Source organism: Ruegeria sp. ANG-S4, from assembly GCF_000814005.1.
In the GTDB taxonomy this organism is placed as follows: Bacteria; Pseudomonadota; Alphaproteobacteria; order Rhodobacterales; family Rhodobacteraceae; genus Ruegeria.
The window spans coordinates 1,236,339-1,293,830 of the sequence record NZ_JWLK01000001.1; the positions used below are offsets into that span (position 1 = coordinate 1,236,339).

Here is a 57,492-nt window from a genome sequence, read left to right on the forward strand (position 1 = left end):
ATGACCTGATAACGCGCGGTCAAACGGAGGAGACCGCACCAATAGAGGAGGAATACTATGAAACGCAGAACACTTTTGATCTCATCTGTCATCGCGGGTGCGTTCCTTAGCACCACTGCGATGGCGCAGGGTCTGCCGCCGTTGGAGCAAAAAGACCGCTACAAGGTCGGTTTTGCCCAGATGGAATCGAATAACCCCTGGCGCATCGCAGAGACCAAGTCGTTTCATGATACGGCTGAAGAATGCGGTTGGGACTTAATCGCGACAGATGCGGCGGGGTCAGCGGCAAAACAGGTCGCGGATGTGGACAGCATGATTGCCCAAGGCATCGACGTGTTGTTCTTGCCGCCGCGCGAAGAAAAACCATTGATCCCGGCGGTCATGAAAGCCCGCGCTGCGGGAATTCCGACCTTCCTTGTCGACCGGTCGGTTGATCCTGCGGTAGCCCAGCCAGGCGAGCATTTCGTGGCCTTTCTGGGGTCGGACTTCATCGACCAGGGAGGTCGAGCCGCGCAGTGGCTTATGGAGAATTTCGAGGGCGACAAAGGCATAATCGTACAGCTCGAAGGCACAACCGGGTCCTCGCCTGCCAATGATCGAAAAAAGGGTTTTGACGACGCAATTGCAGCTGATGACCGTTTTGAAATAGTTGCCTCGCAGACCGGGGATTTTGCGCGGGATCTGGGTCGTCAGGTTATGGAGACCCTGTTGCAGGCGCATCCTGACGTGAACGTTGTCTATGCCCACAACGACGAGATGGCAATTGGAGCGATTCAGGCATTGGAACTGGCTGGCCGCAAGCCCGGCGAGGACGTGACAATCGTGTCGATTGACGGAACTCGCGACGCGCTGCAGGCCATTATCGACGGCAAAATGGGCGTGACGGTCGAAAGTTCGCCCTTCTTTGGTCCGCTGGCGTGCGACGTCATGAAGAAATATGCGGCAGGCGAGCAGATCCCGGAATGGGTGAAGGTCGAAGACCGTATCTTCACGCAGGACAATGCGGCGGATCACATCGACGAAGCCTATTGATTCTCCCTGGTGGGTGGTGCTGGCTAGCGTCAGCGCCGCCCGCAAACAACTGGAGTACAAGGTATCATGAACGCGCTTGTTTCGATGTCGGGGATTGAAAAGTCCTTTGCCGGCGTTCCCGCGCTGAGTCAGGCCAGTCTGGAAATCACCCCCGGCGAAGTTCACGCGCTGATCGGTCAGAATGGTGCAGGCAAGTCCACGATGATCAAGGTGCTTACCGGGGTCTATCGCCGTGACGGCGGGGACGTCGTGGTGTCAGGAACGCAAAGCAACATTGCCACCCCACGCGAAGCACAGGAATCCGGAATAGCGACAATTTACCAAGAGCTTAATCTGGTTCCGCTCAGGTCTGTCACCGAGAATGTCATAATGGGGTATGAGCCCAAACGGCTTGGCCTTTTCCTCGACTGGCGCGAGGGGAACCGGCGCACCCGCGAGGTTCTTGCACGTTTTGGAATTGATATTGATGTGACTGAGCCGCTTGGAAACTTCTCAACCGCGATTCAGCAGTTGGTTGCGATTGCACGGGCAGTTTCACTGGATGCAAAACTTGTGATCATGGATGAGCCGACCTCGTCGCTGGATGCCAGCGAGGTCGAGGTCCTTTTTGGTGTCGTGCGCGAGTTGAAGAAGCAAGGCGTTTCCGTTTTGTATGTCTCGCATTTTTTGGATGAGTTGTTTCAGATTTGCGATCGGGTAACCACGATGCGCGACGGGCGCACCGTCAGCACACGAAAGGTTCAGGAAACGACCAAGCTTGAGATGATCGCCGATATGCTGGGTCGCAACAAGGACGAGATCGCGGCCGACGGCATGACAGATTTTGCGGGGGCAAAGGCCAAGAAGGGCGACGTCCTTCTGCGGGCTGAAAATGTAACGACCGGCCCGCGGCTGACCCATTTTGACCTGACGCTCCATCGTGGAGAAATCGTGGGGTTAGGCGGGTTGCTGGGGTCCGGGCGAACCGAAGCGGCGCGTGCGTTGTTCGGAGTGGATGAGGCGAATGGCGGAGAGATTGAGTTGCATAATGTTTTGGGCCAACCATCCGGTCCCGGAGACGCGATCAGTAAACAAATCGGGTTTCTAACTGAAGACCGCAAAGCTGAAGGCATCGTTCCCGAGATGTCGGTGCGTGAAAACCTGACGCTGGCGTTGCTGCCAAAGCTTGCCAGACGCGGGCAAATCGACTTCGCACGTGAGCGCGAGATCGTCGAAGCCTTCATTTCCGATCTGGGCATCAAGATTGCGCATATGGACCAGCCAATCCGCGAGCTTTCCGGCGGCAACCAGCAAAAGGTCTTGCTGGGGCGGTGGCTGGCAACCCAGCCGGACATCCTGATACTGGATGAACCCACACGCGGCGTCGACGTCGGAGCCAAACGCGAGATTCAATCGTTCATTCGTTCCTATGTCGAAAACGGGTTCGGCGTCATTCTCATCAGTTCAGAATTCGAAGAACTGGTTGAGGGCGCAGATCGCATCGTGGTGATGCACGAAGGCCGCTCGGTCAAGGAACTGACCAATCCGGGAATAACAGAGAATATTTTGGTGAATGCGCTTGCGCATCATGAAGAAGGAACTGGTTCATGGACCGCGCAATGAAGCTTCCGCGGCGGTTTGCATCAATGCCGATCCGCTTTCACGGCGGTATCGCGGCATTGATAGTCCTGTTGGTGTTCAACGCTTTTTTCACGCCCAATTTCCTGCAACTTCAGACCCTGTTCGTGAACATCAGCCAGGTTGCGACAATTGCGATTGTGGCGATGGGCATGACGTTGGTTATTGCGACCGGGGGAATTGACCTGTCCGTCGGCGCGGTCATGGCGCTGGCCGGGGCACTTGCCCCGCTGATCTTTTTGTCTGACCTGGGTGTGGCAAACCCCGCATTTGGGGTGGCTTTGGCAATCATCCTGCCCTTGATCATTGCCGGATTGTGCGGCGTTTTTAACGGCGTAATGGTCGCCGTTTTGAACGTGCAGCCCATCATCGCAACACTCATTTTGTTCATCTCCGGGCGCGGCATCGCACAGGTTCTGACAAACGGGAACCTGCAGACCTTTTCCAACCCGTCGTTCAGTTATCTGGGAACCGGTAAAATCCTTGGTCTCCCATTTCAGGGCTGGCTAGCGCTGGTTATCGCCTGCATCCTCTTTTGGGTGATTTCCAGAACGACCTGGGGCCGGTACCTGCTGGCAATCGGAGGGAACGAGCGTGCCGCATACCTGTCGGGCGGTCCAGTCAAACGGGTCAAGATCGGGGCTTATGTCATCTGCGCCGTACTGGCCGGATTGGCCGGGCTGATCGTGGTTGCCATCAACTCGGCATCTGATGCCGCGCGGAACGGAAACTTGATGGAGCTGGACGCGATTGCCGCCGCAGTTGTCGGCGGTGCGTTGTTGCAGGGCGGCAGAGCCCCGATTTTTGGTGCAATCCTGGGCGCAGTGATCATCCAGCTTGTGAAATATACGTTGCTTGCCAACGGTGTAGAAGACGAAGTTGCACTCATCGCAAAGGCCGTGATCATCATTCTGGCCGTTTGGATGCAACAATATCGGAGGGCCTGAGCCATGCTGGACGAAACGGCTTTCGATCTTCGCAAATACCTTAGGCGCAATTCCGCTTCGGTAACGGTTTGGGTCGCCCTGATCGCCTTGATCGTTTTCGGGCTGCTGCGTTACGATAATTTTGGCAGCGCTTACAACTTCTCGTCCTTTCTGAACTACAACGCAATGTTCATCGCAATTGCGTTGGGCATGTGCTTTGTCATCATGACGGGTGGGATCGATCTGTCCGTTGGTTCCGTCGCTGCATTTACATCGGTCGTCGCCGCCTATCTCAGCCCATACGGAATCCAGGTCGCCTTGCCGGGTGCAATTCTTGCCGGAATCGGGTTCGGTGCGATCAACGCGTTCTGCATAATCATCCTTAGGATTCCGCCATTCATCGCGACTTTGGCCACGATGCTTGCCGCCAAGGGTGGGGCGCTTGTTATCTCGGGCGCGCAAACAATTTCGGTCGACTGGGGGTCGAACTTTACAAAACTTGGCATGGGTCAAGTGATGGGCCTGTTCCCGTGGGCGATTGTCATCGTTGCGGGACTGACTCTGGTGCTTTGGTTGGTGCTGGAACGTACGACAATCGGTCGGACGGTTCTGGCGATCGGGGGCAGTGAAGACGCATCAAATCTGATGGGTTTGAAAGTCAATCGCGCCAAGGCGTTCGTCTATCTTCTGTCCGGTGGTTGCGCGGGATTGGCGGGCCTGTTTTTGGCGTCTGGCTTTGGCGCAGGACAGCCTCTTGAGGGCATCGGATGGGAGCTTTCGGCCATCGCCTCGGTTGTCGTTGGGGGAACGCTTTTGACCGGCGGAATGGGATCCATCCCGGCGACCGTCGCAGGCGCGCTGCTATTGGGGTTGGTTTTCAATGTTCTGAACTTTGAGAACGGTCAGGGCACGATTAGTTTCAGCGCCTATTGGCAGATGGTGATACGAGGAGGCTTTCTTTTTGCGGTCATCCTTCTACAGTCTCGGATCATCGCCCGACAGCAGAAGGTCCTGGGTTCGTGAATCGAATAAAAAGTGTTTCAGCGCGATTGTTTAACGTCCCGCTGGCCGAGGTCTTGGTGGACGCCAAGCACGGGGATCACACGTTTTTCCAGCTCATCACTGTCACCATCGAAACGGATGATGGCGTTGAAGGTGTCGGATATACCTACACGGGTGGCAAGGGCGGGCACGCAGTGCTTGCCATGATAAAGCACGATCTGGCGCCTTTCTTGATGGGACAGGACGCGGACCGGATTGAGGAATTGTACGACGCCATGCAATGGCACGTGCATTACGTGGCGCGAGGTGGAATTGCCTCTTTTGCCATATCAGCCGTCGATATCGCCTTGTGGGATATTCGCGGCAAACGGACCAACGCACCGCTATGGCAAATGGCGGGTGGAGCTTCAAAGCGCTGCAAGGCATATGCCGGTGGCATCGACCTGAATTTTTCGCTTGAGAAGCTGCTGCGGCAAACCGAGGGCTACCTTTCCCGCGGTTTCAATGCGGTCAAGATCAAGGTTGGACAACCGGATCTGGCAGAGGATCTCGCCCGTGCGAGGGCGGTTCGTCACATGCTGGGCCCAGATCGGTTCTTCATGGTCGACGCGAATTACTCGATGACTGTCGATGAAGCTATCGTTGCCGCCAAAGGATTTGCCGACTGCGATATCCTTTGGTTCGAAGAACCGACAATTCCCGATGACTACAAAGGATATGGCAGAATTGCCGAGGCGACCGGCGTTCCGCTGGCGATGGGTGAAAACCTGCACACCCTTCACGAGTTTGAATACGCATTTGACGATGCCAAGCTGAGTTTCATTCAGCCGGACGCGTCGAATTGCGGCGGGATCACAGGATGGTTGCGCGTTGCTGCGCTAAGTGCCCGGCACGGTATCCCGGTTTGCAGCCATGGAATGCAGGAGCTTCATGTCAGCCTTGTATCGGCGCAATCCAATGCCGGCTGGCTTGAAGTACACTCGTTTCCGATTGACCAATACACGACCCGTCCGCTGGTTGTGCAAGATTGTTTGGCAGTGGCCCCAGATACACCCGGAACCGGCGTGGTCTTCGACTGGGACAAACTGAATGCGGAACACAAGGAGATGCCTATATGACGACCCATACAATTTCCGCGGCTTACTACCGAGGCGACAAGACCTTTGCCGTGGAAGACGCAACAGCGGAACCGCCCGGTCCCGGAGAGGCGGCAATCCGCGTTGCCTATTGCGGTATCTGCGGCACCGATATGCACGTCTATCACGGCAACATGGATGCGCGTGTGGGGTTGAACCGCGTCATCGGGCACGAAATGTCCGGCGTCGTCGAAGCAGTGGGCGAAGGCGTCGATACAGTCAAGCTGGGTCAAAAGGTGGTCGTAAGGCCGCTTGTTCACTGCGGCAAATGCCCGGCCTGTCTTCGAGGGCACACCCATATCTGTCAGAACCTGAAATTTCTTGGCCTTGATACGGACGGGGCCATGCAGGAAATCTGGACGGTTCCGGCGCATACTTTGCACGTTTTGCCAGACGATTTGCGCATGGATCATGCCGCGCTTATCGAACCCGTCGCCGTGGCTTGCCACGATGTGCGCCTTTCCGGTTTACAGGCTGGTGAAGACGTCGTTGTCATCGGCGGCGGGCCAATCGGCATTCTGGTGGCTATGGTCGCAAGAGACGCCGGCGGAAACGTTGTGATTTCCGAGGTAAACCCGAACCGGTTGGCCATCGCCGAAAAACTCGGCTTTGAGACGATCAACCCGGTTGAAACAGACCTTGCAGCAGAAATCAACGCCCGCACCGGTGACAAGGGTGCAGACGTGGTTTTCGAAGTGTCCGGCACGCAACCCGGGGTGGATGCAATGACGGCCGTCGCCGCGACCCGCGCCAGAATCGTTATGGTCGCGATCCATGCGACAAAGCCTCAGATCGACTTGTTCCAGTTCTTTTGGCGGGAACTCCAGTTGATTGGCGCAAGGGTGTACGAGCCCGAAGACTACGAGAAGGCAATCGCTGTCGTTGCGTCCGGCGGCGTTGATGCGGATGTTGTCATCACCGATGTCAGCCCGCTGTCGGACATACAATCCGCGTTCGAGGCACTGGATCGCAGCCCAACCGCAATGAAAAGCCTGATCAAAGTGGAAACGCCTTTATGAATGTACTGCAAAGCTTCGATCTTACAGGAAAGACGGCCCTGGTCACCGGTTGCAAAAGGGGCATCGGTCGGGGCATGGCCGAAGCGCTTGCGTCGGCTGGCGCGGATATCATCGGGGTATCTGCCTCGTTGGAGCTATCTGGTTCGGATGTCGAAAAGTCCGTTACCGCGATGGGGCGCGGCTTTCGCGCTTACCAATGTGACTTTTCGGATCGCACCGCGCTGCGGGCTTTCATCGACCAGCTAAGAGCCGACGGTGTGACACCGGATATTCTGGTCAACAATGCCGGAACCATCAAACGAAAACCTGCTGCCGAGCACCCAGACGACTGGTGGGACGAGGTGATCGAAGTCAACCTGTCTTCTCAGTTCGTTCTGTCCCGGGAAATCGGCAAGGATATGGTCGCCCGCGGTTCGGGCAAAATCATATTCACTGCCTCGCTTCTGACCTTTCAGGGTGGGATTACGGTGCCAGGGTATTCGGCCTCGAAAGGTGGTATCGGACAGCTTACTAAGGCATTGGCGAACGAGTGGGCCGGGCAGGGTGTGAACGTGAACGCAATTGCGCCGGGCTATATTGCGACAGACAACACGCAGGCCCTTCAGGACGATCCCGTGAGATCCAAATCCATTTTGGAACGCACGCCTCAGGGACGTTGGGGAACACCTGCGGATTTTGCCGGTCCCGTGGTTTTTCTGGCGTCCTCGGCGTCGGACTTCGTCAACGGCGAAATCCTCGTGGTCGATGGGGGATGGATGGGGCGGTAACGCCCCATTCAGGGCCCTGTTTTGTTGGTGATCAAGCTGTAGCGTGCGTTTGAACCCGAACAGACATCACGCCCCGATGTAGTGCACCTTTAAGGTCCGTGTTTTTGGTGCCTCACGGTGTTCAAAAAGAAACAGGCTTTGAACCTTTCCTAGGGGGAGTCGCCCCTGTTCAACTGGGATCGAAATTTGCGTCTGAGTTAACAGCGACCGAAGATGAGACGGCGCGTTGTCATCTTCGGTTGGTTTGTGACGGTACTTGCCCGGTACCTTTGGAACAAGCTCTTCAAAAAAAGCTTCGATATCCGCCGTAACTTGCTCGTCCGCGTTGGCCTGAACCAACAACGCAGCGCCGGTGTGAACACACCAGATTGTCAGCAAACCGGAATCGAAGCCGCGGTCGGACACTTCACGTTGAATGACCCCGCTTATGTCCCTGAGGGACTTGCCGGGCGTGTCGACCATAACGTCAAAAAACTCTTGTTTCATGTTCATATGCGTTCCTGGCTTTCCAAGGCATGAGCCCGCTTTGTCGAAAAGCGGGTTTTGGTTGAGCTTTGCCCTGTAGACTTCTGATTAATAATGTTATTTAACCCGAGACAGTATTCGAGTATCCTGGGTCTTTTGTCACCAGCTGCAGGAAACATAGTCAACAAACTGGTCATGCAAAAAGCTGTTTGAACCTGTCGACGCACAATCGAAAGCCCTCTTCAAAGTTACCGTTGCCGGGATGATAGACGCTTTCGAATGACACAACGCCGTCATAACCGTCGTCTCTCAGCGCATCTGCAATCGGCTGAAAGAGATCTGCAAGCTGACCTTCCCCCATGCGACGAACTTCCAGCGTCGCTCTGGGTGTGTCGACCTTAACATCCTTGATGTGGATGTGGCCCAGGTAACCATCGCGCAGTTCTTGGTAACCATCGGGGTAAGCCAGTTCGTGACACCAGCAATTGTTGCCGGGGTCCCATAGCACTTTCAGCGTATCCTTGGCATCCAGATCGTCGATCAGCTTGCGGGCGGTGTAATTGGAATTCACCAATGTCCCGTTCCCGGTTTCGACAACCAATTGGATGCCTTCGGAGCGCGCCAGGTCAACAGCGGGGGCGATCAGCGGCGGCATCGTGTCCCAAACACCGTGTGCCACGTTCCACTTCTCGGCGCCGTTTTTGCCCCAAAGTATCTGTTCCTTTCTTTGCGTCATGATCCGGACGAGCGGTGAGCCGACGACATGCGCCATGTCGATGACGCGTTTCAGGGCATCCATGTGTTTGGTGTGCAGCGCGTCACCGGGCCTGTTGGCGGCGGTCATACCGGCGAATATGTGGCGGGACAGGCAGGAAACGGGCTTGCCCCGATCCCGCAGCAACGCATCGATTTCCGCGATTTCCTGAGCGGAATGATCACCGACTTCGGTGTCGCCGACGAATTGAAGTTCTGCGTATTTGAGGTCGAATTCGTCCATGACATCCACGGCGTGTCGCAGATCGCGTGAGATGCCGTCGCAAATTACACCCAGTTTCATTTCAATGCCCCCTGCCGATGCAATTCTGCGCCAACGATTTCTTCGATGACGCGGGTGCAAATCCAATTGTCGCCGTCCGGGTACTTTGTTTTGCCGGCATGAAAGACTTGCATCGCGGACGAGGCGGTTTGCATTGGAACGCCCAGCTCGCCAGCGAGGGCAAGGGATATCGTCAGGTCCTTGTGCATGGTTGCAATATGGCTGCCTGTGGCAACAAACTTGCGATCAATGATATTCTCAAGCGCGGTGTTCACGACACCGCAACCGGCGCTTGAAGATGCAAATACATCCAAAAGCGCCTGACCGCTTACACCGGCTTTGGCAGCAAGTGCTGCGGCCTCGAACGTCGCCGAAAAGATCGACCCAATCAGGGATTGAAGACAGGCCTTCACCGTCTGACCGTCCCCGGCGTTGGACCCGACCCGGTGTATCGTACCGGAAACCGCCTGCATAACGTCGGCATTTTGATCCAGCACCTCGGACGCGCCCGCCGCCATCATCGTAAGCGTGCCGTTTTGTGCGCCGGGAAACCCGCCCGAGACAGGGGTGTCGATCAGGTTTATGCCAGAACCCTGCATGTCCTGACCGATTGCGCGTGCCTCGGCCGGGGTGATGGTCGCTGACAGAATGACGGTCCCACCCTTATCCATGTTCGCAACCAGGCCGTCGTTACCCAGAATGACGTTGCGGGCCTGATCGCCGTTCATGACCATCACAAACACACTGGCGGCGTGACGTCCCACTTGGCCGACGTCACCCATCGCCAAACCACCAAGATCGGAAAACGCCTTCATCCGTGTGTCTGAAAGATCAAACCCTGACGTTTCAAAGCCGTTCATAATCAGGTTCTTGGCCAGACCACTGCCCATATCACCAAGACCAATAACTCCTGCGGTTTTCATTCGGAAACCTCCCGTTTTTCAGCCACCTACAGATTGGCTGACGCTTCGAAAATGATGCGCGCTTGCATCGGTTTTCGCGGGGGTTTCACGCGCCTTGGTAAGACGCCGGGCGAGTCCGGAAGACACCCCGCTGCCCGTTTAGGTAAAGCAAGTAAACGTAGAATGCGGCGCTCAGGCAAGCAAAGAAACACCTGAGGCAGAAAGAAACAGACCGGCCCGTTCCGTCAGGAAAAGGCGGCCATTATTCCGCGCAGTTCCGCCAACCCACGCATTCTGCCGATCAGCGGATACCCCGGCGTGCTGTGTCCGCCCAGATCACTCAACAACTCCTGCCCATGATCAGGGCGCATCGGAATTTGCCAGTCGCCGCGCCCTTCGGCTTTGCGACGTTTCTGCTCGGTCATCAATTCCCGGATCGTGCCAACCATATCCGTATCCCCTTCGAGGTGGGCCGCTTCGAAAAAATCCGGTTTCGCAATGTCGGAACCATCAATGCGCTTCGTGTTTCGCAGATGGACAAAGTGAATGCGGTCGCCAAGGCTGCGCACGAACTCGGGCCCGTCGAAATCCGGGCGAACGCCAAGCGATCCTGTGCACAACGTCGCCCCGTTTGACGGCAAGTCGACCGCGTCCAAAACGGCGCTGTAGTCTTTGATAGTCGACATGACCCGAGGCAATCCCAAAAGCGAGAAAGGCGGATCGTCCGGGTGGCAGCACAGGCGCAAACCAAGATCTTGCGCCAGGGGGGCGACTTCCGACAGAAAATCGACGAGGTTCGCCCGCAACTGGCTGTGATCGATATTTGCATAAGTGTCCAGCAATGCGCGTACGTCCTGAACGCTCCATTGGCCATTAGCGCCCGGTAGCCCCGCGGTGACATTTTGCTGCAACTGAGCCTTGTCCTGATCCGACATGCGCAAAAAGCGATCTTTGGCGGCTTGGTGAACCGTGCTGGAATAGTCCTCTGCCGCGCCGGCGCGTTCCAGAATATGTATGTCGAAAACGGCAAAGTCGGTCAGGTCAAACAGCATAGCGGTACCGCCATGAGGCTGCCGCGCGCGCAACGCTGTACGGGTCCAATCCAAAATTGGCATGAAGTTGTAGCAAACAACTTTGATACCAAGTGACGCAAGCGCGCGAAGACTGGCTTTGTAGGCCGCCAGATGGCTGGCCATGTCAGCGGATTGCGTTTTGATCGCTTCGGAAACAGGCAGGCTTTCAACTACGTCCCAATCATAGCCGCCTGCTGCAAGCAGTGACTGCCGTTCGGAAATGCTCTGTTCGTCCCAAGGCTGTCCGGGGGGGATGTGATGAAGGGCCGTGACAATCCCCTCAACCCCGACCTGGCGCAGATCGGCCAGAGCAATTGGATCGTTGGGGCCAAACCAGCGCCAGCATTGTTTCATGGCTGCCATCCTTCATACATCGGGTGGTCCCGTTCAATTGGCAGTCCGACACGCTCTCCGGTACGTGCGGCATGATAAATTGCAGTGACAAGTCCGACAGAGGCGGCACCGTCCTGTAGCGTCACAGCAGAGTTTGGCTCGGACCGTATGGCTTTGCCGACTTCAGCAAAAAAACCTTCAAACCCGGTCGGTTCCAGCGGCGCGCGTGCAACCGCCGTGTCAATTGCGCTCTGCATGGCTGTGTCCCTGGCCACAAAGGTCCAAGGGTGCTTGCCCGGCGCATAAGGTTCGCTACCGGACGTGGCTGTCAGGTTCTCGAAGACGATCCGCAGGCGGGTTTCGTCCGAGGCTGCACCCAAGGTGATATTGCTGGTGCACAAGGCGCCGGACGTCATACCAAAGCAGATCGCGGCGCAATCCTCGGTTTCGATCGGGTTGACCCGTGTTGCGGTCATTGCAGAGACCCAAGCGATTTCGCCCGCGATATGCGTCACCAAATCGTGGTTATGGATCGCATGGCCCAAAACGGCCCCGCCACGTTCACCGGCCCAGGTTCCCCTCCAGGGTACAGCGTAATAGTCCGCGCCCCGCGACCAATGGGTTTCAAGAGCCGCAGTTTGAACGGCGCCTGTCAGGCCCTCGCGTTGCAAATGGCGCAGTTGGGCAAGCGATGGCCCCCACCGATACTGAAAGACCGGAAAAACATGCTTGCCGGATGTCTGGACGGCCTCGGCGATCCGTTGGACATCATGCATCGACGTTGCCAGCGGCTTTTCGCAGACGACGTGTTTTCCAGCCGCAAGAGCGGCCAACGTTGTCGGAACATGCAGATGTGGCGGCAGGCAAACATCGACAAGGTCTATCGTTGGATCGTCAAGAACGGTCTGAACGTCGGTCAACGCCGAAAACTCGGACCCGCCCCGGATACTCTCAATCCGCGCTGCGTCTTGGTCGACAACCGCTGCGACCCGGAATGGGTCGCCCAATTGTTCCAAGGCAGCCAGATGCTGCCCGCCTATGCCTGCGCCGAGGATGGCAACATTGATCATTTTGTTTCCGCCATTTCCTGTGCGCGAAGCGCCAATTCCATGACCGTAAAGCAATGAGCTTGGGTCATAGCCGTTTCGGTTCTATGCCGGATGTCATGGGCCAGACGTGCAAAATAGGGAAGTCCAGCGTCAGCCACTTGGATCTTTTCGCAGGTGTCACCGTTCACCAAAACCAAGTGATCTGTTCCGGGGCCGCCGCCCACATCCACGTATTTTCGCAACTCGATATATCCTTCGGTGCCCAATATTGTCAGGCGACCGTCGCCCCAATTCGGCAGGGCATCCGGAGTGTACCAGTCAACCCGGATATACCCGGTGCCTTTGTCACTGTGCAAATTCAGTTCGCCAAAATCCTGCAGCTCGGGATCAGTCGAATTCGCGTAGTTCGCAACGTAAGCATTTGTAATTTCTGCAGTTTCAGAACCTGTATAGTGCAGAAACTGGTCGATCTGATGCGATGCGATGTCCGCCAGAATACCGCCATATCGATCGCGTTTGAAAAACCATTCGGGCCGCGTTGCCCGGTTCAATCTGTGGGGGCCCAGTCCAACAGTTTGAACAACTTTTCCAATCGCGCCTGCGTCGACCAGTTCGGTCGCACGTGTACTGGCTGGTGTCTCAAATCGTTCGGAAAAATTCACCGACCAAATGCGCCCCGTGTCCGAGACAACGGTCTTGATCAGGTCGAGTTGCTCAAGTGTCGTGCATCCCGGCTTGTCGCTCATGACATCCATACCGTTTTGCATGGCCTGTACCGACAAAAAGGCTCGGTCGGACGGGATCGCGGAAACCAGCGCCAAATCTGCGCTGCAACTCAACGCATCGTCCAGCCGATCTATACGCGGGATATCCGGAAAACGTTTTGTGTATCCCGCCAGAGTCCCCGGTTCGCCTTCCGTCCAATAGCCGAAGCAGTCTACTCCGACTTCGCGCATGTTTTCCGTCATGCCATAGATGTGGCGATGGTCCAGCCCCAAGGCAACGCAAGTCAAGCTCATGGCGTGACGCGGGTTTTTTGGCCGGTCCGGTCCGCGACCTGCATCGCATCAATGACGGCGTGGGTTAGTAGGGCGCTGCGGCCTGTTGCCATTGGTTCAGTCCTGTTTCTAATAGATTGCGCAAAGTCCTCGATGACAGACTGATGCCATTCATGCGTGAATGCCATCGGATCAGCGCCGCCGCCAGTAGCAGCGGTTTCCCCGGTTGTTGCTTCTGCACCGTCGAGCGTTGTGAGTGTAAGAACACCTGACTCCAAATGGGCCTTGGTGCGTGTACCTTGAATTGTGATCGTTTCAGCCGCGCCCGGAAATTCTGCCGTGGTTGCCATCAACGTGCCGACCGCGCCGTTCTCCATTTCAAACAAGGCGCCTGCCCAGTCTTCCGCCTCGAGGTCGTGCAAGGGTGTCTTCTTCATCATTGCCTGAATGTTCGAGATCGGCCCCAGCAGCCACATCGCAAGATCCAGGGTATGTATCGCCTGTGAGATCATGACGCCGCCGCCGTCGCGGGCATAGGTCCCGCGACCGGGCTCGTCATAATAACTTTGATCGCGCCACCACGGGACGCGAATATCCACTGTGGCGATTGAACCCAAGTCACCATTGGCCAAGGCAGACTTCAACGCTTTGGACGCCGCGCGCGCCCGGTGCTGAAAGACAATGCCCAGCGGAACATCCCGCGTCTCGCAACGTTCAACGATGCCCGTTGCCGCCTCAAGTGTTCTCTCAATCGGTTTTTCCATCAGGATTGGCTTGCCAGCCGCTGACAGAATATGAACCAATTCGGTGCGCTGATCGGGCGGGGTTGCAATGATCGCAAAGTCAATGCTTGGGTCGTTTGCAATGTCTTCGATTGATCCGAATGCGCGCGTGCCGTGCCGCTGTGCAAACGCTGCCGTTTTTTGCGGATTGCGCCCCAGAACACCGGCCAGATTGAGACCAGAATCCGACGCGTTTATCGCAGCAACATGCGTGCCGGCGACCATTCCCAAACCTATCAATGCGATATTCATTTCTATCCCCGATTGACACTGCCAATCTGAGGTTTTGTAGATGAAAGATGCAACCCAAAAAAAGTATGCTAACACTTGCAAGACGCTGTATCGGAGGCAAAATTGACATTTAATTTAAAGGGGATGGCGGAAGACCTTTATATTGGCATCAAAGACCTGCCAATTGTTTCTCCTCACGGTCATTGTGACCCAAAATGGTTCGCAACGGATGCGCCATTTCCCAATCCGGCAGAGCTGTTGGTTGTCCCGGATCATTACGTGTTTCGGATGCTGTTCTCGCAAGGCGTTTCCTTGACTGAGCTTGGTGTTGGCAAGGAAGGCGCAAAAACCGATCCACGCAGTGTGTTTCGGACTTTTGCGGCGCACTGGGATCTGTTTCTGGGAACGCCAACCCGTGTCTGGATGAGCTATGTTTTGCGCGAAACACTTGGGATTTCTCAGGAATTGTCTCCGCAATCAGCTGACGCGATCTATGACCAGATTTCAGAAAAACTGGCCCGTCCCGAATTCCGTCCCCGAGCCTTGTTCGACAAGTTTGATATTGAAGTGTTGGCAACCACGGACTCTGCGCTGGATGACCTGGCGTATCATACGGATATCCGTCAAAGCGGTTGGGGCGGGCGCGTGGTTCCAACGTTTCGTCCGGATGGTGTCCTGGACGGTGCAGACCCCGAATTTTTGCGGAATCTAAAGACGTTGGAGGCGCTGACAAACTGCGATCTGGGACATTTCGACGGCTACCTGAACGCATTGCGGCAGCGGCGCGCTTTCTTTGTGGAACTGGGTTGCACCGCAACGGATCACGGTATCGAACAGGTTCATACTGAATGGCTGGATGATCCGGACGCGATGTATCAACGGTTGAGGCGGAAGGAAGGCACACCGCAAGACGCGCGGCGGTTTTACGGCCACATGCTGATTGAAATGGCGCAGATGTCGGTGGGTGACGGTTTGACCATGCAGATTCACGCCGGAAGCAAGCGCAACACCAACCATGTTGTGATGCGGGAATTTGGACGCGACAAGGGTGCGGACATCCCGATTGCAATGGATTGGGTCAACGGTTTTGATGCACTCTTGAACCGTGTCGGCAACAATCCTGACCTGCGCGTCATCCTGTTTACTTTGGATGAAGGAACCTATGCGCGTGAACTGGCCCCGATGGCCGGGCATTGGCCATGCCTTCGGATCGGCCCCCCGTGGTGGTTCCACGACAGCCCCGCCGGGATCGCTCGGTACTTTGATCAGGTTGTTGAAACGGCCGGGTATTGCAATCTTGCCGGATTTAATGACGACACACGTGCCTTTCTTTCGATACCCGCGCGGCATGATCTTTGGCGGCGCGGCGTGGCGCTTCATCTGGCCGATCAGGTTTCGCGCGGCTATTTCGGGAAGGGCGATGCCGAGAAAACGGCGCGGTTGCTCACAACCGATCTGGCGCGGCAAGTTTATGGATTGCAAAGCTAAATGGGCAGTATTCTTCACTTCGGGCTTGGTAACTTCGCCCGCGCGCACTTGTTGGACTACACCGATCAGGCCGGTGGCTGGGACGTAATCGGCGTAAGCCTGCGGTCGTCGTCAGTCAGGGACGGTTTGGCAAAGCAAGGGTTTGCATATGATCTGTGTGTGCAAGGACAAGGCGTTAAGCGAATCGAGGTTTTGAAAGATGTTCTTGTCGCGCCAAAGGATCGTGAGGCTGTTTTCGATGCCATTGCAAATGCAGATATCATTTCTGCCACCGTGACTGAAAAGGGCTATCATCTGGATGCAGACGGAAAGCTCAATTTTCAAGACCCGGCAATAATAGCCGATTTGGCGGGTCAGGGTCCCTCAACCCTGATCGGTTTTCTGGCTTATGGTCTGGCAAATCGGCAAAAGCCGCTAACGGTAATGAGCTGCGACAACCGGGTCGAGAACGGAAAAGTTCTGGAGTCGGCGGTTTCCGATTTTGCCAGCGCGGCGGGGTTGGGCATGAACTGGGATGCCATTCGGTTTCCAAACTCGATGGTGGATCGGATCACTCCGGCAACGACGGATGCGGTTCGCGCGATCAGCGGTGATGCGATGGCAGTGCCGACCGAAGCTTTTTCGGAATGGGTGATCGAAGACAATTTCGCGGGGCCGCGACCTGATTGGCCGGGTGTTCAATTGGTCGACGATGTCGCGCCACACGAAAAGCGAAAACTCCGTATGTTGAACGGCGCGCATTCGCTGCTGGCGTATGGTGGGTTGAACCGGGGACTAACCTATGTTCACGAGGCCGCGCAGGACCCGGTTTTGCGACCTCTTGTTTCGCAACTCATGAAAGATGCCGGGACAACCCTGCCGACAGAGCTGCAAGATCAGGTTCCGGCCTATGCGGACGCATTGATACTCAGGTTTGAAAACCCTGAATTGGCGCACTGTCTGGACCAAATCGCAATGGATGGCAGTCAAAAGCTGCCCTATCGGTTTGTCCCGACACTCAGGGAAACGGGGTCTGCCGCCGTTGTTCAGGGTATGCGGGCTTGGATATCGTTTTGCATTTCCGAGACCGCCGCAGGCAGGGTTTTGAACGATCCGCTGGCAGGAGAAATCGCATCTTCGGCACGACATTCAGATGCGGTATCGGCGCTTTTGAAACTCGTTGGCGCTGAAGACCTTGCGCCGCTTATTCGGGAATAATGGCGCCCCGAACCTGAACGACGGTCGAGGCCAGACTGTGTCCGGCCATCAACGCGTCGGCTTGCGATTTACCGGACAACAAGGCGGCCAGGTAACCACCATTGAAGCTGTCGCCCGCTGCGGTCGTATCCAAAACGTTGGCCGCAGGCTCGTAAGTCTGCTGGACGATTTGGCCAATTGATATCGGGCCACTTTCGCCACGTTTCAATGCGCCTGCGCCGCGGTGGTCGGCAAATCGGGACGCAACTTGTTCGGCACTTTCGCCAAACAAAGCCATCTCATCATCAATCGAAGGCAGGGCGACGTTCGCGCGTCGCCAAAGCCGTTCGTTGATACGCCGCGCGTGATCGATACTATCCCAAAGGCGCGGGCGAAAATTGCTGTCGTAGATCAACTTTGTCGGGGTTTTTTCAAGCCATTCCAGCAGCGCCAGCCGGACCTCGTGCGGGAGGATGGCAACCGATATCCCCGACAGGTACAGCGCATCAAATCCTTCCAGATAGCTGAAGTCCAAATCCGAAAAAAGCTGGCGTGCTGCAGATTCACTGCGCCAGTAAGTAAAGCTGCGTTCGCCTTCGGGCGTCGTCGAGATTGCGTACAAACCAGGTGACGCGCCTGGAATGATCCGGATTCCAGACGTTTCGACACCGTGGCTCGCGATAAAGTCCGAAATCTGGTTTGAAAACGGATCATCCCCCAAGCATGTCACGTACTCCACCTGCAGGTCGGGGGCGGAACGGCGTAGGTAAATGGCCGTGTTCAGCGTATCGCCTGCCACGCCCAGCTTTGCGCCCGTGTCCAGCATGGAAAGTTCGATCATCGCTTCACCGATGCAGGCAATACGTGTCATTTCTTTTCTCTTTTCCAGATGATTAGTCCCGCGGCCATGATCAGGGCGGCGCCCGCCAAAGTGCTGCTGTCGGGCACAGTTCCAAAGAACAGGTAACCCCATATGGCCACATAGATCAGGAACGAATACGTAAACGGCATTAGTTGATTGGCCGTACCAAAACGATGTGCATTGGTAAGCAACTGATGCCCGCCCCAACCAAAAACGCCCAATCCGATAAGAACAATCAGGCTAAGGGTGTTTTCGGGCTGAACCCAGAACCACACAGCAAAAGGCAACAGAACAAAAGTTCCGGTGAGCCCAAGGTAGAACTGCATTGTGTCGACCGCGACGATGCCGGACAGTTTACGCGTCATGATGGAATACAGTGCCAAAGCGGTGGCATTGTAGACGATCAGCAGCATGGTTGGATGAAACGCGGTGCCAAACGGTCGAACAACGACAAGCACGCCAAGAAAACCAAGCAGGATTGCCGCCCACCGCCAAGGACCCACGTTTTCTTTAAGTACAAAGACAGAAAGAAAGCACACGATGACCGGGCTGGAGAACATGATGGCCGATACAACGGTCAACGGCAGAAACCGAAGGGCGTAAAAATTGAAAACGGTTGCCGAGATCAAAAGCAACGCTCTGCTGATCACCTGCCAGGGATGGTCGGTTTTGAAACGTCCAGCTTCAATCCCGCCTTTGGCAATGACGCCCAACGAGATGACGAAGTGACCGGCATAGCGCATGAAAGCCAGTTGAAAGGCCGGAACGCCCGCCACCGCCAACCATTTGGCCCCAAGGTCTACAAATGAAAAGAACAGCCACGCCGTCAGCATCAAAACGATGCCGAGGCGCGGCAGATCCGCAGTTGCGTTGGCGGCGACGGCCATCAATCAGTGTTTGAAGCGGTTGACATAATAGTCGACCATTTGGCTGACCATGTCATCTGCCTGACCATTGTCGCGCGCGTCATTGAGCGCGGACAGCGTGCCTTGTGACATGACGCTGGCGACACCGGCATCTTTGGCCATCCGGTCATAGTAACCAAGGTCCTTTGCGGCGTTCTTGATTGCAAACGCCAACTGGTTCGGGTCGTTCCCGACACCATACGCCTTTACAAAATCCATCATTCCGGAATGTAGCGGACCTGCCGCCATGACGTCATAAAGTTGCTCGCGATCCACCCCTGCGACGTCGGCCATCGCAAATGCTTCGGCCATCGCGTTTGCCACAGTCATACCGAAGAAGTTGTTAATCAGCTTGATGGTATGACCCGATCCAACGGACCCAAGATAAAAGACATTCTCACCCAGATCCTTCAGCACAGCCTCGGCCCGGTCGAAAGCGGCCTTGTCCCCGGACGTCATGATGTTGAGCTGTCCTTCCAGCGCATGCGACGGTGTCCGACCAAGCGGGGCGTCCAGCAAGCTTGCACCAGCTTCTGTGACCTCGGCGGCCAGAGCCCGCGTGCTGCCTGGAAGAGATGTGCCAAAATCAATCACGATATTCCCGTCTTGCAATCCCGCGATAACCCCATCCGGCCCGCGCATGCGGCTTTCAACCTGATCCGACGTTCCCATGCACAGCATCACGATATCGTTTGCCTTCGCCAGTTCCCGCGCATTTTCGGCCTCAACAGCACCTCGGGCAATTGCCGCATCAATGTAAGTGCGGTCGCGGTTTCCAAGCACCGTCACCGGGTACCCCTTGTCCAATAGGCGGCTCACCATGGCTCCGCCCATTAATCCCAGGCCGATAAACCCAATTGATGGTTTGCTCATTGGTTTCCCTTTCAATCAATATTTGGATTACGTTTTGTTGTCGGTTTCGCACAAACCGGGTTTCAAACCCGGCGTTTTTCTCTTGCGATCTTTGGCTGCTTTCGTGCTGCTAGAGAACGCGTATTCAAGTTGGGTTCATCAGTTTCATGTTCGTTACGCCCGCATCCTGTTGCAGGGCTGGCTGTCCTTCAGGGCATCTTCGATCATCGTTGCGACCTCGAGAGTGCGAGCAGCGTCTGCGACGTCGATAAGCGGTGGTGCGCCATCTATGACGTCCAAGAAGTGATCCAGTTGCGCCTCCAGCGGCGTGCGATCTTGAACTGGTTTACGCAAATGATCTTTCTGTGCTGGCGTGCCCCAGTCTTGCCCTTTCCACAGCGTCAGCGACGGAAAGCTGATCGCGCCCTGGGTTCCCGTGATCCACATCATGTCTTGATGGGTTGTACCGATATTCGGGTTCTCACCTATCCCGGCTTCAAACCCCCAGGGGCTGGGTGCCGTGTCGGCGAAACTGATCGTTCCTGTCGCGCCGTTTTCGAAAGCGATTGCCACCGCGCCGCTTTCTATGCGGTTCGAGCCACGCATCGAAGCCCCGCGCAAAGCCGCGATTTCGGATATTTCACCGATCACAAACCGAAGCACGTCGATGTCGTGAACCAGGTTAATCATAACCGGGCTGCCGTCAGACGTTCGCCAATTCTGCTCGAAATAGCTGTCGGGCTTGCGCATGGCCCAAAGCAGAGAAACGTTGACGACACGTCCAATTGCACCTTCCGCAATCGTGGTTCTGAGTTGCTGCAATAGGCGATGATAGCGCCGGTGATGTCCAACCAAGCTGCGAACACCCGCATCGTTGAGCACCCGGTTCAGTTGGTGGGCGTCTTCCACTGAACCTGCCACAGGTTTTTCGATCAACATGTGCCACCCGCGCGCGGCTGCATCGGTACCGTGTTCAGCATGAAGATGCGTGGGCGTTGCGATCACAACGCCATCCACCTCGTCCCGGACGTCGTCCATGCAACCAAAGCGCGGGGCATCTACACGGATCGACTTGTCTGGATCGGCCAGCCCGACCAACGTGCACCCCGGGTGTTGCAACACGGCGTGGACGTGGCGGATCCCGATTAGCCCGCCGCCGACGACAAGAATACGTTTCACATCACCGCTCCGATTTGCCAAGGAACGAATTCATAGTCGCCCAGGCCCTGAGCCTCGGATTTGGTTTTTTCACCCGAGGCGACCCTGAGCAGCATCTGATAGATTTCCCGCCCTTTTTCTTCGACGCTGGTGCCTTTGGTCAAAATGTCTCCGGCATCGATGTCCATGTCGTCAGACATGCGATGCGCCATCTCGGAGTTTGTTGCGATTTTCAGTGTTGGGGCGGGTTTGGACCCAAAGGCGGACCCGCGCCCCGTGGTAAAGCAGACAAGGTTGCAGCCCGCAGCGATCTGTCCGGTCACCGAGGCCGGATCATAACCGGGGCTGTCCATAAAAGTGAAACCTTTGGCTGTCACAGGCTCGGCATATTTATAGACGCCGGTCAATGGACTGGTCCCGCCCTTCGCCGCCGCGCCAAGTGATTTTTCCAGGATGGTCGTAAGCCCCCCTTTTTTGTTGCCCGGGCTCGGGTTGTTGTCCATCGAGCCGTTGTTGCGCGCGGTGTAATCCCGCCACCAATCCACAAGACCGATGAGCTTTTCGCCCGTTGCGGCGTCCACTGCACGCCGAGTCAGCAAGTGCTCCGCGCCGTAAATTTCCGGTGTTTCGGCGAGCACCCCGGTCGCGCCCTGCGAAACCAACAAATCACATGCATGGCCAAGTGCCGGATTGGCGGTCACCCCCGACCATGCGTCCGAACCGCCGCATTGAAGCGCCACCATCAGCTCGGATACGGGTGCTTTGGTTCGCACCGCCTCGCTGGCAAGGGGCAACATCTCTTCAACTTTCCGGATGCCCATATCCACCGTTCGGCGCAGCCCGGCCACGTTCTGGATGTTCATCGTTTGAAAAGTTGGGCTTTGCTTCAATCCGTAGGCGTCGAGAATCCACTCGATCTGATTCATCTCGCACCCTAGGCCCACCATGAGAACTGCGGCGTGATTAGGGTGCTTTGCATAACCCCACATCACGCGTTGCAGCGCCTCGAACCCGTCACCGGAATCGGCCATTCCGCAGCCTGTCCCGTGAACAAAGGCCGCGACACCGTCCACGTTGGGGAAATCGCTCAGCTTCTCAGGCGTAAAGTGATCTGCGATCATTCGCGCTGCTGTCGCCGAACAATTCACCGTGGTCACGACGGCGATGTAGTTTCGAGTGCCGACTTTTCCGTTCTCGCGCCTGTAGCCCATGAATGTGTCAATGGCCGTTGCCGGGGCAATCGGATGCAGATCAGTTGAGAATTCGTACCTTACCCCGGTATCCCGGAACGTCATGTTGTGGGTATGCACGTGGTCGCCGGGTTGGATTTGTTGCGAGGCGTAGCCGATAATCTGGGCGTATTTTCTGACCGGGTCACCAGCGTTCAATGCAGTCGTCGCCACTTTGTGGCCAGAGGGAATTCGCCCGTTCGTTACGACGCTCTCGATCTCGGTGCCTTGTTCCAAGGACCGAGTGGCGATCACGACGCTATCCGTTCGATCTAAACGTACAAAACTCATAGGCGGCTTTCTTGGCGGGCAGATCTAGGCGCAAAAGGGCGAGTCGGACTTCCAGCGGTGAATGTCGATATGGGGCTGTTCGGCCAATCGCGCGCGCGCGGTTTCCCAGTTTGATTTGCAGACACGCCAATCGCGCAACTCCGTCTCAGGATTTGATCGGGACCTTGCGATGAAATCAGGAAAATGCTCGCGACCGGTGGGCTGACCCGTTGCGCTGTAGCGGATGTCGAAAGACCATCGGAATCGGTCTGTCTCATTGGTCAGCGAGGCGTGTGGCGTCAATGGATGAAACAGGATTATTCCACCCGCTCTTACGGGCAGCGGAAGGGCTTGGTCTTCGTCAATGAACCCTTCGGCAATTCCCGTTTGCGTTCGGGCGCAATGGGGCAAGATGGACTGATCCTTGGCCTTGGGCAAGACCTGCAAACACCCATTTTCGATAGTGGCATCGTTAACGGCAATCCAAACCGTTACCATATCTGTCTGATCCGCGTTCTCCAGCGCGACAGCCCGATCCTGGTGCCAATCCGTTGCGGTGATATGCGCCCGAACCTCGTCCTTCGACAGCTTCTGCGCCGGTGGCTTCAGGCGAACATGCTGGATGGGGTTGCTGACCAATTCCGGGCCTATAAGGTTCTCAACAACATCCAAAAGGGGTTCAGTGGTCAACATGTCGAACACGGCCGGGCCAATATGAAAAGGGGTGTCGGCAAAAATGCGATCACCGGGCAGCGATATGTCCAGCGGTTGAAAGTAGTCGCACCCAGCTTGATACGCGGACAACAATTTGTCCCAAAAGGCCATTCCAGTCGGGTCGTCCTGAACCAGACCGGCAGAATACCAACCGTCATAAAGCCGGTCCAGAATTTGGGCATATTCATCCTTAACGCTTTCGAGGACGTCCTGTGGAATCACGTCCTCAACCACCAGGTAACCATCGGTCTGAAACTTGGTAATCTGATCCTGTGTCAGCATGGTTTTTCCCTTACAGCAGCAGTGCGATTATTCCCGGCCAGATCAGAAGGACCGACAGCGCCATCAACTGGATTCCGATAAAGGGCAGGAAACCGCGGAAGATGTCCGTCAGACTGATATGGGGTGGGGCCACCGATTTCAGGTAGAACGCGGCAGGACCGAATGGCGGCGACAGGAAACTGACCTGCATGTTCATACAGAACACAACACCGAACCAGATCGCCACGTGGCTCGGCTCAAGCTGGCCGAACACGCCGATCTCTTCGATCGGCAGGCGCAGGACAATCGGAAGAAATACCGGAATGATCAGCAGAACGATGCCGACCCAATCCATGAACGCACCCATGAACAACAGGATCAGCATCATCACCAGAATAACAAGCATGGTTGGCAGGTCCTGACCAACGATCAGGTCCGCGACGTATTGCGGGCCGCCTGCAATGGTGTAAGCGCCTGCCAGCGCGGCTGCACCAATGGTCACCCAAATGATGGTGCCGGTTGATTTGAGCGTGCGCATCAGACTGTCCCAAACCAGTTCGAACGACCCCTCACCCCTGAGAATTGCGATTATCAGTACGGCAAAAGCACCCATGCCGGCAGCTTCGGTTATTCCGGTAATCCCGCCATAGATCGAACCCAGCACCACGCCGATGACCACAAGCGGGGCCACAAGACCTTTGCCCATTTCCCATCCGATTTTTGCGCGTTCCCGCCCGAACACGAAAAAGATCAACAGCAGGGCGATGATGGTAATGCCTGCAAACCAAGGCAGGTACTCGGCTGTTCCAAGTCGCGCCGGTTCGCCCTGGCTGGCCGCGTTGGAACCGGACAGCTCAAAAAATGCCGCCCGAATAAACAGCACGGTGGAAAATCCAGCCACAACGATGCTCATGAACGCTGCGAACAGCTTCCGCTTTTCCGTGGGTTCGGGGTCGCTGGGGTCCGGTTCAGGCAGCGGGGCATGATCCGGGTTCAACCGGGTGCGAATGATGATGTAGAGGATGATCATCGACGCCAGCATGAACCCGGGAATGAAGGACGCCGTGAACAGCGACTTGATCGAGGTTTCCGTGATCAGCCCGTAGATGATCAGAACGATCGACGGTGGGATCATCGTGCCCAATGATCCCGATGCGCAGATGACACCAATTGCAAGGTTCTGGTTGTAACCAAGGCGCAGCATCTGGGGCAGGGCGATCAAACCGAGCAAGACAACCTCGCCGCCAATGATGCCTGACATTGCCGCCATGATCACGGCCATGATCGAGGTGACGATTGCGATGCCGCCCCGTGTTCTCGACAGCCACACATTGAGCGACGAGTACATGTCGCGTGCGATCCCCGATCTTTCCAGAAGTGAGGCCATGAAGATGAACAACGGCACGGATATGAGTACATAGTCCGTTAAGAGCCCGTATATTTTCTGAGCCAGAATATACAGCGGCCCGGTTCCGGGTCGCCCGGTCAAGATACCATCGCCAAAGGAAAACGGGTTCAAAAGCAGCGTTGGCTCGAACTTCAGGACGAGAACGAGCACCGCAAGCGACGCAGACGCCAAGCCCAATGGCATCCCGATTGCCAGCAAAATGATCAGCGCGACCATCAGGATGAGTGATATTGTTCCAATGTCCATCAGTCTTGCCCCACCGCCCGTTTGATCATCTCAATTTCTTCGTCGTCCGGTTCATCGGTGTGGATTTCCGGCTCTTTGTTCCAATCCGCGATCAGGTTCAAAATCGCCTGCATCGCGACAAGTGTGATCACGATCAGCACCATAGGCTGCAACGTTGCGGGGATGGGCGGATTGAACGCCGAGCCATACAGCTCCCATTTATAGAGCTTGTTGACGAACACCTGCTGGTAGCTGCCGTAAACCAGAAAGAAGGCAAACATCACGATCAGGATGGTCGAGATCGTGTCGAACACCCGCTGAAGCCAGCGGGGCACCGCGTCGTAAAGCAGGAAAATGCGAATGTGACTGCGTTGTTGCATCGCATAGTAGCCCGACATCAGGAAAACAAAGCTTGCGAACCACAGCGTCATTTCATTGGCCCACTCGGTCGGCTTTTCCAGGATGTACCGCATGAAGACTTCGTAGAGCATTACAACGGTCATGATCGCGATCATCATCATCGTCACGCGACCTATGAAAAGGGCGAAGTGATCCATGACGGTTGTGCCTTCGAATTCCATCGTGGCCGGTCGCACGGTCTTTGTTCCGACCACGGCCAGAATGGGCAGAAGTATGAGTGCGCCGATATCGACGATGTCGACAAAGCCTCCAAATACCCCTGTCATCTCCGGGGTGACGTCACTGCGCAGGTAAATCTCTGTGACCTGGCTTTTGAGTGACTCGGAATTGTAGGGCAGCCAGTCCAAAAGAAACGCGGGCAAATGCCAGACCAGCCAACTGGCCGTTGCAACGAAGGCCAAGGGAATGAGCCACTCTATCAACCCGCCTGAATTTTTGTGCATCGTGTAACCCCCGCCCTTATCCGTCGATCCTGTAGTGATCGATAAAGTCCCGATCCGGCTCGACCCCCAGTCCGGGACCCGTTGGAATCGCGACACGGCCATTGTTGGCCTTGACCTGGTTCTGGATTTCCAACGGGACTGTCAGTAGGTCGTCCCGAAATTTGTTGTCCGTGGTGTCAAACTCCAACATCGGTTCCCATGGATGCAGTCCGCCTGGAATCGCGGGCATGGCTGCAAGCAACTGCAGGTTGGTTGCAACGGCGATTGCGCTGCCCCAGACGTGATTGACAACCGGTGTGAAGTGCGCGTGACACAACGCAAGCACCCTGAGATACTCGGAAATACCGCCAAGGGCGCACACCTCTGGCTGTGCGATGTCGATGCACCGGCTTTCAAGAAGGTTTCGCCACGCCCAGCGATTGAACACGGTCTCACCGCCGGAAATGTTGACTTTCAACGCGGCCCGCAGTTCCCGGTAACCGTCGATATCCTCTGGCGCGACAGGTTCCTCGAACCAATACACATCCAGCTCGTCCAGCGCCCGGCCAACATAGAAGGCGTCCGACGTCGTGTAGGCATGGTTGGCGTCCACCATGAAAGGAAAGTCGTCGCCCACTCCGCGCCGAACCGCTTGGCATAGCTTTACGTCCGGTTTCGGGCCAAGCCCGGTTTTCATTTTTGTGGCGGCAAACCCCATGTCCCTGATTTTTGCGGCTTCGTCCTCGAAACGGCGCGCAAGTTCTGAAACCGGCTCATCCCGCAGCATCATGCCATAGCCATAGCAAGGAACGCTTGTGCGATGGGCGCCGCCGATAAGTTTGTGAAGGGGCAGGCCTGCAACCTTACCCGCAATGTCCCAAAGCGCGATGTCCACTCCGGACAAGGCCTGCAATGGCATTCCGCTTTGGCCATGGTCTCGCAGAAGGTTGTATACCTTGTGCCAGATCACGTCTTTGTCCAAAGGATCAAGGCCCAGCACCATAGGCTGGATCACGATTTCGACGATGGATTTGTTGGCGATCGCTACGTTGCCGGGGCCAAAACACTCTCCCCAACCGGTCGCGCCTTCGTCGGTCTGAACCTCAACCAGATGTGCGGTTCGCTTGTCATAATACTGCTGCGAATAGCCCAGGACTTCCGGCATGTCGTACTGAAGTATATGGCTTTTTACGCTGGTGATTTTCATGAACTTCAGGGTCCCGGCACAAATTCGGAGAGGCCGCCGCCGCGGCCTTTCCGATCGATGTCATTCAGCCGAAGCCCAATTACTCCATCGCGCCCAGATCGCGCAGGAAGTTGATGTGGCTTTCCAGCAGCGCCTGTGCTTCTGGCGTCGTTGCGAATTCAGTCCAACCGACCTGAACCGCAGCGCGGTATGCTGCCAGATCCTCAGGGGTCCATTCATACAGTTGAACGCCCTTGGCTTTCAGGTCTTTCGCGGTTTGGGCATTTTGCACTTCGTTGATCGTTGCGTTGTGCAGCGCCAGGCTGTCCATCGCGACTTCCATAATCTTTCTGTGATGTGCAGGCATGGCCTCCCAGACGTCCTTGCGGCACGCCAGATGGTCAGCGGGCATTGAGTGGAAGCCGGGATAGTTCGTGTGGCCGGCGATTTCGTAAAGACCCAGGCCGACATTGTTGGTCAGGTTTGCTGCGTCCGCGCCGTCAATGATACCTGTCTCCAACGCGGTGAAGATTTCATTGAAGTCCATAACGATCGGCGAGGCACCAAGCTCGGCAAAGACCTTGGTTGCCAGACCCGGGGGCGAACGGAATTTCCAGTCCTTGAAGTCCTCAACCTTGGCGATCGGTTTGGTCGAAGAAAGCGACTCGGGACCAGGAATCCACCATCCGATGAACTCCATATCATATCCGTTGTAGAGGTCGTTTACAGCCTCTCTGCCGCCACCATGCAAAAGCCAAGCCATTTGCTGATAGGGGTTCTGGTATCCACCAAGCAGATCGCCCGCGAACTGGAAGGCCGGGTTCTTGCCAGTCTGATAGCCGCCACCGGTCATGTCGCAGTCCAGAATTCCTGTCGCTGCGGCATCGAACGTTTCCACGGATTTGACGACCGACGATGAGTAGAACATTTCAACTTCGATTTCGCCATTCGACATCTCTTGAATGTCCTCGACGAATTTCGCCGCCATCTGGCCCGATAGTGTTTCGGGCGAGAAGTGGGTTTGGATACGAAGCTTGGTCGTTTCGGCCATCGCGAAACCGGTCGCCATTGCCGTGGCTACGGCTGCCACAGCCGCTGTCTTGACTATTTTCATAATGTCCTCCCAGACGTTGAGCGTTGCGCGGGGTAAGAGAACTTACCGCCTCCCTTGCCGTTACGCTGCTTGACGTTAAGCCGAAGAATCGAATGCAACAAGAAAAATGTGAAATTTTTGAAAATTTCGAGATTCTTGCAATAAATTGAAAATGCAACTAGGACATTTGTCAGTCAAACTTCGCGAGCGCACACCAAAATGAACGAAGAAGTGGATATTTATCAAGATCTTAAGAAGCGTCTGATCTCAAATGGATTCGAACATGGGGCAAAGGTGCGTGCCGAAGAGTTGCGAAAGAAATATGGCTGTTCCGCCAGCACGGTGCGCGAAGTTCTCTTTCGTCTGGCCGCGGTTGGCCTCGTGGATTTTCAGGAACAAAAAGGGTTTCGTGTCCCGAAACGTTCGCCGGAAAAGCTCATAGAGCTCACGCATTTGCGTGTTCTGCTCGAGGGCGAAGGCACGGCGATGTCGATCCGCAACGGCGGGGTGGATTGGGAGGCCAGACTGACCGCTGCCCATCACAAACTAAGCCATATCGAAAAGCGCATACATGCCGCGGACGATCCGGGCGGGCTGGTAGAGATCTGGTTTGCCTCGGAAAAGGAATTTCACCAGACCCTGATTTCTGCTTGTGGGTCCGAGACCCTGAAGCAGATGCACGGGCGAATTTATTCTCAGTTCAGACAGCAATTGATGGTTGCCGATCGAAAGTTTGAATTCATCTCTGCAAATATCAGGCACCATGCCGATATTCTTGATGCGGCCTTGTCCGGGGATGAGCAGTTAACCAAGACCAAAATCCATGATCACCTAAAGCGCCATCTGACCGGAAAAACGATGGGCGATTAACGCTGAAAATCGTCCTCAAGATATACACGGATGATTTCGTCGAAACTGCTTTCTGCTTCAAATCCCAGTTCGATTGCTCGATCGGTGCGAAAGTCACGCGGCCAGTTCTTGACGATACTGGCTATGGCCGGGTCTGGGTCGCGTTTGATCAGTCCGACAACCTCGGACCCGGCCGCATTTCGCAGCGCCTCGATCTGTTCCGCGACTGTGCAACTGACGCCCGGCATATTCAATGCAGTCCGACCATTCAACAACTGAGTGTCCAATGTGGCCGCATGGGTCAAAAACGTCGCCGCCGCGCGTGGGCTGGCGTGCCAATGGCGCACCGTTTCTGCCACCGGCAGGAGTGCCTCGACACCGTTCAGGGGCTCTCGGATTATGCCAGAAAAGAAGGAGGACGCTGCCGCATTGGCTTTGCCGGGCCGAACACACAAGGTCGGCAGGCGCAGCGAGATTCCGTCGATGAAACCCTTTCTGCTGAAGTCGGTTATCATCAATTCCGAAGCGGCCTTTTGTGCCCCGTAACTGGTCAACGGCGCCGACAGAAACGCGTCGTCAATCTGATTGGGGAACGGTGCGCCGAAAACGGCGATGGACGAGGCAAAAACCAGCCTCGGTTGATACGTGCCTTCGGATGCTTCGTGTTCATCCTTCAATGCATTCAACAGCGCCCATGTCGCAAAAAGGTTTACGTCCCAACCCAACGCGAAATCGGTCTCGGCATGGCCCGAAACGATAGCTGCGAGATGAAAGATGATATCGGGGCGCTGCGCGGCAAGAGACTTTGCAACACCCGGCGCGGCAATATTGCCCGTTATTTCGGAACCAGCCGCGCCGTGTGCTGGAAACGAAAGATCGAACAACGAAACTTCGACCTCTGGCCCAAAGAGTTCTTTTTTTGCAATGCGATGCGCCAGTTTTTGGCCAAGCATTCCTCCGCCGCCAATAACAAGAATCCGTTTCACGACATGCCGTTCCGTTTTCTGAGTTCCTGGTAGAGAGCTGAATGATCCAATTCCGCGCCGCCCATTTCATTTATCAGATATTCGAACCGATCACGCACGGATTGCGTGCTCGGCAATTCGATGCCAAGCCCTCGGGCCGCTTCCAACGTGTTGTCCAAGTCCTTCAATTGGAACTTGGATAACCCTCCAGGCACGAAATTGCCCTCGGACATGCGCTCGCCGTGCTGTTGCAGAATGACGCTGTCCGCAAAGCCACCCTTCAAAGCAGCCCGCAAAGCCGCCGGATCCGCGCCGCCTTGCTGCGCTAACAGCGTGGCTTCTGCGACTGCTGAGATTGTCACTGCGACAATGGATTGATTAGCCAGTTTGCACAGTTGCCCCGCGCCGCTTGGGCCCACATGCACAGGTCGCCCCATGGCTGACAAAACAGGCCTGACACGTTCCAAGACGTCCAAGTCACCGCCGACCATAATCGCCAGTGTCGCAGCCTCGGCCCCTTTTGTGCCACCGGACACCGGGGCGTCCAAATGCAGCACTCCGATGGATGCCAGTTGTTCCGATTGCTCTCTGGCGTGTTCGGGCTTGGCGCTGGACATATCTATCCAGATCATCCCGGGTTTCAGGTGTTCCCGGAAAGATGGGTCGGCAAGCAATGCGCCGGTGGCGTGACCATCCGACAGCATGGTCACGATCACCTCTGCATTCGCAACCGCAAGCGCTGCCGTGTCGGCCAGGGTTGCGCCGTCTTCCGTCAAGGGTCTGGCCTTTTCCGGGCTGCGGTTCCAAACGGTTAGTGGAAAGCCGGCCTTCATCAGATTTCTGGCCATCGGCGCGCCCATCAGACCGGTTCCCAACAGGGCCACAGTGCTCAGCTTACTCATTTTTCCTTGTCCTTCTTAAATTCCGCGACGCTTGGTTATGGCCAAACGAAAGTCTCTGTCATACGCTAACGGCTGTGGGCCCAGATGCCACAAGTCGTCGTGAAGTTACCCAAGTTTCTTTGCGTTTCGGTTGGCCCGTGGACCGAAAACCACCGGTTCGATTGCCACTTGGAAGGTTGAAATATTTATATGTCAGAAAGACTTAAGGGGAAGCGTGTCTTGGCCACAGCCGCTGCGCAGGGGATAGGGTTGGCCAGTGCAATCGCGATGGCGCGAGAGGGCGCAAAGGTCTTCGCGACGGATATCAATACTGAAAACCTATCTTCGATTCGCTCAGAGAATCTCGAAAATCTGGAAATTTTCGAGATGGACGTGACGGACGATGCCAGCGTTCAGCAGGGGGTCGCGCGAGCAAAACCAGACGTTCTGTTCAACTGCGCCGGTTACGTGCATCACGGCACAATTCTGGATGCGACGGACGACGAATGGGATTTCGCGATTGCGCTCAACGTGCGGTCCATGATGCGCACGATCAAAGCTGTTTTGCCCGGTATGCTGGAACGTGGCGGCGGTTCGATCATCAACATGTCATCCGCCTTGAGTTCCATAATCGGCGCGCCAAACCGGTTCATTTACGGCACGACAAAAGCCGCGGTTGTCGGGCTGACAAAGTCGGTCGCCGTGGACTTCATAACACAAGGTGTTCGGTGCAACTGCATATGCCCGGGAACGGTCGATAGCCCCAGCTGGCGGGACCGCGTCGATGCCTTGGGTGAGAAACTGGGCAGCCGAGAGGAGGCCCTTGCGCAATTTGTGGCGCGGCAGCCGATGGGGCGCGTCGCCAAAGCTGAAGAGATCGCTGCATTGGTCGTCTATCTGGCGAGCGATGAGAGCGCCTTCACCACCGGACACACGCATGTAATTGATGGGGGTTGGTCAGGCCAATGACGAAAATTTCAAAAGATGATCTGCGGTCGCGCAAGTGGTTCATGAATTCCGAAAATCTTGAGATGACCGCGCTGTATCTGGAGCGGTATCTCAACTACGGCCTGACCCGATCGGAATTGCAGTCGGGCAAGCCAATAATCGGAATTGCTCAGACCGGCAGCGACCTTAGCCCCTGCAATCGGCACCATATCGAATTGTCAAAACGCGTTCGCGACGGAATAATTGCGGCGGGTGGGACGTGTATCGAGATCCCAGTTCACCCAATTCAGGAGACAGGCAAGCGACCGACGGCCTCGCTGGACCGCAACTTGGCTTACCTTTCTTTGGTTGAAAGCCTGTTCGGCTACCCGCTTGACGGGGTTGTTCTGAACATCGGCTGTGACAAGACCACACCGGCACTTTTGATGGCGGCTGCAACTGTGAACATCCCGGCAATTGCACTGTCGGTTGGCCCCATGCTGAACGGATGGTGGAAAGGGGAGCGCGCCGGATCTGGGACAGTGATCTGGAAGGCCCGTGAAGACCTTGCTGCCGGAGACATAGACACAGATGAATTCATGGAAATCGCTGCGGCATCAGCACCCTCGGTTGGATATTGCAACACGATGGGGACAGCAACGACCATGAACTCGCTTGCCGAGGCGCTGGGCATGCAACTGCCCGGCTCGGCAGCTATTCCGGCACCTTACCGAGAACGCGGTCAAATCAGCTATGAGACCGGAAAACGCATCGTCGAGATGGTTTGGGAGGACCTGCGCCCAAGCGATGTCATGACCCGGCAGGCGTTTGAAAACGCGATTGTCATAAACTCGGCGATTGGCGGGTCAACGAATGCTCCGATACACCTGAATGGGATCGCCCGGCATCTGGGCGTTCCACTGAACAATGATGACTGGCAAAGCTACGGCCACGACATTCCGCTTCTGGTCAACATGCAGCCAGCCGGCAAGTATCTTGGCGAAGACTACCAGCGCGCCGGAGGCGTGCCAGCGGTTGTCGGCGAACTCATTGAAGGGGGATTGCTGCCAAATCCCGACGCATTGACGGTCAATGGCAAATCTATGGGGCAAAACTGTACACCCCACCGCTCGTTGAATGGCGACGTCATCAAGCCGGTCGTCAACCCCGTCAAACAGCAAGCTGGTTTCATCAATCTCTCTGGCAACCTGTTCGAAAGCGCGATTATGAAGACGTCCGTGATCTCGCCGGCGTTTCGGGACGCCTATCTGTCGAACCCGGAAGACCCGGATGCATTTGAGGGCAGGGCGGTCGTGTTTGATGGCCCGGAGGATTTCCACCATCGCATTGATGATCCAGCGGAAAACATTGACGCCAACTGTATTCTGATCATGCGCGGGGCAGGGCCAAAAGGATACCCCGGCGCCGCAGAAGTGGTGAATATGAGGCCACCCTCTTACCTATTGAAGCAAGGCGTAGAAGCGCTGCCCTGTATTGGGGATGGGCGGCAATCGGGAACGTCGGGCAGCCCGTCTATCCTCAACGCGTCCCCCGAGGCTGCCGAAGGAGGGGGACTGGCATTGGTGCGAAATGGCGACCGCCTGCGTATCGATCTTGGAAAAGGGACTGCCGATATGCTGGTGTCAATCGAAGTGCTGCACGAACGTGCCCGCGAACTTGAGGCAAACGGCGGGTATTCGATGCCGCCCAACCAATCCCCATGGCAGGAAATTTTCCGCGAAAAAGTGGATCGGCTGGATCGCGGTATGACGCTGAAGGGCGCAGAAAATTACAAAGACATCGCGCGTAAATTCCTGCCACGCGACAACCACTAAAAGGAACTCAAATGAAACTCATTCGTTACGGAGCCGAGGGATCGGAAAAACCTGCTTTGGTCGACGCGGCAGGTCTGCTGCGCGATTTGTCCGCCCATGTCACCGATATCGCAGGCGATGCGCTGGACGATCAGACCCTTGATATGTTGCGCGCGCTCAACGTTGAGGATCTGCCCATTGTTGAAGGTGAGCCGCGGATCGCGCCGTGCGTCGGCAACATCGGCAAGTTCCTTTGTATCGGGCTGAACTATTCGGACCACGCGGCAGAAACGGGCGCCGACATACCCAAGCACCCCATACTTTTTTTCAAGGCGAACTCAGCCATCGTGGGGGCTTATGACGATGTGGTCATGCCGCGTGGGTCCACACAAACGGATTGGGAATGCGAGTTGGGCGTCGTGATTGGGAAAACGGCCAAATACGTATCCAAGTCAGACGCGCTGGACCATGTTGCGGGCTATTGCATCGTAAACGACGTGTCCGAAAGGTACTTTCAGACAAAGTTGACCGGTCAATGGACCAAGGGCAAATCCTGCGATACGTTCGGGCCGACCGGACCATGGCTGGTGACCCGAGATGAAATTGCCGATCCGCAGAACCTCGGCATGTCCCTGGATGTAAATGGCCAACGCATGCAGACCGGAAACACTGCGACCATGATCTTCTCTGTGGCCGAGATAATCGAGCATCTGAGCCATCTTTTCACCCTTCACCCAGGCGATGTGATTTCAACGGGAACGCCGCCCGGTGTCGGGATGGGGATCAAACCAGACCCGGTTTACCTGAAAAAAGGCGACGTGATGGAGCTTCGCATCGACGGATTGGGGGTACAGCGCCAAAGGGTTGGCCAAGATGACTGACTTGCTGCAAATCGGCGGGATTACCGAGCGGATGCACAAACGCCTTTTGCCGGCTTTCGACATTCACAAGCAGGACAACTTTGATCCAGAGAAAATCACGCATGTTATCACCAATGGTCATGACGGCATTCCGCTTGATTTGATGGCATCCCTGCGTAATCTCAGGATGATCAGCGTCTATGGTGTCGGCTATGACGCGGTTGATGCAAATGCTGCCGCCGAGCGCGGGATTGTTGTGACCCATACGCCGAACGTCTTGAACAAAGAGGTCGCGACAACAGCCGTTCTTTTGATGCTGTCATGCTATCGGCAACTTGTGCGCGACGATGATCACGTTCGGTCCGGTCGGTGGGAGGTTGAAGGCAACGCGCCGTTGACCCGATCAGCCGACAATCAGAAAATCGGCATTCTTGGCCTTGGCCGCATTGGTCAGGCCATCGCTGAAAAGCTGCAGCCCTGGTCCCCGGAAATCTCGTACCACACCCGCAATCAGAAGGACGTCCCATACCGTTACTTCGACAACCTGGTTGAGATGGCGAAACACGTGGATGTTCTGATATGCATCACTCCCGGCGGGCCGTCGACCAACAAGCTGGTGAACGCTGAGGTGCTGCAGGCATTGGGGGCAACCGGAACGCTGATCAATGTCAGTCGCGGGTCCGTTGTCGACGAAAATGCGCTGATCGACGCGCTGCGAAATGGCGATCTGGGATGGGCCGGGTTGGATGTTTTCGAGAATGAACCGATCGTTCCAAAGGAATTACGCGACCTATCAAACGTTGTTCTCCTGCCGCACGCCGGAAGCGCCACGATTGAGACGCGTGCAGCTATGGGCGATCTGGCGGTCGACAATCTGCTGCAGCATCTCGAGGCTGGTTCGGTGATCACAGCCGTGCCGGAATGCGGCCATTTGTAAGTGGCCAATCTGACCCGTGTTTGAATATGCCGTAGCGGTTTTCTTTCTGTTGATCACGCCCGGGCCGGGCGTGCTGACAACCGCAGGAATTGGGTCGGCTTTTGGCTTCCGGGCCGGGCTGGGCTTTGTCGCCGGTTTGATGTTGGGCGGGTTCATCAACATGATGTTGGTGGTCTCGGGCGTGGCTGCCTTGGCTTTGGCGATTCCGGTGTTGAGGACCATTCTTCTTTTTGCTTCGGTCGCATACCTGATGTTTCTCGCCTGGCGTATCGCCAGCGCAGGTTCCCGAGTCGGCTTTTCGCCGGCGGCATCGCCGCTCGGGTTTAGGAACGGACTGACGCTGCAATTCATTAACCCCAAGGCGTATGTCGTTGGAACCGCTTTGTTTTCCGGATTTGCCTTCTTGCCCGAAGCGCCCGTGTGGGAGGTCGTTTTGAAAATCATCGTCTTCAATCTGATTTGGCTACCCGTTCACATGATCTGGTTGAGCGCTGGCGCGAAACTGGGCAGCCTCAATCTCAGCGAAAGATCACATCGAACGATCAACGCTGCGATGGCGTTTTCGCTGCTGGTTGTCGCGTTGATTGCATTGGCGTCTGTATTGTGAACGACGCTTGTGAACAGGCATAAGCTCCTGTTCGCAAAAACGCCGTTATCGCCCGGTCAATGTAACGTGCGACTATTCATGGCCTGAGTGCAGCGGGGCGCGGAAAATTGCGGAACCGCGCCGCTTCAACTCGGGTGCTGCGGCGTAAAGAGTGGCAATCGTGTGCGGCACTTTTTCAGCGGCACGAGATTGGCGCGGGCCCGGGCGGAACTTCTATTGACCGGGTTGCGAACTGTCCAAGTTGGACCATCATCACCTTCAGTGCCAACGTGAAAAACCGCAAAACTAATCCAAAGCCCGGTCCAAACGTAATGAGGATGTATGCAACAATCAGAGGTCGCCATGCTCCGCCCATACATGATCGCGTCAACCATCGGTCTTTTCTGTGCCGGTCCGCTTCACGCCGGGATTCAAGCACGCTTTGTCGAAGGGGCACCGAAAGATCGGTTCATTATCGAAAACGTGGGTGCGTGTGACGTTGAAGCCTCGACATTAAGAATTGACCTTGCGCCGTCCTCTGGCCGGCTGATTTTCGATGTTTCAGAAGCAGGTGCCGGAGTGGAGGTCTTCCAGCCGCTCGAATTTACCGATGGTGTGGACGCATTGCTGGTTCTGCCCAGTGTTGAAGATGGGCAAACTGCGGTGGAGCTTGAGATTGCGTCGCTCAAGGCAGGCGATAGCCTTGCTTTCACCATCGACGTCGATGACACAATCGGCCAGCGCGAGATCACTGTCACCGGGTCCGAGATCGCTGGCGCGACGCTGACTTACGCGAAAGATGGGCAAAGCAGCTCAGCAGTTTTTTCATCTGACGCACGAACAAGCTTGACGATCCCCGAGTGCTGACGTCAGCTTCGAGAGGACTCACAAGGATGCTGCACTGAAATGACCAAGGTGCTGACACGTATCGGCTTTTTAGCACTTGTTATCGGCGGCGGCATTCTGATCGGGACGTTGACCGCGCCGGGTGAGTGGTACGCGAACTTGGCCAAACCAGTGTTCAACCCGCCAAACTGGATCTTTGGCCCGGTTTGGACTGTGTTATACGTGCTGATTGCAATAGCTGGCTGGCGTCAATTCGAGGCGGGCAAAAGATCTGTTGCGATGAAGCTGTGGTGGGCACAGCTTGGATTGAATTTCCTGTGGTCGCCGGTCTTCTTTGTGCTGCAAATGCCTTGGATCGCATTGTTTATCATCCTGTGCCTATTGGGTGTCATCGCGGCCTTCATTCGGCAAGTACGCGGATCGGATCAAACATCCGTGCTGATATTCCTGCCCTATCTGGCATGGGTCGCCTTTGCATCTGCACTGAATTTGTCCATCGCGGCGCTTAACTGATCTAGGCAAAGCGCGACCCCGTTTCCTGATGATCGCTTCGGATAAGGCATCTCTGCCAACGCTGATATCAGGCGACCTTGACTTGAACAAACAAACAGAATGCCTGATCCCGTTTGTGCAACGAACCAGATACATTGATCCAAAAACCTATCATCTGCAGGGCATTGAAACCGGAAACTTAATCCCTTCATGGTGCGCGTTAGCTGGACGTGATTGTGGTGCGACCTAGGTTTTTTCAATCAATCGGGCGAAGCGTGAGGGCAACGGTATTGCAGGTCGTATGGTTCAAACGCGACTTACGGGTTAAAGACCATCAGGCGCTTGTCCGTGCGGCGCAGATGGGACCGACGCTGCCGCTTTACATCGTCGAGCCGGAACTCTGGCGACAACCGGACGCATCAGCCAGACACTGGGGATTTATCTCGGAAACACTTGCTGAGTTGAGCGAGGATCTCGGTCGGCTCGGTCAACCGCTGATCGTGCGTGTCGGCCCAATTGTTGATGTCCTCACCCAACTGAAGCAGGTTAACCTATTGCACGCGCTTTGGTCCCATGAAGAGACCGGCAACGATTGGACATACCAGCGCGACCGGCAAGTCGCTGCATGGTGTCGCGAGCAGGGGGTGCGCTGGACCGAGGTTCAAAATCACGGCGTTTGGCGAAAGCAGGGGTCCCGCGACGGTTGGGCAGCGCGCTGGGACCGGTTCATGGACCAGCCCATTGCAGGTCCTCCGACACTGTCGCCGGTCAACCTTGAGCCGTGTGGAATACCGACGGCGCTTGATCTGGGCCTCGTCAATGATCCTTGCCCGCAGCGTCAGACCGGGGGGCGGCGTGCCGCATTGGAACGGCTGAACAGTTTTCTGAGCCAAAGGGGAGAGTTCTATCAACGCGCAATGTCCAGCCCGTTACAGGGGGCAGAGGCGTGCTCGCGGCTTTCGCCCTACCTCGCATGGGGGGCCGTTTCGATGCGTGAGGTTGCACAAGCCTGCGCCGCGCGAAACCGCAGCCTTCCGCCCAAGGCCGTAAATTGGCGCAAGTCCCTACGGTCCTTTTCGGGGCGGTTGCACTGGCACTGCCACTTTATCCAAAAGCTTGAAGGCGACCCGCGGATCGAACTCGAAAACATGCACTCGCTCTATGATGGTCTTCGGCCCGAATCTCCATCAGCAGCGGTGCTGGATGGCTGGAAGGCGGGTGAAACGGGTTACCCGTTTCTGGATGCATGCATGCGGTCTTTGCGTGCGACGGGATGGCTTAACTTCAGGATGCGGGCGATGGTGATGGCAACGGCAAGCTATCATCTGTGGCTGGATTGGCGCGCACCTGGGCTGCATCTGGCCCGTATGTTCACCGATTACGAACCTGGTATCCATTGGAGTCAGGTACAAATGCAATCAGGCACGACCGGCATCAACACTGTCCGCATCTATAACCCAGTCAAACAAGGATATGATCAGGACCCGAGCGGGGCCTTCATTCGAACATGGCTGCCGGAACTTGCAGACATTTCCGATCAGTACATCCATGAGCCATGGAAATCAGAGATGGCCGATGGTGTGATCGGGCGGCGCTATCCCGCACGCATGTTCGATCATCTGGCTGCGGCCAAGGTCGCGCGTGAGCGTGTCTGGGCCGTGCGGCGAAGTCCAGAGTTTCGACCTGAAGCGGATGCGATCGTGGCCAGACACGCCAGCCGCAAATCCAGCCGCCCCAAGCGCCGGCAGAGTTCAAGGAAAACCACTGCGGCGCAACTTGATCTTCCCTTTGGAGACAATGGATGAAGATGCGAAAGAAATCCGACTTGCCTAAAAAAATCTGCGCGACGTGCGGTCGACCATTTTCGTGGCGCAAGAAATGGTCAAAGGTTTGGAGCGAGGTGCGGTATTGTTCGGACCGTTGCCGGCGTGCGTCATGATCGACACGCTGCCGGGGCTGACCTTGTCCTCTGAGCGGGTTGAATTTATCCCAACCCGCGATGCAGGATTAAAACGGCTTGAGCGTTTTGTAGCCCGTGCCGGGCGCCATTATGGAAGCACGCGGAACTATGACTTTGGTTCCGAACAACGCGGTAACGTTTCAGCCCTGTCGCCGTGGGTCCGGCATCGGCTGATAACCGAGCAAGACGTTCTGGCGCGTGTGCTGGCATCCCATAGCCCCAGGCGTGCAGAGAAGTTCGTGCAGGAGGTTTTCTGGCGCACCTATTTCAAGGGCTTGCTAGAGCAGCGCCCCAGTGTCTGGACCCATTACCAATCCGACCTTATCAAACGCTTTGAGGCGTTAGAGAAAGACCCAAAGCTAAGACTGACCTATCGCGCGGCCGTTGCCGGGTCGACCGGCATAGACTGTTTCGATCATTGGGCGGCAGAGTTATCTCAGACGGGATACCTGCACAATCACGCACGTATGTGGATGGCCTCAATCTGGATTTTTACGTTGCGCCTGCCTTGGGAACTGGGCGCCGATTTTTTCCTCAGGCATTTGCTCGACGGTGATCCGGCGTCAAACACACTCGGCTGGCGTTGGGTTGCGGGGCTTCATACGAAAGGGAAAACCTACCTTGCGCGGGCAGATAACATCGAAAAGTACACCGATGGACGCTTTCGTCCTTCCGGCCTGGCCCGCGTGGCTGAGCCTTTGTCTGAAGCGGTCGATCACTCCCGACAACCAATCGCCCCCTGCGATCCGCCACCTTCCGGGCCTTATCTTCTTTTGTTGACGGAAGAAGACCTGCGCGGTGCGGATTTGATGCCCGCGCCTCCCGAGGGTGCTCTGGGGCTTTTGGCGACGGAAGGGCGATCTGTGCAGCCAATCGGCGAATTGGCCAAAGTTTTCGCCCAAGAGGCAATGCAAGGTGCTCTGGAAAACTATGACGCTGGGCCTCAACACGCCGAAGACTGGAGTGTGCCAATCCTTGCAGCGACCCGACAGTACGGTGTGCGAACTGTCGCGACGGCTTATCCACCCGTCGGGCCGGTTCGGGCCCGGTTGGACAAGGCCGCGCCAGCATTGGCAAAGGCGGGTGTAACCTTGCTCCGGGTGCGGCGCGACTATGACAGTATCACTTGGCCCCATGCCAGGGCGGGCTTTTTCGCGTTGAAAAAGAAGATACCCGCGATACTGGACAGCCTGAAACTGACGCGCTGAGCCTTCAATCGTCGAAGCGTCGAATGAAAAACGGGTGGGCGGTCGTCGTTTGCCAAAGGAAGCCGGCGGAATAGGTAACCACGAAACAGAACGCTCGAGACCGACCTTGACCACAGCGACACTCCTTCTGCCCAACCAGCTTTTTACCGATCATCCTGGACTGCGCGGTCCAACAGACCGGGTGGTTTTGTTCGAAGACCCCTTGTTTTTTGGCGATGCGCAGTACCCTGCGCGGATGCACAAGCAAAAGCTGTGGCTGCATCGCGCCAGCATGACACGGTATCATCAGGCTTTGATCGCCAAAGGCATCAACTCCGAAATCGAATCCTACACCAAGCGAAGCGATGCGGCCCTTCGCCTGTTTCGACGCCTCGCGGAAAGCGGGGTCGGCCGTGTGATCCTCGCTGATCCTGCGGATTTCATTGCGCAAAGACGAATGAATACTGCGGCAAAGGCAGTCGGAATATCCCTGGCCGTGCACCCGTCACCCGGATTTCTGAATACGCGAGCCGATAACGCGGCTTGGATCAAAGGTCGCAAACGGTGGTTCATGGCGGAGTTCTACAAAAGCCAGCGTCGGCGTCTGGACGTGTTGATGGCAGGCGATCAACCGATGGGCGGCAAGTGGAGCTTTGACGAAGACAACCGTAAGAAGGTTCCCAAGTCATTGCTTGGGCATCTGCCATGGATCGACTGGCCCGTAACTGACGCCATCGACCTAGCCGCGAAAGACAGTGTGCAGGCAGAGTTTCCCGAAGCACGCGGAACGTTGGACCGGCTGTATTATCCGACCTCCCACAGGGCATCGGCTGCATGGCTGCAACAGTTTCTGGAGCGTCGTTTCGAAAGGTTCGGAGATTTTGAGGACGCAATTGTCGAAGGTGAAAGCTGGCTGTGGCACGCGGTGCTGACCCCGGCGTTGAACATTGGTCTGCTGACCCCGAAAAAAGTGCTCGACATGACGCTCGCATATGCGCGGACACAGGATGTTCCGCTCAACTCGGTCGAAGGATTTGTCCGTCAGATCATCGGTTGGCGAGAGTTCATGCGCGCCACGTATGATGCGCTCGGCGTGCCGATGCGCACGACAAACCATTGGGGTCACTCTCGCAGAATGCCAAGTACGTTTTATGATGGCACGACCGGCATTGGCCCTGTTGACGATACCATCCGGCGTGTCCTGCAGACGGGATACTGTCACCATATCGAACGCCTGATGGTTTTGGGCGGTTTCATGTTTCTCTGCGAAATCGACCCGGACGACGTCTATCTTTGGTTCATGGAGATGTTTGTCGACAGTTACGATTGGGTGATGGTTCCAAACGCGTATGCCATGAGCCAGCACGCGGATGGGGGTCTGATCACCACAAAGCCGTATTTTTCGGGGTCAAACTATATTCGGAAAATGAGCCATTGGGGAAAAGGGCCATGGGCGGATGTTTGGGACGGTCTGTATTGGCGTTTCATCTTCAAGCATATGGATGACCTTGCCCGAAATCCGAGATGGTCGATGATGTGCAAAACGGCGGCTCGGATGCATCCGGAAACGAAGATCAGGCACTTGAACTTTGCCGAAGCGTTTCTGAAACAGCAGTTCTGAGCCCGGTCCTGGATTTTGGTCTTCGCATGCAGGCAACGCCGGTACAGATTGGTCGCCCCACCAATCAGTGTCCGGTGTTCAGGCGGCCTTTAGGTGCTCCAACGCGGCTTGAGTGCCGCCGGAACTGTGGGGCATACCGCTTTTGGCCAGGCCCATTTCCACGCCAGCCAGTGTTCCCATCAACATAAGATCGTTGAAGTCGCCCAGATGACCGATGCGGAAGACCTGGTCAGCGACTTTGGACAGGCCATTTCCGAGCGAGATATCGTAGTTTTCGAGCGCCACCGCGCGAAACGCGTCGGCGGAATGCCCTTCCGGAACTTTGACCGCTGTCAGCACCCCGGATTCCTGACCCTGGCGTGTGCACAAAACCTCTAGCCCCCAAGCACGAACCGCCGCCCGCGTTGCCGCGCCGTGGCGGGCATGTCGGGCAAAGACATTCTCCAGCCCTTCTTCATGCAGCATGTCGATGGCCTCGTTGAGACCATAAAGAAGGTTGGTGCCCGGCGTATAGGGAAAGAAACCCTTCTGGTTCGGTTCGACCATGTCCCGCCAATCCCAGTAGCTGCGCGGGAGCGTCACGGATTTCGAATGTTCCAGTGCCCGATCACTGACCGCGTTGAACCCAAGTCCGGGCGGCAGCATCAGGCCTTTTTGCGATCCCGACACGCAGACATCGACACCCCATTCATCGAACCGGAAATCAATCGAGGCAAGGCCCGAGATCGAGTCCACCATAAGAAGCGCCGGATGATTGGCCGCGTCGATGGCGTGGCGAACCTCTTCAATCGGCGAGACTGATCCCGTTGATGTTTCGTTGTGGACAACGCAGACGGCTTTTATCTCGTGATTGGTGTCCGCGCGCAGGCGGGCTTCTATCTGATTGGGGTCTGCACCGCTGCGCCAGTCGCCTTCGATCAGCTCCGGCTGCAATCCGATCTTTTTGGCCAGATTGCTCCACATAAAGGCGAAATGCCCGGTTTCGAACATCAAAACTTTTTCACCCGGCGACACCGTGTTCACCAGCGCAGCTTCCCAGGCACCGGTTCCCGACGAAGGGTAGATAAAGACGTTCTGATCGGTTTTGAAAATCGTCTTCATTCCGCTGAGCGCTTTTTTACCAACTTCCGCGAAATCCGGGCCGCGATGATCAATCGTCTGCATGCTGATGGCTTTCAGAATGCGTTCTGGCACGGCACTTGGCCCCGGAATCTGTAAGAAATGTCGTCCTGCCTGTCGCATCTGAACTGATCCTTTTGCCGTTGCCGGAAGAATGGCGCGAATGCCTATTGGCAAAACGTAATTATGAATTCATTATTCAGTCAATGATGAATTTGAACTGCATGTCGGACCGTCGCGACCAAGGAAAGCTCAGGTAATGCCAGAGAATGGACAGCTTCACAGGCGTTTGGCGTCTGACGTCCGGGGCGAAGTGATGACGGATGCGGGATCGCGTGCGCGCTATGCGACCGACGCATCGATCTATCAGATGCTGCCTGACGCCGTGGTCATGCCCAACTCCACCGAAGATGTTCAGGCCGCTATGGCCATTGCGCGGGATGAGAGGCGACCGGTACTGCCCCGTGGCGGTGGCACGTCGCAATGCGGGCAGACCGTCAACAATGGAGTGGTGCTGGACAATACCAAGCACCTAAACCGCCTTCTTGACCTGAATGTCGAAGATCGCATCGTTCGGGTTCAGCCCGGTCTTGTTCTGGACGACCTGAACCGGGCGTTACAGCCGCACGGTCTTTGGTTTCCGGTCGACCCTTCCACGGCCTCTCGTTGCACGCTTGGCGGTATGGCGGCCAACAATTCCTCGGGCGGCAGGTCCTTGCGCTATGGGATCATGCGGGACAACGTGCGTGCGATAAAGGCAATCCTGCCTGACGGCACCGAAGCGCGATTCAGCAAGGACGCAGCCCCACCGGGTCGCTATGCCGATCTGGTAAGCGATATGCGTGCGCTTGGGCGTCGTGAGGCGGATGAAATTGAGGCCCGTTTTCCCAAGGTTCAGCGCCGTGTGGGCGGGTACAACATCGATGCGCTCACCGGTAACGACGTTAACATGGCCCATTTGCTGGTCGGGTCCGAAGGTACGCTGGCCTATTTCACCGAGCTGGAATTGAGCCTCGCGCAATTGCCGGGCACCAAGGTGACAGGCGTGTGTCATTTCCCGACCTTTCGTGCCGCGATGGAGGCAACCCAGCACCTCGTGACGCTCGACCCGCAGGCGGTCGAGTTGATCGATGATACCATGATCGCGTTGGGGCGCGAGATCCCGCTCTTCCGCGATACGATCGAGGCCTTTGTCGAGGGTGATCCCGAGGCGCTGTTGCTCGTGGAATTCGCCGAAGGCAGTGCCGAGGCAAATGCAGCAAAACTGGCGCAGCTTTCACAATTGATGGGCGATCTGGGTTTTGCGTTCACCGGAACGGGAAACCGATGGGGCGGCGTTGTGTCCGTGACCGATAATGCATTGCAAAGCGCCATCGCCGAGTACCGAAAATCCGGATTGAATGTGATGATGTCGATGAAAGAGGCGGGCAAGCCGATCTCTTTCGTTGAAGACTGTGCGGTCCCTTTGCCAGACCTTGCCGACTATACGGCGGGTTTGACAGAAATTTTCACCCGGCACGGCACCAAAGGAACATGGTACGCGCATGCTTCGGTCGGATGCCTGCATGTGCGCCCCGTCCTGAACATGAGGCAGGACAAGGACGTCCGGACAATGCGGGCGATTGCTGAAGAAACCTTTGATCTGGTCAAAAGCTACAAGGGCTCTCATTCCGGCGAACACGGCGATGGGATCGTGCGATCAGAATTCCACAAAAAGATGTTTGGCACGCGCATTGTCACCGCGTTTGAAGAGGTAAAGGCACGCTTCGACCCGGGCGGCATGATGAACCCGGGCAAGATCGTTCACGCACCGGCAATGGATGACCGGCGCTTCTTTCGTTATCACCCGGACTATTCCGTGCCAGAGTTCGAAACAGAGCTGGACTGGTCCGCTTGGCCGGGCGCTGCAGGCGGGTTTCAGGGCGCGGTCGAGATGTGCAACAACAACGGCGCCTGCCGCAAGCTGAAGGGCGGCGTCATGTGCCCCTCGTTCCGCGCTACCCGAAACGAACGCGACGCGACCCGCGGTCGGGCGAACACGCTGCGCTTTGCAATCAGCGGGCAGATACCGGGCGGATTGGCGTCGGACGCAATGATCGAGGCGATGAAATATTGCGCGTCCTGTAAAGCCTGTGCACGGGAATGCCCGACAGGTGTCGACATGGCGCGGATGAAGATCGAAATTCTGTCGGCAAAGCGCAAGAAGGACGGGCTGAAACTGGCCGACAAGTTGATCGCTTACCTGCCGCGATATGCGCCAAAAGCCGCAAAACTCGCGTGGCTCATGAATGTAAGGAATAAAATCAAACCTATTCGAAAGCTGCTCGAAAAGCCGACTGGCATTGCGTCACAACGGGATTTGCCCATTTGGTCCTCTACACCTTTCCGCGATGATGAGGCGCAGGACTCTGACCCGCAGGTGCTGCTGTTCGCCGATGTGTTCAACCGGTATTTCGAACCGGAAAACCTGCGTGCCGCTATTCGGGTTTTCCGTGCACTTGGCCTTCGGGTCGCCGTGGCGCGTGGCCCCTCGGGACGGGCATTGGATTGCGGGCGCACATTTTTGGCCACAGGATGCGTTGACGAAGCACGGGCCGAGGCAAAGCGCGTGATCGATGCAACGCGTGACGCGGTCGCCAAGGGCGTTCCCGTTGTTGGGCTGGAGCCGTCCTCGATTCTCACCTTCCGGGATGAGTTTTTGGCGCTTTGCCCCGGAGAGGATGCGCAATCGCTTTCAGACGTCACCCATACTTTCGAGGAGTTTCTGGTCGAACAGGCGGATTTGCCTCTAAAACCTGTGAACCGCCCAATCTATGTGCATGGGCATTGTCATCAGAAGGCGCATGACGCTGTCGCACCGATGCTTGCACTTCTGAAGCGTATTCCAGATGCAGAAGTTCACATGATCGAAAGCAGCTGTTGCGGCATGGCCGGTGCATTCGGATATGCGCCTGACACGATCGATGTCTCGATCAAGATGGCGCAGCTTGACCTGTTCCCGGCGCTGGATGCCGCTCCGGCGGATGCAATTGTGGTTGCGGATGGCACATCTTGCCGCCATCAGATCGGCGAAGGGACTGAACGACAGGCGATCCACGTCGCGCGTTTGCTGGATATGGCTTTGGATGTTTAGGAAGCGGATATGAACCTGACTGACAGCATCAAACGAACCACGCTTCACGAAGAACTGGTCGAGCGGTTGCGTGATCTTGTGGTCGAGGATGTTCTGAAGCCCGGTGAAAAGGTGCCGGAGAAACAGCTTTGCGACTCTTTGGGTGTTTCAAGGACACCGTTGAGGGAAGCACTGAAAGTGCTTGCCTCCGAAGGCTTTGTTATCCTTCAGGCCAACCGGGGCGCGCGCGTTGCAAGCGTTACGCGGGAAGAACTGGAAAACACGTTTCCGGTTCTTGCAGCACTGGAACAATTGGCGGGCGAGCTTGCTTGCCGCAACCTTGAACCCGCTGAAATTGAATGGATCGAGACCTGTCACAAGGCAATGCTGCAAGCGTACCGTGCGCGCGATCGACAAGCTTATTTCAAGGCCAATCAGGACATTCATCAGGCGCTGATACGCGGGGCCCGGAACGATATCCTTGAAAACCATCACAAGCTATTGGCCGCCCGGGTCCGCCGTGCCCGGTTTATGGCCAACCTGTCGGAAGAACGCTGGGCGCAGGCGATTGAAGAGCATGAGACGATGATGGCAATGCTACGGGTCGAAAACGCAGAGGGGCTGGGTCAGATCATGAAGCTTCACATGATGAACAAACTTGCGGCCCTTGTGAAAGCGTTGGAGACCGAGGAAGAGACTGCAAATTAGGATGCCGTGATCAGATCATGGGTTTTCAGTAAGTTCCGGAAACGGCGGTGCCAGCCCGCAATCCGCCGCCAGCTTGTTCAGATCCCGGCAAAGCGCGGGATTGAGCGCGATACCGTCCTTTCGCCGCGCTTCTGCCGCTGCTGTTTTTCCGTCACCCGGCAAGCGCACCGGATCGTGATCGGGCAGTGGAGTTGATGCCCGCATTTCCGCAAAGACACGAGCGGCGTTCGACGCGAAATCATCGGCCATCCCAAAGGCTGCCGGGTCCAGCGCCATCACGAATTGACCGGTATTGGTGGATGACGTCGTGTCCGAGGTAAAGTTGACAACGTCCGAGCCGAATGACGCGCCATTCAATACGCCAGCCATCAGACCAATCGCGACGGAAAGTCCAAAGCCTTTTGGCCCGCCGATTGGCAAAAGAAACCCCTCTGACTTTCGCGCAGGATCGGTCAAAGGCTTGCCGTCGCGCCCAACCATCCACCCTTCGGGCATCGGTTTGCCCTGCTGAAGGAAGGTCTTGATCTTGCCCATTGCTGCAACGGTCGTCGCCATGTCAAACACAAACGGATCGGGTCCGTCTGCCGGTGCGGAAAAGGCGATAGGGTTGGTTCCAAGCAGCAAATCGGTGCCCCCATAGGGCGGGACGTGATTTGCGCTGCCGACGGCGGCGGCCATACCCAGCAAGCCCCCCTCGGCCTGCGGTCGGACATAAAGCGCCAGGGGACCGGCGTGGTTTCCGCGCCGAACACCGACCCATCCGATCCCGGCCTCACGCGCTTTTGCTATCGCCAGATCACGCGCGGCGCCCATGGCCAGATGGCCCAGTCCGTCATCCCCATCAATCAATGCAGTTGCAACGGTTTCATGTTCTACGCTGACATTTGGCGTCGGGTTGCATCCACCCCCGGCCAGGCGGGCAAGGTACTGACGCAGGCGAAAGACACCGTGCGTGCCATAGCCGTATATGTCAGCCTCGACCATCAACGATGCCACCTTGATCGCATCCGCATCCGGCACGCCTTGGGTCTGAAGCGCGCGCGCAACAAAGTCACGCAACGCGCCACTGCTTATGGTCTGGGGATCAGAACTCACCGCTGCCGACCTGTTCTTTGTGCCAGAACACCAGCCTGCGCTGAGTCCAGACGACGGATGCGAAGACGACGAGGCCAACAAGGCTGAGGTACAGGATCAACGAGAACACGCGCGGGGTGTTAAGCTGCGACGCGGCAACCCGGATCAGTTCGCCAAAACCTTTGCCGCCACCCAGAAACTCGCCCGTGATCGCCCCGGCCATCACGCCAACGGCACCGATTTTGAGGCCGGTGAAGATCTGTGGCAATCCCGTCGGCAATTTCATTTTGATAAGCGTCTGCATCCGGCTTGCGCCCATCGTCTTGAACAGCATTCTCGCGTTCTCATCCGCTGCATGAAGACCCGCAGCCGTGCCAACCACGATAGGGAAGGTCGCGATAAAGGCCGCAAGCGCCACTTTGGATTCGATACCAAAGCCCAACCACGCCACAAAAAGCGGTGCGAAAGCGACCTTCGGCATCGTATCAATGGCAACGAGATACGGCATGACCGCCTTTTCGCCAAACGCGGTTTCCCCGACCAGAACGCCCAGTGAAAACCCGATGGCGATTGCCAGAGCGAAACCATAGATGACCTCTTTGATGGTGATCCACAGCGCGCCGAGCATATAGCCGCCGGTCAACAGGTTCTGCCCGACAAAGATCATGTCTTTGAGGGTTTCCATCGGAGTTGGCAGAATAATCGGAGAAACCAGCCTGAGGCTGGTCACGATCTGCCACGTTCCGACGAAAACGACGAACACGAAGGTCATCGCCAGCCAACGGGGAACCGAGTCGATAAAGTGAACTTTCTGCTCCCACACCGTGTCTTCTGCGTGATCAGCGGCTTTGACGGAAGGTGAATAATTCTGAACGTCGCTCACATTTCTTCTCCTTTGTCCAGGAGGCTGCGAATGTAGTCGACAATAGCGCCGAACTTGGGGGTCGTCATCATATTGAGGGTGCGTGGGCGCGGCAGGTCGACGTCGACGATTTCCGCGATTCTGCCCGGGCGCGGTTTCAAAACAACGATTTCATCCGACAGAATGACAGCTTCCTGGATCGAGTGTGTGACAAGGAAAGCGGTCGCGTCTTGTTCCCGACAAATCCGCTGTAGTTCCATGTTCATCATATCGCGCGACAATTCATCAAGCGCGCTGAATGGCTCATCCATCAAAAGCACGGCCGGTTCTGTGATCAGCATCCGGCAGATGGATGCGCGTTGCGCCATGCCGCCCGAAAGCTCGTTGGGATAGACGTTTTCAAAGCCTTTCAGACCAACGATGTCCAACAACTCGTGGGCTTTGCCCATGGCTTGCTTGGCAGCGGCTTTTCCGTCGCGGATCTCGATCGGCAAAACTATGTTTTCCACGGCGGTTTTCCATGGAAACAGCGTCGCTTGCTGGAACATCATGCCGATGTCGCGGCGCGGACCGGTCACCGGCTGACCTTGCAGGATCACACGCCCTTTGGTCGGCGGGATCAGACCCGCCATGATCTTGAGCAGAGTTGACTTGCCGCATCCGCTTGAACCGATGACCGAGGTGAAGCTGCCTTTTCGCAGCGTCAGGTCAATATCTTCAAGGGCCACAACAAGGTTGCGGGCATAGGTCTTGCTAACGTGGGTCAACTCGTAAACCGGCGTGCCCAAGGGCGCGCCGGCATAGTCTTGTGCGACGGCTGCGCTCATTGGTTGGCAGCCTCGTTGCCAATGGCAGCAAATTCATTGGTCCAGGCGGCGCTCAGATCGTCGAGCGGACCTGAAATTTCACCACCTGCAACCAGCGCGTCTTCCCACTCTTGCCAGACTTCGGCGGGGTACCATCCCAGGCCGTTGCTTGGATCCGCCGCGATGGTTTTCGAGCGCACGGCGTCGAACAGGGCTGACTGAAATTCCTTGTCTTCGCCCTCCTGCGGGTTGCCGTCCGCGAGATGTTTCAACACGGCTTCCCGGTTTGCATCATCCAGTGCGAAGGCGTGACCGCGCGCGAAGGCGCGGCTCCACGCCTCGACCAATTCGCGATCGTTTGCGATCGTGTCGGCCATTGTCGCAATACCATTCCCAAAGAAGCGCCCGAATTCGGCGGGCGTGATGTCGCGAACGGCCATGCCGCGTTGGTTCAGAATTGCGGTGTCGGCTGTAGACGCCGAGTATGCGTCGATTTCACCGTTGAGGAAGGCCGCCGTTGCCGGTCCGCCATCGCCGACCGTCAGGAAGGTGAAATCTTCACCCTCTTTCATACCCGCACCGGTCATCACGTTGCGTGCAAAGCCCACTTCGGCACCATCGGCTGTCCCGGTCCCGATGACCTTGCCGCGCAATTCCTCAACACTCTGGATTTCGGAATCTTCCGGCACTGCGATACCGAAGTTGCTGCGCGCCGCAACGTTGTAGATATGAACCGCGTCCACATCGCGCGACCGTGCCGCAATCAGGGGGCCGGGGCCGGGGCGGCCAAAATGCGCTTGTCCGGCAGATAGCGCCTGAAGAACTGCGCCCGATCCGTTAATGGCCTCGACGGTTACGTTCAGGCCCTCATCCGCGAAATACCCTTCGCCGATGGCGACGAAAACGGGAAACGAGTTGATTGCCGAAGGGCTTGGCTGCACGAAAGTGATATCGCGCAAGTTCTGAGCAAAACCCTTTGTTCCAAGAACCCCTGCTACCGGAACCGCCGAAAGCAAGGACGCTGTGAAAGTCCTTCTGTTCATCATAGTAGTATTCCTCCCTTGCACTTTAGCCTCTGCGCAGCTCTGGCCGCGCAGAAGTCACTTAGACGGCGCGCACGGTGTTTCTGAGCGTACCGATTTCGGAAACCTCACACACGACGACGTCTCCGTTCTTCAAAAACTGCGGTGGTTCCATCGCATAACCGACGCCGGACGGGGTGCCCGTCGCAATGACATCGCCCGCTTCGAGGGTCAGCCCCTCCGACAGGGATGCAATCAGCGTGGGAATGTCAAAGATCATATCCGACGTTTTACCGTCTTGGCGCTGTTCGCCATTGACCGTTAGCCCAATCGACAGGGCCTGCGGGTCGCTGATTGTGTCGGCCGTCACGATGATGGGACCCATGGGGCACGACCCATCCAGCCCCTTGCCTTTAAAGTACTGGCCGCCATGGCGCCGCTGGATGTCACGCGCCGTGATATCGTTCAGGATCGTGTAACCAAACACGTGGTCGAACGCGTCGGCCTTGTTGATGTTGCGCCCCGGCTTGCCAATCACCACCGCCAATTCGACCTCATAGTCGATGGATTCGGAGACCGATTGAAAAATCAGAATGTCCTCTTCCGGCGCCACTACGGATGTGGGCGGCTTGGTAAAGAACACCGGATGATCGGTAATGCCGATTTTCTGCTTTTGGGCCCGCTCACCTTCGGCGATGTGTTCGGCGTAGTTTCGACCGACGCAGAATACGTTCTTCCGCGGATGTGGAATAGGGGCCAGAAATGCCGCTCCATTGGGGACGAGCGCGTCCTTCAAGTCTCCTGCCTCGCCCGCGGAAACGATGTTCTTCAAAGCCTCCAGAGTGTCTGAACCGCCGCCAATCAATTTCTGCATTGAACTGGCGTCGATTGCAGCGCCCGGCAGCAGCGTTTGAGCCGCGCGTGCGATATCCAACTTACTGCCGTCGGAAAGGACTGCGACGCAAACAGCGTTGCCATCTACAGAAACGGTCGCCAATCGCACTCGGAACTCCTCCCAGTTTCTCGTGTTTCGCGCCGGTCACTGAATGAAATGCGACTCAGCCCGCTTGTTTCTTGATCTTGAGTTTTTGCGGACTTGGCGTTTCAATCAATCAACCAATCACCAAATTGGGTGGAGACGTGGCCGAACCAAACGAACTCTCGCAACGTGTACGCGACCTGATCAACACGACCGGATACCGGCACAACGACAGGCTTCCGCCGGAACGCGAGCTCTGCTTGCGGCTTGGGACAACCCGAAACCAGTTGCGAAGAGCGTTGGCAGAGCTTGAGGCACAGGGCCTTATCTGGCGTCATGTCGGTCGCGGAACATTCGTTGGTTCCCGCCCGGTTCTCAATCTGACGGACGTCACCTATTTGGGCGATCAGATCAAACCCGAGCAGGTCGTGGGCGTTCGTCTTACGGTCGAGCCGCAGCTTGCGCGGCTGGCGGCACTGCACTCAACACGTTCAGATCGCGAACAAATGCGACTTTGCGCCGAAAAATGCAGGGCTGCAGAGGATTGGCGAACCTATGAAGCTTGGGACAACAATCTGCACCACGCCATAGCCCGCTCAACGCGCAATCAGCTCTTTCTCTATTTCTTTGAGACCTTGAATTCCGTCCGGCGGTCCATCGTATGGGGCCAGCCGCGAAAAACCCTTGGGCCCGCGACGGACTATTCCAGCTTTCGCGAGCATGATCAGATCGTGTCCGCCATTTCAAAAGGCGACAGCGAAATGGCTGCTCAAACAATGATGGCCCATCTGAAATCCGTGTACTCGCGCGTGCTGCCTGCAAGTATTCAGACCGATCATTGAATCTGGTTTTGACGCCCAACCAATTCAAGAAATGGTCGGCCCGAATAAGGGCTGAACCCCTTGCAAATCGACGCTGACATTGGCGATGACTTGAGGGCGCGCTACGTCCACACCGGTTAGCGCTCAAACGATCGGAAATGGCTGACTGCTTGGACTTCCGATCCCTTGTAACCAAGCGCTCAGGAGGAAAGCGATGTCCGATTATGTCATTCCCGCGCCGCAAGTGCCTGCAATTCCCGTAGCGGGCGGAGGCTCGTTTCCGGTCCGTCGCGTCTATTGCATTGGGCGAAACTATGCGGCTCATGCCATTGAGATGGGCCATGATCCGAACAGGGAGCCGCCGTTTTTCTTCCAGAAGAACCCGAACAACATGGATCCCTCCGGGGAGTTTCCGTACCCGCCCCACAGCTCCGACGTGCATCACGAAGCAGAAATGTTTGTTGCGCTCAAATCCGGAGGCACGAATATCGCGGTCGACGACGCACTGGATCATGTTTTCGGATACGGTCTTTCGCTGGACATGACCCGGCGCGATTTGCAGGGGCAGATGAAAAAGATGGGTCGTCCATGGGAAATTGGTAAGGCCTTTGAACGTTCCGCGCCATGCGGCCCGGTTCACACGGTCACTGACGTTGGTCATCTGGACGCCGGTGCAATCACGCTGACAGTGAACGGCGAACTTCGGCAGGAGGGTGACTTGAACCAGATGATCTGGAAAGTCCCCGAGATGATTTCTTATCTGAGCGAATATTTCGAGCTTGCGGCCGGCGACGTTATCCTTTCGGGAACGCCCTCAGGTGTTGGCCCTGTCAATCCCGGGGATGAAATGGTTTTAGCCGTCGACAAGCTGCGAAGCCTTACGGTCAAAGTGACGTAGACAAAAAGTCGCCGGCGGAAAAAAGCGATGGCATTCGGGTTGCTTTCGCCAAGATCACGGCGTCGGCGACTGGGCGCCCGGGATCATTAAATATCTCTTGTTTTCAATGCTCTAAATGCACGGCGACCGAGTTGCCCGGTTCCATTGTGCCCAGCGTCATGCAGCCTTTCGCAGCTCTTTCAATGCCGCCTGAACCTCTTGGTTTTCCGTCAGGTTCTTCAGCAGACACGACAGGTCCTTTTCATCGACCAGCTTTGCCGCTTTGGTGGGCGAAAACCAGCGGCGTTTGCGCTCGCCGCTCTCTTTCCAGCGGCGTTTCAGTTTTGCGACCACCATTGGATAGAGAGTAACGCGACATCGCACGCTCTCTTTGTCGTCGTATCGCTTGTCATAGTAAAAATGGCCTATTGATCGTTTCGAGATGGCACCGACCGCGCCAGCCTCCTCAAGCGCTTCGATTTCAGCGGCGTGCCAAGGCTTTTTGCCATCCATCGACCACCCTTTTGGGATAACCCAACGACCCGTGTCACGAGAGGTAACCATCAGAACGCGGAGCTTGCCAGCCTTGTCCCACCGCATCGGCAGGGCCGCAATCTGATCAGCTACATCATTGTCGTGCATGCTGCCCCACGCTGTTCTCGGCAGCACCCGAAAAAGAACTCAAACGCGCTGCCGAATAACCGGAGAGGTTGCTCATCTGATCGACTTTCCGAAATCTGCTGCGCCCGTGCATATTGGCTCTGCTTTTTTGCTGCTTTGGAACCTACTGAATTCTTCCTTTGAAACGTGGGTTATGCAACAAAAAATATTGCAAAATGACAGAAAGCCCACAAAAGTAATGGAAAGACTGGGCCGGGCCGTGGAATGACCAAAACGAAAACGCGTGCAATTAGTTTTGAAAAGGGTCAGGACCGGGTCAAGAAATCTGACCGGCGCCAGCAGATACTTCTAGAGCTGAAGCTGCGCCCTCATGTCCGTATCAACGAGCTGGCCCAGCGATTCAATGTATCGAACGAAACGGTGCGCAGGGATTTTGATGCGCTGTCTAACGATGGGTTGATCGCGCGCGCACATGGCGGTGCGTCGGCCCCGGCGCAGGGACGCTATCCAAGCCTTGATGAACGAACCGGTGCGCAAATCGAAGAACGCGAGCGGATTGGTGCCAGCGCGGCGAGGCTGATTCAGGACGGCGAAACGGTCATGATCGACTCCGGCTCGACCACGATTGAGATGGCGCGCGCGCTGGCCTATCTGGACACGCCCTGCACGGTGATCACGAATTCCATCCCGGTCGCAATGACCCTTGGCTATAGCGCCGCGCAGGTTTTGCTGTGTCCGGGAGAGTATCTGGCAACGGAATCCGCCACGATCGGAACAGAGACGCTTGAATACTTGTCTCGTTTCAACGTCGACAGATGTATGATCGGTTCATCCGGATTTTCCGCCGAAGGCCCGTCCGAGACGGTGCGGGGATTTGCGGCTGTCAAACGGTTAATGCTTTCACGCGCGGCGAAACGTCATCTTTTAATTGCTTCCGGAAAATTCGGCCGGAAAGGTCTGGCTCAGGTTGCGGACATCGCTAAGCTGGATTCCATTATTACCGACACACGACCAACAGGAGAATTGTTTAACGTCATCAAGGCTGCCAAGGTTGATGTTCATGTCGCCCGGGCAGGCAATGAAGGTGAATGACCGAAAAGCGGCCTAAAAACGGCCGCGCATGACTGGGAGGAAGATATGAAGTTCGACATCAAACTATTTGTTGGGGCATCTGCAATTGCGCTGTTGTCGCTTTCCGGGACCGCCTCGGCGCAGGATTGCCCGCGCGGTGATCTGGATGAGAGGTTCTGTGACGCTGACGGAGACCTGATCGCAGATATCCCGACGGACCCGTCCGAGCAGATCGATCCCGACACGTTGATTTTTGCCTATACTCCGGTTGAAGATCCTGCTGTCTACAAAACCGCCTGGTCGGATTTTCTTGAGCATCTGAAGGCAGAGACCGGCAAGGATGTCGTCTTTTTCCCGGTTCAGAACAACGCGGCTCAAATCGAAGCGATGCGCTCGGGCCGTTTGCATATTGCCGGTTTCAACACCGGGTCCAACCCGCTGGCAGTGAACTGTGCCGGGTTCCGGCCGTTTACGATCATGGCATCGAAAGACGGCAATTTCGGGTATGAGATGGAGATCATCACGTATCCCGGCTCGGGCATCGAAAAGGTCGAGGATATCAAGGGCAAGCAACTGGCCTTTACCTCGCCCACGTCAAATTCGGGTTTCAAAGCGCCTTCGGCCATTCTGAAAAGCGACTTTGACCTGCTGCCCGAGCGTGACTTTGAACCTGTCTATTCCGGCAAGCACGACAACTCGATCCTGGGTGTTGCCAACAAGGACTATCTGGCTGCCTCGATTGCGAATTCGGTCAAATCGCGGATGATCTCGCGTGATGTGATCAACGAAGATGATGTGATCACGATCTACAAGTCGCAGACTTTCCCGACCACCGGCTTTGGTACCGTCTACAACCTGACGCCCGAGTTGCAGGACAAGATCCGCAATGCCTTCTTCAGTTTCGAGTGGGAGGGCACGACCCTTGAGGCCGAGTTCTCGAAGTCGAATGAAGGTCAGTTTCTTGAGATGACCTATCAGGATTTCTGGGACGTCATCCGCAAGATCGACGCGGCAAATGGCGTCTCATACGCCTGTCAGTGATCGTTTGCTGATCCGGCGGGCCTGAAAAGGCCCGCTGACCACCCTTATCAGGGGCAATTTATGCTGCGTCTCGAAAAGCTGACGAAAACCTACAAGACCGGGGATCAGGCGCTGAAGGCCATTGATCTTGACGTGCCAAAAGGGCAGGTGCTCGCCCTGATTGGGCCGTCGGGGGCGGGCAAATCGACCATGATCCGCTGCATCAACCGGCTTGTTGAACCCACCAGCGGCGGCGTTCTGCTGGATGACGTCGACCTGACCAAGCTCGGCTCGGGGGCACTGCGGAAAGCGCGTCGCGAGATGGGGATGATCTTTCAGGAATACGCCCTGGTCGAACGCCTCACGGTGATGGAGAACGTCCTGTCGGGGCGGCTGGGTTATGTCGGGTTCTGGCGCAGCTTTCTGCGCCGGTATCCGCAGTCGGATGTGGACGAAGCCTTTCGCCTGTTGGATCGGGTGGGGCTGCTGCACATGGCTGACAAGCGGGCGGACGAACTCTCGGGCGGTCAACGCCAGAGGGTCGGTATCTGCCGGGCGCTGATACAGAACCCAAAGCTGTTGTTGGTGGATGAGCCAACCGCCTCATTGGACCCGAAAACCAGCCGTCAGATCATGCGCCTGATCACCGAGTTGTGTCAGGAACGGGGACTGGCCGCGATCATCAACATTCATGACGTGGCGCTGGCCCAGATGTTCGTTCCGCGCGTCGTTGGCCTTCGCTTTGGTGAAATTGTCTATGACGGTCTTCCGACGGGGCTTACACCCGACAAGCTGACCGAGATTTACGGTGAGGAAGACTGGGAAGCCACCATCGAAAAAGTCGAGGACGAAGACGTCGAGGCTGCGGAATGAGCCACCGCGAGCTTGACGATATGCTGGGAAAGGGCTGGCGCAAGCCTGCGTTTATCAAGAACGCGGCGCTCCGCTGGGCGCTGATCATCGGTTTTGTCGCCTATCTGATCGCGGCTTTTATGACCATCGATGTCGATTGGGGCCGGGTTTATGAAGGGCTGGACCGAGGTTGGGCCTTTGTTCTTGCCTTCACCAGCCCCGACTTTGTGTCACGCTGGAGCGATATCTGGAGCGGGTTGCTTGAAAGCATCGTAATGACGGTGGCCGCGTCGGTTGTGGGCATCCTGATCTCGATCCCGATTGGGTTGGGTGCCGCGCGCAACATCGCGCCTTTACCGATCTATTTGATTTGCCGCGCCATCGTCGCCATCAGCCGGGCACTACAAGAGATCATCGTGGCGATCTTGTTGGTGGCCATCTTCGGTTTCGGCCCGTTGGCCGGGTTTCTGACGCTGTCCTTTGCGACCATCGGGTTCCTCTCGAAACTTCTTGCCGAAGACATCGAGGCGATGGACAAGGTGCAGGCCGAGGCCATCAAAGCCTCGGGCGCGCGTTGGATGCAGTG

General features: G+C 56.4%; 56 protein-coding genes (2 of these 56 running past the window's edge). 30 read left to right on the plus strand and 26 right to left on the minus strand.

Features of this window, described 5'->3' with window-relative positions; translation table 11 throughout:
• The 8 genes from RA28_RS06210 to RA28_RS06245 all read left to right on the plus strand — a co-directional run.
• A protein-coding gene (locus RA28_RS06210) for an aldehyde dehydrogenase family protein (RefSeq protein WP_241481069.1) crosses the window boundary here: on the plus strand, nucleotides 1-4 show its final stretch. 1,463 nt of this gene lie to the left of the window's left edge; 4 of the gene's 1,467 nt are visible here — the last part of the coding sequence; the start codon falls outside the window, past its left edge; the stop codon is at nucleotides 2-4.
• Nucleotides 5-57: 53 nt separating this feature from the next.
• Entirely contained in the window at nucleotides 58-1,032 is a 975-nt protein-coding gene (locus tag RA28_RS06215) for an ABC transporter substrate-binding protein (RefSeq protein WP_039524634.1), read from the plus strand.
• A gap of 66 nt (nucleotides 1,033-1,098) precedes the next feature.
• A complete protein-coding gene (locus RA28_RS06220) occupies nucleotides 1,099-2,634 on the plus strand; it encodes a sugar ABC transporter ATP-binding protein (RefSeq protein ID WP_039524637.1) in 1,536 nt (511 codons plus the stop codon).
• Complete coding sequence (locus RA28_RS06225; protein WP_052261301.1) at nucleotides 2,619-3,596, plus strand: ABC transporter permease; 978 nt, start codon at nucleotides 2,619-2,621, stop codon at nucleotides 3,594-3,596. Before RA28_RS06220 ends, RA28_RS06225 begins: the two co-directional genes overlap by 16 nt.
• Nucleotides 3,597-3,599: 3 nt before the next feature.
• Nucleotides 3,600-4,598 (plus strand): ABC transporter permease, encoded by a 999-nt coding sequence (locus RA28_RS06230; protein WP_039524638.1) that lies wholly within the window; start codon nucleotides 3,600-3,602, stop codon nucleotides 4,596-4,598.
• Nucleotides 4,595-5,695: a mandelate racemase/muconate lactonizing enzyme family protein gene (locus tag RA28_RS06235; RefSeq protein WP_039524641.1), complete on the plus strand. Its 1,101-nt coding sequence runs from the start codon at nucleotides 4,595-4,597 to the stop codon at nucleotides 5,693-5,695. Before RA28_RS06230 ends, RA28_RS06235 begins: the two co-directional genes overlap by 4 nt.
• Nucleotides 5,692-6,732 (plus strand): zinc-dependent alcohol dehydrogenase, encoded by a 1,041-nt coding sequence (locus RA28_RS06240; RefSeq protein WP_082029738.1) that lies wholly within the window; start codon nucleotides 5,692-5,694, stop codon nucleotides 6,730-6,732. The genes RA28_RS06235 and RA28_RS06240 overlap by 4 nt, the downstream gene beginning before the upstream one ends.
• Nucleotides 6,729-7,499, plus strand: a complete 771-nt coding sequence (locus RA28_RS06245) for an SDR family oxidoreductase (RefSeq protein ID WP_039524644.1) — start codon at nucleotides 6,729-6,731, stop codon at nucleotides 7,497-7,499. The genes RA28_RS06240 and RA28_RS06245 overlap by 4 nt, the downstream gene beginning before the upstream one ends.
• A gap of 66 nt (nucleotides 7,500-7,565) precedes the next feature.
• Here RA28_RS06245 and RA28_RS06250 read toward each other — a convergent pair whose 3' ends face one another.
• The 7 genes from RA28_RS06250 to RA28_RS06280 form a co-directional block, all read right to left on the minus strand.
• A complete protein-coding gene (locus RA28_RS06250; protein ID WP_039526039.1) occupies nucleotides 7,566-7,985 on the minus strand; it encodes a secondary thiamine-phosphate synthase enzyme YjbQ in 420 nt (139 codons plus the stop codon).
• A 172-nt stretch (nucleotides 7,986-8,157) separates the two neighbouring features.
• Nucleotides 8,158-9,021 (minus strand): sugar phosphate isomerase/epimerase family protein, encoded by an 864-nt coding sequence (locus RA28_RS06255; protein WP_039524647.1) that lies wholly within the window; start codon nucleotides 9,019-9,021, stop codon nucleotides 8,158-8,160.
• Entirely contained in the window at nucleotides 9,018-9,923 is a 906-nt protein-coding gene (locus tag RA28_RS06260; RefSeq protein ID WP_039524651.1) for an NAD(P)-dependent oxidoreductase, read from the minus strand. The genes RA28_RS06255 and RA28_RS06260 overlap by 4 nt, the downstream gene beginning before the upstream one ends.
• Nucleotides 9,924-10,147: 224 nt before the next feature.
• The gene (uxuA, locus tag RA28_RS06265; RefSeq protein WP_039526043.1) at nucleotides 10,148-11,329 is read right to left on the minus strand and encodes a mannonate dehydratase; all 1,182 of its coding nucleotides are present in this window, start codon (nucleotides 11,327-11,329) and stop codon (nucleotides 10,148-10,150) included.
• Nucleotides 11,326-12,378 carry a Gfo/Idh/MocA family protein gene (locus tag RA28_RS06270; RefSeq protein ID WP_039524654.1) on the minus strand — a complete coding sequence of 351 codons (1,053 nt, stop codon included), beginning with the start codon at nucleotides 12,376-12,378 and terminating at the stop codon, nucleotides 11,326-11,328. The genes uxuA and RA28_RS06270 overlap by 4 nt, the downstream gene beginning before the upstream one ends.
• The gene (locus RA28_RS06275) at nucleotides 12,375-13,376 is read right to left on the minus strand and encodes a Gfo/Idh/MocA family protein (protein WP_039524657.1); all 1,002 of its coding nucleotides are present in this window, start codon (nucleotides 13,374-13,376) and stop codon (nucleotides 12,375-12,377) included. The genes RA28_RS06270 and RA28_RS06275 overlap by 4 nt, the downstream gene beginning before the upstream one ends.
• A complete protein-coding gene (locus tag RA28_RS06280) occupies nucleotides 13,373-14,389 on the minus strand; it encodes a Gfo/Idh/MocA family protein (protein WP_039524660.1) in 1,017 nt (338 codons plus the stop codon). Before RA28_RS06280 ends, RA28_RS06275 begins: the two co-directional genes overlap by 4 nt.
• A gap of 102 nt (nucleotides 14,390-14,491) precedes the next feature.
• Between RA28_RS06280 and uxaC the strand changes: the two genes are divergently transcribed.
• Nucleotides 14,492-15,856 carry a glucuronate isomerase gene (gene uxaC, locus RA28_RS06285; RefSeq protein WP_039526045.1) on the plus strand — a complete coding sequence of 455 codons (1,365 nt, stop codon included), beginning with the start codon at nucleotides 14,492-14,494 and terminating at the stop codon, nucleotides 15,854-15,856.
• Entirely contained in the window at nucleotides 15,857-17,053 is a 1,197-nt protein-coding gene (locus RA28_RS06290) for a mannitol dehydrogenase family protein (protein WP_052261303.1), read from the plus strand. It abuts the gene before it with no gap.
• Here the strand turns inward: RA28_RS06290 and RA28_RS06295 are convergent.
• The 10 genes from RA28_RS06295 to RA28_RS06340 all read right to left on the minus strand — a co-directional run bounded on the left by RA28_RS06295 (nucleotide 17,040) and on the right by RA28_RS06340 (nucleotide 28,058).
• Complete coding sequence (locus RA28_RS06295) at nucleotides 17,040-17,903, minus strand: sugar kinase (protein ID WP_039524663.1); 864 nt, start codon at nucleotides 17,901-17,903, stop codon at nucleotides 17,040-17,042. The two genes, RA28_RS06290 and RA28_RS06295, sit on opposite strands and share 14 nt — an antisense overlap.
• Nucleotides 17,900-18,781: a DMT family transporter gene (locus RA28_RS06300; RefSeq protein WP_039524667.1), complete on the minus strand. Its 882-nt coding sequence runs from the start codon at nucleotides 18,779-18,781 to the stop codon at nucleotides 17,900-17,902. Before RA28_RS06300 ends, RA28_RS06295 begins: the two co-directional genes overlap by 4 nt.
• Before the next feature lie 3 nt (nucleotides 18,782-18,784).
• Nucleotides 18,785-19,672, minus strand: coding sequence for an NAD(P)-dependent oxidoreductase (locus RA28_RS06305; protein ID WP_039524670.1), 888 nt, complete (start codon nucleotides 19,670-19,672; stop codon nucleotides 18,785-18,787).
• A 153-nt stretch (nucleotides 19,673-19,825) separates the two neighbouring features.
• Nucleotides 19,826-20,830: a Gfo/Idh/MocA family protein gene (locus tag RA28_RS06310; RefSeq protein WP_039524672.1), complete on the minus strand. Its 1,005-nt coding sequence runs from the start codon at nucleotides 20,828-20,830 to the stop codon at nucleotides 19,826-19,828.
• Nucleotides 20,827-22,329 (minus strand): UxaA family hydrolase, encoded by a 1,503-nt coding sequence (locus RA28_RS06315; RefSeq protein ID WP_039524675.1) that lies wholly within the window; start codon nucleotides 22,327-22,329, stop codon nucleotides 20,827-20,829. The genes RA28_RS06310 and RA28_RS06315 overlap by 4 nt, the downstream gene beginning before the upstream one ends.
• Nucleotides 22,330-22,353: 24 nt before the next feature.
• The gene (locus RA28_RS06320; protein WP_039524676.1) at nucleotides 22,354-23,304 is read right to left on the minus strand and encodes a phytanoyl-CoA dioxygenase family protein; all 951 of its coding nucleotides are present in this window, start codon (nucleotides 23,302-23,304) and stop codon (nucleotides 22,354-22,356) included.
• 10 nt (nucleotides 23,305-23,314) lie between these two features.
• On the minus strand, nucleotides 23,315-24,937 hold the full coding sequence (locus RA28_RS06325) for a TRAP transporter large permease (RefSeq protein WP_039524679.1): 1,623 nt from the start codon (nucleotides 24,935-24,937) through the stop codon (nucleotides 23,315-23,317).
• On the minus strand, nucleotides 24,937-25,779 hold the full coding sequence (locus tag RA28_RS06330) for a TRAP transporter small permease subunit (RefSeq protein WP_039524683.1): 843 nt from the start codon (nucleotides 25,777-25,779) through the stop codon (nucleotides 24,937-24,939). The genes RA28_RS06325 and RA28_RS06330 overlap by 1 nt, the downstream gene beginning before the upstream one ends.
• Nucleotides 25,780-25,795: 16 nt before the next feature.
• On the minus strand, nucleotides 25,796-26,965 hold the full coding sequence (locus RA28_RS06335) for a mandelate racemase/muconate lactonizing enzyme family protein (RefSeq protein ID WP_039524686.1): 1,170 nt from the start codon (nucleotides 26,963-26,965) through the stop codon (nucleotides 25,796-25,798).
• Nucleotides 26,966-27,044: 79 nt separating this feature from the next.
• A complete protein-coding gene (locus RA28_RS06340; protein ID WP_039524689.1) occupies nucleotides 27,045-28,058 on the minus strand; it encodes a TRAP transporter substrate-binding protein in 1,014 nt (337 codons plus the stop codon).
• A 198-nt stretch (nucleotides 28,059-28,256) separates the two neighbouring features.
• Here RA28_RS06340 and RA28_RS06345 point away from each other — a divergent pair, with 198 nt between their 5' ends.
• Nucleotides 28,257-28,907: a GntR family transcriptional regulator gene (locus RA28_RS06345; protein ID WP_039524692.1), complete on the plus strand. Its 651-nt coding sequence runs from the start codon at nucleotides 28,257-28,259 to the stop codon at nucleotides 28,905-28,907.
• On the opposite strand, the gene denD is transcribed toward RA28_RS06345, so the two are convergent.
• Both denD and RA28_RS06355 read right to left on the minus strand, forming a co-directional pair.
• A complete protein-coding gene (denD, locus tag RA28_RS06350) occupies nucleotides 28,904-29,872 on the minus strand; it encodes a D-erythronate dehydrogenase (RefSeq protein WP_082029739.1) in 969 nt (322 codons plus the stop codon). The two genes, RA28_RS06345 and denD, sit on opposite strands and share 4 nt — an antisense overlap.
• Entirely contained in the window at nucleotides 29,869-30,753 is an 885-nt protein-coding gene (locus tag RA28_RS06355; protein WP_039524698.1) for an NAD(P)-dependent oxidoreductase, read from the minus strand. The genes denD and RA28_RS06355 overlap by 4 nt, the downstream gene beginning before the upstream one ends.
• 189 nt (nucleotides 30,754-30,942) lie before the next feature.
• Between RA28_RS06355 and RA28_RS06360 the strand changes: the two genes are divergently transcribed.
• The 11 genes from RA28_RS06360 to RA28_RS06415 all read left to right on the plus strand — a co-directional run bounded on the left by RA28_RS06360 (nucleotide 30,943) and on the right by RA28_RS06415 (nucleotide 41,962).
• The gene (locus tag RA28_RS06360; RefSeq protein ID WP_039524701.1) at nucleotides 30,943-31,701 is read left to right on the plus strand and encodes an SDR family oxidoreductase; all 759 of its coding nucleotides are present in this window, start codon (nucleotides 30,943-30,945) and stop codon (nucleotides 31,699-31,701) included.
• Nucleotides 31,698-33,494 carry an IlvD/Edd family dehydratase gene (locus tag RA28_RS06365; protein ID WP_039524705.1) on the plus strand — a complete coding sequence of 599 codons (1,797 nt, stop codon included), beginning with the start codon at nucleotides 31,698-31,700 and terminating at the stop codon, nucleotides 33,492-33,494. The genes RA28_RS06360 and RA28_RS06365 overlap by 4 nt, the downstream gene beginning before the upstream one ends.
• Nucleotides 33,495-33,505: 11 nt before the next feature.
• Entirely contained in the window at nucleotides 33,506-34,354 is an 849-nt protein-coding gene (locus tag RA28_RS06370) for a fumarylacetoacetate hydrolase family protein (protein ID WP_039524708.1), read from the plus strand.
• The gene (locus RA28_RS06375; RefSeq protein ID WP_039524710.1) at nucleotides 34,347-35,270 is read left to right on the plus strand and encodes a 2-hydroxyacid dehydrogenase; all 924 of its coding nucleotides are present in this window, start codon (nucleotides 34,347-34,349) and stop codon (nucleotides 35,268-35,270) included. The genes RA28_RS06370 and RA28_RS06375 overlap by 8 nt, the downstream gene beginning before the upstream one ends.
• Nucleotides 35,271-35,286: 16 nt before the next feature.
• On the plus strand, nucleotides 35,287-35,877 hold the full coding sequence (locus RA28_RS06380) for a LysE family translocator (protein ID WP_039524713.1): 591 nt from the start codon (nucleotides 35,287-35,289) through the stop codon (nucleotides 35,875-35,877).
• 357 nt (nucleotides 35,878-36,234) lie between these two features.
• The gene (locus RA28_RS06390) at nucleotides 36,235-36,723 is read left to right on the plus strand and encodes a hypothetical protein (protein ID WP_039524720.1); all 489 of its coding nucleotides are present in this window, start codon (nucleotides 36,235-36,237) and stop codon (nucleotides 36,721-36,723) included.
• A 39-nt stretch (nucleotides 36,724-36,762) separates the two neighbouring features.
• Nucleotides 36,763-37,215, plus strand: a complete 453-nt coding sequence (locus RA28_RS06395) for a TspO/MBR family protein (protein WP_039524723.1) — start codon at nucleotides 36,763-36,765, stop codon at nucleotides 37,213-37,215.
• A gap of 254 nt (nucleotides 37,216-37,469) precedes the next feature.
• A complete protein-coding gene (locus RA28_RS06405) occupies nucleotides 37,470-38,999 on the plus strand; it encodes an FAD-binding domain-containing protein (protein WP_241481070.1) in 1,530 nt (509 codons plus the stop codon).
• Nucleotides 39,000-39,001: 2 nt separating this feature from the next.
• The gene (locus tag RA28_RS22470) at nucleotides 39,002-39,133 is read left to right on the plus strand and encodes a DUF2256 domain-containing protein (protein WP_082029768.1); all 132 of its coding nucleotides are present in this window, start codon (nucleotides 39,002-39,004) and stop codon (nucleotides 39,131-39,133) included.
• Complete coding sequence (locus RA28_RS06410; RefSeq protein WP_039526049.1) at nucleotides 39,130-40,362, plus strand: FAD-binding domain-containing protein; 1,233 nt, start codon at nucleotides 39,130-39,132, stop codon at nucleotides 40,360-40,362. The genes RA28_RS22470 and RA28_RS06410 overlap by 4 nt, the downstream gene beginning before the upstream one ends.
• 106 nt (nucleotides 40,363-40,468) lie before the next feature.
• Nucleotides 40,469-41,962, plus strand: coding sequence for a cryptochrome/photolyase family protein (locus tag RA28_RS06415; RefSeq protein ID WP_039526051.1), 1,494 nt, complete (start codon nucleotides 40,469-40,471; stop codon nucleotides 41,960-41,962).
• Nucleotides 41,963-42,040: 78 nt separating this feature from the next.
• Here RA28_RS06415 and RA28_RS06420 read toward each other — a convergent pair whose 3' ends face one another.
• Nucleotides 42,041-43,204, minus strand: coding sequence for a pyridoxal-phosphate-dependent aminotransferase family protein (locus RA28_RS06420; RefSeq protein ID WP_039526054.1), 1,164 nt, complete (start codon nucleotides 43,202-43,204; stop codon nucleotides 42,041-42,043).
• Nucleotides 43,205-43,340: 136 nt separating this feature from the next.
• Between RA28_RS06420 and RA28_RS06425 the strand changes: the two genes are divergently transcribed.
• Complete coding sequence (locus RA28_RS06425; protein ID WP_039524734.1) at nucleotides 43,341-46,214, plus strand: FAD-binding and (Fe-S)-binding domain-containing protein; 2,874 nt, start codon at nucleotides 43,341-43,343, stop codon at nucleotides 46,212-46,214.
• A 9-nt stretch (nucleotides 46,215-46,223) separates the two neighbouring features.
• Nucleotides 46,224-46,901, plus strand: a complete 678-nt coding sequence (locus RA28_RS06430) for a GntR family transcriptional regulator (protein WP_039524737.1) — start codon at nucleotides 46,224-46,226, stop codon at nucleotides 46,899-46,901.
• A gap of 15 nt (nucleotides 46,902-46,916) precedes the next feature.
• Here the strand turns inward: RA28_RS06430 and RA28_RS06435 are convergent, their stop codons facing one another.
• The 5 genes from RA28_RS06435 to RA28_RS06455 form a co-directional block, all read right to left on the minus strand.
• Nucleotides 46,917-47,996, minus strand: a complete 1,080-nt coding sequence (locus tag RA28_RS06435) for an Ldh family oxidoreductase (RefSeq protein WP_039524740.1) — start codon at nucleotides 47,994-47,996, stop codon at nucleotides 46,917-46,919.
• On the minus strand, nucleotides 47,986-48,858 hold the full coding sequence (locus RA28_RS06440) for an ABC transporter permease (protein ID WP_039524744.1): 873 nt from the start codon (nucleotides 48,856-48,858) through the stop codon (nucleotides 47,986-47,988). Before RA28_RS06440 ends, RA28_RS06435 begins: the two co-directional genes overlap by 11 nt.
• On the minus strand, nucleotides 48,855-49,664 hold the full coding sequence (locus tag RA28_RS06445) for an ABC transporter ATP-binding protein (protein ID WP_039524747.1): 810 nt from the start codon (nucleotides 49,662-49,664) through the stop codon (nucleotides 48,855-48,857). The genes RA28_RS06440 and RA28_RS06445 overlap by 4 nt, the downstream gene beginning before the upstream one ends.
• Nucleotides 49,661-50,602: an ABC transporter substrate-binding protein gene (locus tag RA28_RS06450; protein ID WP_241481072.1), complete on the minus strand. Its 942-nt coding sequence runs from the start codon at nucleotides 50,600-50,602 to the stop codon at nucleotides 49,661-49,663. Before RA28_RS06450 ends, RA28_RS06445 begins: the two co-directional genes overlap by 4 nt.
• 145 nt (nucleotides 50,603-50,747) lie before the next feature.
• Nucleotides 50,748-51,668 (minus strand): fumarylacetoacetate hydrolase family protein, encoded by a 921-nt coding sequence (locus RA28_RS06455; protein WP_039524750.1) that lies wholly within the window; start codon nucleotides 51,666-51,668, stop codon nucleotides 50,748-50,750.
• 137 nt (nucleotides 51,669-51,805) lie between these two features.
• Here RA28_RS06455 and RA28_RS06460 point away from each other — a divergent pair, with 137 nt between their 5' ends.
• Both RA28_RS06460 and RA28_RS06465 read left to right on the plus strand, forming a co-directional pair.
• Nucleotides 51,806-52,486: a FadR/GntR family transcriptional regulator gene (locus RA28_RS06460; protein ID WP_039526058.1), complete on the plus strand. Its 681-nt coding sequence runs from the start codon at nucleotides 51,806-51,808 to the stop codon at nucleotides 52,484-52,486.
• 193 nt (nucleotides 52,487-52,679) lie between these two features.
• On the plus strand, nucleotides 52,680-53,363 hold the full coding sequence (locus tag RA28_RS06465) for a fumarylacetoacetate hydrolase family protein (RefSeq protein WP_039524752.1): 684 nt from the start codon (nucleotides 52,680-52,682) through the stop codon (nucleotides 53,361-53,363).
• A gap of 156 nt (nucleotides 53,364-53,519) precedes the next feature.
• On the opposite strand, the gene RA28_RS06470 is transcribed toward RA28_RS06465, so the two are convergent.
• Nucleotides 53,520-53,984 (minus strand): NUDIX hydrolase, encoded by a 465-nt coding sequence (locus RA28_RS06470; protein WP_039524755.1) that lies wholly within the window; start codon nucleotides 53,982-53,984, stop codon nucleotides 53,520-53,522.
• Nucleotides 53,985-54,227: 243 nt separating this feature from the next.
• Between RA28_RS06470 and RA28_RS06480 the strand changes: the two genes are divergently transcribed.
• The 4 genes in view from RA28_RS06480 to phnE are tightly spaced (at most 60 nt apart) and all read left to right on the plus strand, a layout consistent with a single transcriptional unit that may run on beyond the window.
• On the plus strand, nucleotides 54,228-55,055 hold the full coding sequence (locus RA28_RS06480; protein ID WP_052261305.1) for a DeoR/GlpR family DNA-binding transcription regulator: 828 nt from the start codon (nucleotides 54,228-54,230) through the stop codon (nucleotides 55,053-55,055).
• 45 nt (nucleotides 55,056-55,100) lie between these two features.
• Entirely contained in the window at nucleotides 55,101-56,075 is a 975-nt protein-coding gene (gene phnD / locus RA28_RS06485; protein WP_039524763.1) for a phosphate/phosphite/phosphonate ABC transporter substrate-binding protein, read from the plus strand.
• A gap of 60 nt (nucleotides 56,076-56,135) precedes the next feature.
• Nucleotides 56,136-56,927, plus strand: coding sequence for a phosphonate ABC transporter ATP-binding protein (gene phnC, locus RA28_RS06490; protein ID WP_039524766.1), 792 nt, complete (start codon nucleotides 56,136-56,138; stop codon nucleotides 56,925-56,927).
• Nucleotides 56,924-57,492, plus strand: the 5' portion of a protein-coding gene (phnE, locus tag RA28_RS06495; protein ID WP_039524769.1) for a phosphonate ABC transporter, permease protein PhnE. Its footprint extends 247 nt past the window's final position; only the first 569 of its 816 coding nucleotides appear in the window; its start codon is at nucleotides 56,924-56,926; its stop codon lies off the right edge, out of view. Before phnC ends, phnE begins: the two co-directional genes overlap by 4 nt.

Coding starts and splice junctions, on each gene's coding strand:
- RA28_RS06215 (WP_039524634.1), top strand. CDS start 58: ATGAAACGCAGAACACTTTTGATCTCATCTGTCATCGCGGGTGCGTTC.
- RA28_RS06220 (WP_039524637.1), top strand. CDS start 1,099: ATGAACGCGCTTGTTTCGATGTCGGGGATTGAAAAGTCCTTTGCCGGC.
- RA28_RS06225 (WP_052261301.1), top strand. CDS start 2,619: ATGGACCGCGCAATGAAGCTTCCGCGGCGGTTTGCATCAATGCCGATC.
- RA28_RS06230 (WP_039524638.1), top strand. CDS start 3,600: ATGCTGGACGAAACGGCTTTCGATCTTCGCAAATACCTTAGGCGCAAT.
- RA28_RS06240 (WP_082029738.1), top strand. CDS start 5,692: ATGACGACCCATACAATTTCCGCGGCTTACTACCGAGGCGACAAGACC.
- RA28_RS06245 (WP_039524644.1), top strand. CDS start 6,729: ATGAATGTACTGCAAAGCTTCGATCTTACAGGAAAGACGGCCCTGGTC.
- RA28_RS06250 (WP_039526039.1), bottom strand. CDS start 7,985: ATGAAACAAGAGTTTTTTGACGTTATGGTCGACACGCCCGGCAAGTCC.
- RA28_RS06255 (WP_039524647.1), bottom strand. CDS start 9,021: ATGAAACTGGGTGTAATTTGCGACGGCATCTCACGCGATCTGCGACAC.
- RA28_RS06260 (WP_039524651.1), bottom strand. CDS start 9,923: ATGAAAACCGCAGGAGTTATTGGTCTTGGTGATATGGGCAGTGGTCTG.
- uxuA (WP_039526043.1), bottom strand. CDS start 11,329: ATGAAACAATGCTGGCGCTGGTTTGGCCCCAACGATCCAATTGCTCTG.
- RA28_RS06270 (WP_039524654.1), bottom strand. CDS start 12,378: ATGATCAATGTTGCCATCCTCGGCGCAGGCATAGGCGGGCAGCATCTG.
- RA28_RS06275 (WP_039524657.1), bottom strand. CDS start 13,376: ATGAGCTTGACTTGCGTTGCCTTGGGGCTGGACCATCGCCACATCTAT.
- RA28_RS06280 (WP_039524660.1), bottom strand. CDS start 14,389: ATGAATATCGCATTGATAGGTTTGGGAATGGTCGCCGGCACGCATGTT.
- RA28_RS06290 (WP_052261303.1), top strand. CDS start 15,857: ATGGGCAGTATTCTTCACTTCGGGCTTGGTAACTTCGCCCGCGCGCAC.
- RA28_RS06295 (WP_039524663.1), bottom strand. CDS start 17,903: ATGACACGTATTGCCTGCATCGGTGAAGCGATGATCGAACTTTCCATG.
- RA28_RS06300 (WP_039524667.1), bottom strand. CDS start 18,781: ATGGCCGTCGCCGCCAACGCAACTGCGGATCTGCCGCGCCTCGGCATC.
- RA28_RS06305 (WP_039524670.1), bottom strand. CDS start 19,672: ATGAGCAAACCATCAATTGGGTTTATCGGCCTGGGATTAATGGGCGGA.
- RA28_RS06315 (WP_039524675.1), bottom strand. CDS start 22,329: ATGAGTTTTGTACGTTTAGATCGAACGGATAGCGTCGTGATCGCCACT.
- RA28_RS06320 (WP_039524676.1), bottom strand. CDS start 23,304: ATGCTGACACAGGATCAGATTACCAAGTTTCAGACCGATGGTTACCTG.
- RA28_RS06325 (WP_039524679.1), bottom strand. CDS start 24,937: ATGGACATTGGAACAATATCACTCATCCTGATGGTCGCGCTGATCATT.
- RA28_RS06330 (WP_039524683.1), bottom strand. CDS start 25,779: ATGCACAAAAATTCAGGCGGGTTGATAGAGTGGCTCATTCCCTTGGCC.
- RA28_RS06335 (WP_039524686.1), bottom strand. CDS start 26,965: ATGAAAATCACCAGCGTAAAAAGCCATATACTTCAGTACGACATGCCG.
- RA28_RS06340 (WP_039524689.1), bottom strand. CDS start 28,058: ATGAAAATAGTCAAGACAGCGGCTGTGGCAGCCGTAGCCACGGCAATG.
- RA28_RS06345 (WP_039524692.1), top strand. CDS start 28,257: ATGAACGAAGAAGTGGATATTTATCAAGATCTTAAGAAGCGTCTGATC.
- RA28_RS06355 (WP_039524698.1), bottom strand. CDS start 30,753: ATGAGTAAGCTGAGCACTGTGGCCCTGTTGGGAACCGGTCTGATGGGC.
- RA28_RS06360 (WP_039524701.1), top strand. CDS start 30,943: ATGTCAGAAAGACTTAAGGGGAAGCGTGTCTTGGCCACAGCCGCTGCG.
- RA28_RS06365 (WP_039524705.1), top strand. CDS start 31,698: ATGACGAAAATTTCAAAAGATGATCTGCGGTCGCGCAAGTGGTTCATG.
- RA28_RS06370 (WP_039524708.1), top strand. CDS start 33,506: ATGAAACTCATTCGTTACGGAGCCGAGGGATCGGAAAAACCTGCTTTG.
- RA28_RS06375 (WP_039524710.1), top strand. CDS start 34,347: ATGACTGACTTGCTGCAAATCGGCGGGATTACCGAGCGGATGCACAAA.
- RA28_RS06390 (WP_039524720.1), top strand. CDS start 36,235: ATGATCGCGTCAACCATCGGTCTTTTCTGTGCCGGTCCGCTTCACGCC.
- RA28_RS06395 (WP_039524723.1), top strand. CDS start 36,763: ATGACCAAGGTGCTGACACGTATCGGCTTTTTAGCACTTGTTATCGGC.
- RA28_RS22470 (WP_082029768.1), top strand. CDS start 39,002: ATGCGAAAGAAATCCGACTTGCCTAAAAAAATCTGCGCGACGTGCGGT.
- RA28_RS06410 (WP_039526049.1), top strand. CDS start 39,130: ATGATCGACACGCTGCCGGGGCTGACCTTGTCCTCTGAGCGGGTTGAA.
- RA28_RS06420 (WP_039526054.1), bottom strand. CDS start 43,204: ATGCGACAGGCAGGACGACATTTCTTACAGATTCCGGGGCCAAGTGCC.
- RA28_RS06425 (WP_039524734.1), top strand. CDS start 43,341: ATGCCAGAGAATGGACAGCTTCACAGGCGTTTGGCGTCTGACGTCCGG.
- RA28_RS06430 (WP_039524737.1), top strand. CDS start 46,224: ATGAACCTGACTGACAGCATCAAACGAACCACGCTTCACGAAGAACTG.
- RA28_RS06445 (WP_039524747.1), bottom strand. CDS start 49,664: ATGAGCGCAGCCGTCGCACAAGACTATGCCGGCGCGCCCTTGGGCACG.
- RA28_RS06465 (WP_039524752.1), top strand. CDS start 52,680: ATGTCCGATTATGTCATTCCCGCGCCGCAAGTGCCTGCAATTCCCGTA.
- RA28_RS06470 (WP_039524755.1), bottom strand. CDS start 53,984: ATGCACGACAATGATGTAGCTGATCAGATTGCGGCCCTGCCGATGCGG.
- RA28_RS06480 (WP_052261305.1), top strand. CDS start 54,228: ATGACCAAAACGAAAACGCGTGCAATTAGTTTTGAAAAGGGTCAGGAC.
- phnD (WP_039524763.1), top strand. CDS start 55,101: ATGAAGTTCGACATCAAACTATTTGTTGGGGCATCTGCAATTGCGCTG.
- phnC (WP_039524766.1), top strand. CDS start 56,136: ATGCTGCGTCTCGAAAAGCTGACGAAAACCTACAAGACCGGGGATCAG.